This is a genomic window from Streptomyces gottesmaniae (assembly GCF_031845845.1).
GTDB classification, from domain to species: Bacteria; Actinomycetota; Actinomycetes; order Streptomycetales; family Streptomycetaceae; genus Streptomyces; species Streptomyces akebiae.
The window spans coordinates 1-57,671 of sequence record NZ_JAVRFJ010000055.1; the positions used below are offsets into that span (position 1 = coordinate 1).

Genomic DNA, 57,671 nt, shown 5'->3' on the forward strand with positions numbered 1-57,671 from the left:
GCCGGGAACGGGGTATCAACATATCTGGCGTTGATTTTTGGCACGCTGTTGAGTTCTCAAGGAACGGACGCTTCCTTTGTACTCACCCAAGCTACTCTCGGGCTTTCCTCCGGGCAGTTTCCCTTCGATCTTGCGTTTCCAACCCTACCAGATCCGTTTTCCGTTCCGTTTCCGGTCGGAATTCATTTCCGGTGGCCGTTGGAGGGCCTAACCAATTGATTGCCTTGCGGCTTTCTTTCGGTGAGTCCGACTTTATCAGAAGTTTTTCACCGGTCTGACCGGCTGTTCGTTCCTGATTCATCGGGTGGACTCGCTCGGGACATCTCATTCGCGAGGAGTCGATAGATTTTCACTGCCGCCCTGGGGTATGTCCACCTCTAGGCAACTGTGTAAATCTACCTCCCCACATCGGCCGTGTCAACAGCTCCTGCGGGAACGAAGAGGAGACTAACAGCCCGACGGGGGTGAACGCACATCAGGCTGCTGTGGGGACCGTCGCGCTGCGTTCGTGTTCCTGGACATCGCCCGTGTCACCGGCTCGTGCGGCTCGCCCGCCCAGGACATAGACGTAAGCGAGGAAGGCGACTTCGGCGAGGACGCCGATGCTGATGCGGGCCCAGGTGGGCAGGCCGGACGGGGTGACGAAGCCTTCGATGGCGCCGGAGACGAAGAGGACCAGCGCCAGGCCTATTGCCATGCCCAGGGCGGCTCGCCCTTCCTCGGCCAGGGCCGACCGGCGGGTTCGGGGCCCTGGGTCGATGACGGTCCAGCCGAGCCGCAGACCCGTTCCGGCGGCCACGAAGACAGCCGTCAGTTCCAACAGGCCGTGCGGGAGGATCAGGCCGAGGAAGACGTCGAGCCGGCCGGCCGAGGTCATCAGGCCGATGCCGACGCCCAGGTTGAGCATGTTCAGGAGCAGGATCCAGAGGACCGGCAGGCCCAGGAAGATGCCCAGAACCAGGCACATCGCGGCAGCCTGGGCGTTGTTCGTCCACACCTGGGCGGCGAAGGACGCGGCGGGATGGCTCGAGTAGTACGTCTCGTACTGACCACCGGGGCGGGTCATCTCGCGGAGCGCGTCGGGGGCCGCGATGCTGGCCTGGACCTCCGGGTGGGTGCCGATCCACCACCCGAGGAGCACGGCGACGAGGGTGGAGAGCAGCGCGGTGGGGACCCACCAGTGACGGGAGCGGTAGACCGCCGCGGGGAAGCCGTGGGTCAGGAAGCGGGTGACGTCGCGCCAGGAGGCCCGTCGATTGCCCGTGACGGCGCTGCGTGCGCGTGCCACCAGTTGGCTGAGACGCCCGGTGAGCTGCGGGTCCGGAGCGCTCGACTGGATCAGTGAAAGGTGGGTGGCGGTGCGCTGGTAGAGGGCGACGAGTTCGTCGACCTCGGCTCCGTCGAGACGGCGCTGGCGGCGGAGCAGGGCGTCGAGCCGGTCCCACTCGGCACGATGGGCGGACACGAAGACATCGAGGTCCATCGGGTGTGCTGCTCCTCGTCCCTCTCGCACTACGTGCCGGCTTGTCGTATTGATCGCACAGGTCGTACTGGTCGTACGGGTCGTACTGCGGTGCGATATGACCTCAGCTTGGCAGACTGGCCCCTCTCGGGGCAGGTCAGGGGATGGATCCGGAAGGGACTACGGGTGTGAGTGAGCTAGTGACGGGCGAGGCGGTGGCGCTGGAGCTGCGTCCCGCGAAGCTGCCGAGCCGGGCGCTGGCCGTGCTGCTCGACCTGGTCGTGGCCGTGGTCGTCTACCTCGCGGTGGTTCTGGTCCTGGTGCTGTCGACGGCCGGACTCGACGAGGCCGCGCAGACGGCGATATCCATCGCGAGCTTCCTGCTCGTCCTGGTGGGCGGGCCGATCGCGGTGGAGACGCTGAGCCATGGGCGTTCGCTGGGGAAGCTCGCCTGCGGGCTGCGGGTGGTGCGGGACGACGGGGGACCGATCCGGTTCCGGCACGCGCTGGTGCGCGGGGCGGTCGGAGTGGTCGAGATCCTGATGACCTTCGGGGTCGTCGCCTGCATCGCCTCGCTCGTCTCGGCGCGGGGGCGTCGGCTGGGTGACGTGTTCGCCGGGACCCTGGTCGTGCGGGAGCGGGTTCCGGCCGGGCGGGCGGCGTTCGTGCCCCCGCCCCCGCCGTGGCTCGCGGGTCAGTTCGCCGCGCTCGACCTGTCCGCTGTGCCGGACGGGCTGTGGCTGGCCATCCGCCAGTACCTGACGCGGATGCGGCAGCTGGACCCGCACGTCGGCGCGGCCATGGCGGAACGTCTCGCCTCGGACCTCGCGGCCCGTACCGGGGCTCCCGCGCCGTACGGGGTGCCGCCGGGCGCGTACCTGGCCGCCGTGGTGCACGAGCGGCAGGCCCGGGAGGCCCGTCAGGCTTTCCGAAGCGCTTCCGGGGCGGGTGCGGTCGGCTTGCCCGGCGCTCAGCCGCCCTCAGTTCAGCCGCCCTCAGTTCAGCCTCCCTACGCACAACCGCCCAGTGCTCCCGCGTATGCGCCGCCTGGGGGGTATGTGAGCCCGGCCGCGCCCGCAGGCGGCTCCGGGATCGCTGCCGACGTTCCCGGCCCGGCCGCTCCCGGCACTCCGCCCGCCCCCGAGCCGCCGCAAGCGCCGTCCACCGGGCGGCCGAGCACCGGGTTCGCCCCGCCCGCCTGAGTCGCGCAGCCACCGCCGGTGCGGGCCGGACCGGGTTTCACCGGGGCTCCGGTCTCGCCGATCTCAGTCGAACGTGGACGGCGGGGTCTCCAGGTTCTCCAGCTCGATCCCGGGCGCCGCCAGAACGACGTCGCCCGCGATGTGAACGGAGTGCCGCTCGCCTGTGTCCAGGGCTGTGACCTGGTATTCGTCCACGGTCAGGGGGCCGTTGTCAGTGGCGTGTGCTTCTCTGTCGATCAAGGCCCAGGACTGGTCGAGGGTGCGCGGGGCCAGGACCGGGTCGGTGAAGGCGACGAGGCGTACGCGGGTGGCCGGGGCGGAGGGGGTGAGGCGCAGCAGGCGGGCGGTGGCGATGAGGAACGCCGGGGAGGCGCCGGTGAAGGCGTGGGCGCGGACATTGCCTTCGGTGGCTTCCGTGCCGGTGGGGTCGGTGCGGACCCAGGTGACGCCGTCGAGTGCGGCGCCGCGGACCTGCCAGCTCGCGGCGTGGAGTTCCAGGCGGATGGGGCGGCCGAGTTCGTCGAGGGCCAGATCGACGGAACCGGCGTGGTCGCCGGAGGGGGCGGTCAGTTGGGAGACATAGCGCCAGCCGGACGGGCCGGGCGCGCAGTGGAAGTGTTCCTCGGCGAGGAGGGTGTGGTCGTGCGGGTCGTGAAGCGAATACCGGCCGCGGGGCATGGGGGTCCTGGGTCTTGACGGGCTGGTCCGGCCGACGGGCCTGAAGAGGAGCCGAACGGGCAGGCCCCCGGCACGGGGGTGCGGGGGCCTGCCTGGGTGCTGCTGCCGAGGCGGATGCGTCGACGGTCGGAGTACGACGCATCGGACGCGTCCACCGCCGGGTGGATCAGTAGCGGTAGTGGTCCGGCTTGTACGGGCCCTCGACCTCGACGCCGATGTACGAGGCCTGCTCCGGACGCAGCGTCGTGAGCTTCACGCCGAGCGAGTCGAGGTGGAGGCGGGCGACCTTCTCGTCGAGGTGCTTGGGCAGCGTGTAGACGCCGATCGGGTACTCGGACTGCTTGGTGAACAGCTCGATCTGGGCCAGGGTCTGGTCCGCGAACGAGTTGGACATCACGAACGACGGGTGACCGGTGGCGTTGCCCAGGTTCAGCAGGCGGCCCTCGGACAGGACGATGAGCACCTTGCCGTCGGGGAACTTCCAGGTGTGGACCTGCGGCTTGACCTCGTCCTTGACGATCCCCGGGATCTTCGCGAGACCGGCCATGTCGATCTCGTTGTCGAAGTGGCCGATGTTGCCGACGATGGCCTGGTGCTTCATCTTGGCCATGTCCGAGGCCATGATGATGTCCTTGTTGCCGGTCGTGGTGATGAAGATGTCGGCCTTGTCGACGACCTCGTCGAGGGTCGTGACCTGGTAGCCGTCCATCGCCGCCTGCAGGGCGCAGATCGGGTCGATCTCGGTGACGATGACGCGTGCACCCTGTCCGCGCAGGGACTCCGCGCAGCCCTTGCCCACATCGCCGTAGCCGCAGACGACGGCCGTCTTGCCGCCGATGAGGACGTCGGTGGCGCGGTTGATGCCGTCGATCAGGGAGTGGCGGCAGCCGTACTTGTTGTCGAACTTCGACTTCGTGACGGCGTCGTTCACGTTGATCGCCGGGAAGAGGAGCACGCCGTCGCGCTGCATCTCGTACAGGCGGTGGACGCCGGTGGTGGTCTCCTCGGTCACACCGCGGATCTCCGAGGCGAGCTGGGTCCACTTCTGCGAGCCGTCGGTGATGGTGCGGTTCAGGAGTTCGAGGATGACGCGGTGCTCCTCGTTCTCTGCGGTGTCGACCGCGGGGACCTCGCCGGACTTCTCGTACTCGACGCCCTTGTGGACGAGGAGCGTGGCGTCACCACCGTCGTCGAGGATCATGTTGGGGCCGCCGGTGGGGCTGTCAGGCCAGGTCAGCGCCTGCTCGGTGCACCACCAGTACTCCTCCAGGGTCTCGCCCTTCCAGGCGAAGACCGGGACGCCCTGCGGGTTGTCCACCGTGCCGTTCGGGCCGACCGCGATGGCGGCGGCGGCGTGGTCCTGGGTGGAGAAGATGTTGCAGGAGGCCCAGCGGACCTGGGCGCCGAGGGCGACCAGGGTCTCGATGAGGACGGCGGTCTGCACGGTCATGTGCAGGGAGCCGGTGACGCGGGCGCCGGCCAGGGGCTGGGACTCTGCGTACTCCTTGCGGATCGCCATCAGACCGGGCATCTCGTGCTCGGCGAGGGTGATCTCCTTGCGGCCGAACGCGGCCAGCGAGAGATCGGCGACCTTGAAGTCCTGTCGGTTGTCGACAGTCGTCATTGCGAACTGCTCCTCGGTGTCGGGTCGAGGGTGGGTAGGGCTGGTCTGCGCGGCGGCGGACACAGGAGTGCCCCGAAGAGGACACAGGCATGCCCGCGTGCGCGCAGCGCAGTCCGTCGGAGGCCCTCTCTCCCTCGGTCGGTCCGCGGTGGGACCGCCCGACCGCCATCAGCAGCGACGTCTGGCTCCGTCCCAAGCTACACCGGTGGGCCCGGCCTGCCCCAGTCCGCCTGCGTACAGATCGAGCCGAAAGACGAGGTGTGTGTGGCCTGTGGGGCCCTGCGGCGGCCTGTTGGGCAGCGGAGGGCGTGCGGGACGGAGTCGGCACGGGCCGGGAACGGGCAGGGGCCCGTCGCGTCCGTTCGCGCGACGGGCCCCGGTGCTCGGTGCCTGGTGGGGTGGCCCGGACGGGCCGGTGGATCAGTGCTCGGCGGGGGCGGTCGGTCCGCCGGGGGCGGCCTCGGGGTCAGGACCCTTGGCGGCTTCGGCTTCGCTGTAGATGTCGGGCTCCAGGTAGATGACGCGGGCGATCGGGACGGCCTCGCGGATACGGGCCTCGGCCGCGTTGATGGCGTTGGCGACCTCGGTGGCCGTGTCGTCGTGCTGGACGGCGATCTTGGCGGCGACGAGGAGTTCCTCGGGGCCGAGGTGGAGGGTGCGCATGTGGATGACGCGGGTGACGGTGTCGCCGTCGACGACGGCCTGGGCGATCTTCTCCACGTTCTCGGCGCCGGCGGACTCGCCGAGGAGGAGGGACTTGGTCTCGGCGGCGAGGACGATCGCGATCAGGATGAGCAGGATGCCGATGCAGAGGGTGCCGATGCCGTCCCAGACACCGTCGCCGGTGAGGAGGGCGAGGCCGACGCCGCCGAGGGCGAGGATCAGGCCGACGAGGGCACCGAGGTCCTCCAGGAGGACGACGGGCAGCTCGGGGGCCTTGGCGTGGCGGACGAACTCGGTCCAGGACTTCTTGCCCCGCAGGACGTTGGACTCCTTGATGGCGGTCCGGAAGGAGAAGGTCTCGGCGATGATCGCGAAGACCAGGACGCCGACCGGCCAGTACCAGGCCTCGATCTCGTGCGGGTGCTTGATCTTCTCGTAGCCCTCGTAGAGGGCGAACATGCCGCCGACGGAGAAGAGGACGATGGAGACGAGGAAGGCGTAGATGTAGCGCTCGCGGCCGTAGCCGAACGGGTGTTCCGCGGTTGCCTCGCGCTTGGCCTTCTTGCCGCCGAGGAGCAGCAGGGCCTGGTTGCCCGAGTCGGCGAGCGAGTGCACGGACTCGGCGAGCATCGACGACGAGTTACTGAAGAGGAACGCCACGAACTTCGCTACCGCGATCGCGAGGTTGGCGGCGAGTGCCGCCACGATCGCCTTGGTGCCGCCTGACGCGCTCATGTGTCCGAGGTGTCCCTTCGCCTACGCGTATGCCTGTGCGTGGGGATGGGTACCCACGCTTCCGTCCGTCACCGGCCGGGCTTTGCCCGCCTTTTGCAGGGGGCATTGTTGCAGCCCGGCCCGGTGTCGGTGCGTCGGGTCGTGGATCGGGAGGTGCCAGGTCGTCACGCGATCACGGTGGCCCGGAACAGCGTGCCCGGTCCGGACACCTCGGTCTTCTCGTCCGCGGGGACGAAGACGGACTCGCCGGGGGCGAGCGTGTGTTCGCCCGCCCGGACCGAACCGGCGGTGCAGAGAAGGATCTGCGGGGTGGCGCGGGTGAGATCGTGCGGGGCGGTTGCCTCGGGGAGGACGAAGCGGGAGAGGCGGAACTCGTCGATGGGCGTCTCGTAGACCTCCTCGCCGTCCGGGGACGCTTCCGGACGCAGCACGCCCGGGTCGGTCGCCTCGAAGCGGACGATGCGCAGGAGTTCGGGGACGTCGACGTGCTTGGGGGTGAGGCCGCAGCGCAGGACGTTGTCGGAGTTGGCCATGATCTCGACGCCGAGGCCGTTGAGGTAGGCGTGCGGGATGCCGGCGCCGAGGAACAGGGCCTCGCCGGGCTGCAGGCGTACGTGGTTGAGGAGCATGGCGGCGATGACGCCGGGGTCGCCCGGGTAGTGGTGGGCGATGTCGGCGTAGGGGGCGTAGGCGCCGCCGAGGCGGGCGCAGGCTGCCGCGGCCTCGGTGACGGTGTGGGCCGTCTCCTCGGGGTCGGCGCCCAGGACGGCGGTCAACACCTCGCGCAGCGCGGCCTCTTCGGGGTGGGCGTGCAGGAGGTCGACGTACGGCTTGAGGGAGTCGACGTCGAGGGCGGCCAGCAGTTCGGCGGCCCGGAGCGGTTCGCGGAAGCCGCAGAGGCCGTCGAACTCCGTGAGGGCGCAGATCAGTTCCGGCTTGTGGTTGGCGTCCTTGTAGTTGCGGTGGCCCGCGTCGATCGGGATGCCGCGCCGCTCCTCGTCCTCGTAACCCTCCCGGGCCTGTCGGAGGTCGGGGTGAACCTGGAGGGAGAGCGGGGCGCCGGCGGCGAGGAGTTTGAGCAGGAAGGGGAGGCGAGGGCCGAACTTCTCGACCGTCCGGGTTCCCAGCTCGCGTTCCGGTGCCTCGTCGATGACCTCGGTGAGGGGACCGCGCCCGGTGCGCGAGGGGGCGCCGGGGTGGGCCCCCATCCACATCTCCGCCTGCGGCTCGCCGGTGGGGGCCACTCCGAGGAGCTGCGGGATGGCGGTGGTCGAGCCCCAGGCGTAGGGGCGGACGGTGTTGTCGAGGCGGTCCATGGTGTGTGTTTCTCCGTACGTGGGGAGCCGGCCGGGGCCCCGGTCGAGGTCGGGCCCGGTCGACGTCGGGCTCCGTGCGGATCAGTCTCCGGAAGCGTCCGAAAGGATCGGGTTCCAGAAGCGTCCGAAAGGATCGGGTTCCGGAAGCGTCCGTAAGGTTCAGGCTCGGGAAGCGAGCGACAGGTAAACGGCGGCGAAATCGGTGATGGCGATCATCTCCGCGAGGGTCTCCAGGTCGCTGCCCTCCTCGGGTTCCAGCTCGCTGATCGCGGTGTCGTGGCCGAGCGCCAGCTCGCGGGCGGCCGGGGCGGCGGTCAGGCCGCCGGTCGGCCGGTCGCGGAGGAGCACCACGCGCGCGTGGAGGGCGGGCGCTTCCTCGACTCGGTCGCGGAAGAAGTCGTCGGGGTCGGCGCTCGCGGCGAGCGGACCGGACAGCAGCACCGTGTGCGAGGCGAGCGCCTCCGGCAGCTGGGCGGCGAGGGCCGGGCGCCCCGCGAGCTCGGCGAGCGCGGAGGCGAAACGGCGGCCCACGGGCCCTGCGGCCTGCCCCTCGGTCCAGATCAGCGGGAGGGAGTCGGCCAGCTCGGCGGCGAGTGTCTTGGCCGGGTTGCTGTACGTGGCGATGGCGGGGCCACAGCGCTCGGCGACGTGGTCGAGGCGGTCGGCGACCTTCTGCAGGGCGTCCGGCGCGACGGCGACCAGGCCGGTGCGCTCCAGCAGCGCGAGCATCGGGGTGAGCAGCGCCCAGAGCACGCCGGGGGCGGCGGCGCCGAGGGGCACCTCCTGCTCGTACGGGCTGGTCGCCATCGGTACGAAGAGTCCGTGAGCACCTTCCACGGCCTCGGCGACCGGGGTGCGGGGCGGGGCCACGGCGACGACCGTGCAGCCGCGTCGGTAGGCCTGGTCGACCAGGAGCGACAGGCCGGGTTCGGCACCGTCGGCGGTGGCGATCAGGAGGAGGTCGACGGAGCCCGCCCAGCCGGGGAGTTCCCAGCGCAGGGCGCCCGCCGCGGGGGCCACGCCGGTGGGGTGGAGGCGGGTGATGGGGCAACTGGATCCCGCGAGGGCGCCGAGCAGATCGGCGACACCCGCGGAGGCCATGCCGGGGCCCGCGATCATGAGGGCGCGGGGGCGGCCGTCCGGTTTCAGGTCCGGGATGCCGGCCTCGGTGCCGAGACGGATGGCCGTGCGGACCCGGGCGCCTGCCTCGGCGGCGCCGCGGAGCAGGTCGCGGCGGTCCGCCTCCGACAAGGCGTCGGGGGTGTCTAGAAGCGATTCGTCGAGCATGGGCGGCAGCCTCCGATCGCCGGGTGCCCTGATGCGCCTTTTCGCCGGGTTTCCGGCTCGTGCGGGGTTACGCCTCGCGCGGGGAGCGTGATCGCGTGGATCACGCGGGGCGGCGGGCCTCGTCGACGAGGAGTACGGGGATGCCGTCCCGGATCGGGTAGGCGAGGCCGCATTCCTGGCTCGTGCAGGTCAGCTCGGTGTCCTCCTCCGTCAGGGGGGCGTGGCACGCCGGGCAGGCGAGGATCTCCAGGAGGCCGGCTTCGAGCGGCATGTCGGGGTCCCTTCGGGGGCGGATTCGTGCGGTGCGGCCTGGTCAGAGTACCGCCGTACGGAGGTTGGCGCCGGGGTTGGGGGGCGGGGCGGTTCCGCCCCCGACGCCCCTGCACTCGCCGTCCCCGCGTCGGGCGCCCCGTTGTGAGCGTCGGGGCGCCCGGCGCGTCGGTCCTACGCCCTGATGATCTCCAGCACCTCGTCCCGCACCTTCGCCATCGTCGCCGCGTCCCTGGCCTCCGCGTTCAGTCTCAGCAGCGGTTCCGTGTTGGAGGGGCGGACGTTGAACCACCAGTCGGCGGCGGAGACCGTCAGGCCGTCGAGGTCGTCGAGGGTGATGCCCTCGCGGCCCTCGTACGCGGAGCGGATCGCGGCGAGGCGGCCCGGCTGGTCGGCGACCGTGGAGTTGATCTCGCCGGAGCCGGCGTAGCGGTCGTACTGGGCGAGGAGGCCGGAGAGGGGGCCGTCCTGGCCTCCGAGGGCGGCGAGGACGTGGAGGGCGGCCAGCATGCCCGTGTCGGCGTTCCAGAAGTCCGCGAAGTAGTAGTGGGCGGAGTGCTCACCGCCGAAGATGGCACCGGATCTCGCCATCTCGGCCTTGATGAAGGAGTGCCCGACCCGGGTGCGCACCGGCGTGCCGCCGTTCTCGCGCACCACCTCCGGGACGGACCAGGAGGTGATCAGGTTGTGGATGACCGTGCCCTTGCCGCCGTGTCTGGCCAGTTCTCGGGAGGCGACCAGGGCGGTGATCGCGGAGGGCGAGACGGCGTCGCCCCGCTCGTCGACGACGAAGCAGCGGTCGGCGTCGCCGTCGAAGGCGATGCCGAGGTCGGCGCCCTCCTCGCGGACGCGCTTCTGGAGGTCGACGATGTTCGCCGGGTCGAGGGGGTTGGCCTCGTGGTTCGGGAACGTGCCGTCCAGCTCGAAGTACATCGGGACCAGGTCCAGCGGCAGGCCCGCGAAGACCGTGGGGACGGTGTGACCGCCCATGCCGTTGCCCGCGTCGACGACGACCTTCAGGGGGCGCACGGAAGTCAGGTCGACGAGGCCGCGCAGGTGCGCCGCGTAGTCCTCCAGCGTGTCCCGCCGGGTGATCGTTCCCGGCGTGGCGGCCGGTGTGGGCGCTCCCGACTCGCTCCAGCCCTCGACCAGCTCGCGGATCTCGGCGAGGCCGGTGTCCTGGCCGACGGGGGCGGCGCCGGCGCGGCACATCTTGATGCCGTTGTACTGGGCGGGGTTGTGGGAGGCGGTGAACATCGCGCCGGGCAGGTCCAGCGCGCCCGAGGCGTAGTAGAGCTGGTCCGTGGAGCACAGGCCGATCTCGGTGACGTCCACGCCGAGCGCCGCCGCCCCGCGGGCGAAGGCCCGGGACAGGCCGGGTGAGGAGGGCCGCATGTCGTGGCCGATCACGACGGCGTCGGCGCCGGTCACCTGGGCGAAGGCCGCCCCGAAGAGCTCGGCCAGGGGCTCGTCCCACTGGTCCGGGACCACCCCGCGTACGTCGTACGCCTTCACGATCGTCGACAGATCAGCCGCCATGGCCACGCCCTCCTGAAGTCCCCACCGGATCGCCCCAAACTACCCGGGCGGGCCGACGGCCGACGGTGGGACCTCCAGGTCACCGCCGGGGCGGCGCAGATCCGGCGGAAGAGCCTCAGGGAAGCATCCATTCCAGTACGAGCGTGCTCTGCCCCACCACGATCAGGCACATCACCAGCAACAGCCCCAGGCTCCACGGCAGCACCTTGCGCAGCAGGTCGCCCTCGCGCCCGGCGAGGCCGACGGCGGCGCAGGCGATGGTCAGGTTCTGCGGGGAGATCATCTTGCCGAGGACTCCGCCGGAGCTGTTGGCGGCGGCGAGCAGTTCCGGGGACAGGCCCGACTCGCGGGCCGCGCTCACCTGGAGGGCGCCGAACAGGGCGTTGGCCGAGGTGTCCGAGCCGGAGACCGCGACGCCGAACCAGCCGAGCACGGGCGACAGGAAGGCGAGTCCCGCGCCGGCCGCCGCCACGAAGTGGCCGATGGTGGCGGCCTGTCCGGAGAGGTTCATGACGTAGGCGAGGGCGAGCACGGACGTCACGGTGAGGATCGCGAACCGCAGTTCGTGGACCGTCGCCGCCCACTCCCTGACCGCCACGCGCGCGTGCACCCCCAGGACCACGGCCGTGCACACACCGGCGAGCAGCACCAGCGTGCCGCCGGTGGACCCGATGGGCCAGGTGAAGACGTTGCCGCCCACAGGGTCGCCCTCGGCGTCCGCGACGTTCAGGAAGGGCCAGTCGTAGGTTTGGGTCGCCCCGGCCAGCCAGTCCTTCACGGCGGGGACCTGGGCGACGGAGAAGATCACGACGATCAGCGCGTACGGGGCGTAGGCGCGCGCGACTTCGCGTGGCGGGTCCTGCTCGTCGAGGTCCTCGCTGCGTACGCCGGTCAGGACGGCGGAGCGTACGGGCTCGGCGGCGGGCCGGCGGGCGTGCGGTACGGCGACGAGGGCGCCCGCGCCCAGCAGGGCGGCGCCGATGTCGGCGAGTTGCGCGGAGACGTAGTTGGAGGCGATGAACTGGCCGACGGCGAAGGCGAGTCCGCACGCGAGGGCGGGCACCCAGGTCTCGCGCAGCCCGCGCCGGCCGTCGACGAGCCAGACCAGGACCAGGGGCACGACGAGGGCGAGCAGCGGGGTCTGGCGGCCGACCACGGACGCCACGGTGTCCAGGGGCAGTTCGGTGACCTGGGCGAGGGTGACGACCGGGGTACCCATGGCGCCGAAGGCGACGGGCGCGGTGTTGGCGACCAGGGCGACCACGGCGGCCTTCACCGGTTCGAAGCCGAGCGCGACGAGCATGACGGAGCAGATGGCGACCGGCGCGCCGAAGCCGGCGAGGGCTTCCAGGAGCGCGCCGAAGCAGAACGCGACGACGAGCGCCTGGATGCGCGGATCGTCGGAGAGCCGTCCGAAGGAGCGGCGCAGGATGTCGAAGTGGCGGGTGTGGACGGTCATGCGGTACACCCACAGGGCGTTGACGACGATCCACATGATCGGGAAGAGGCCGAACGCGGCCCCCTGGGCGGCGCTGGAGAGCGTCTGGCCGAGCGGCATGCGGAAGGCGAGCCAGGCGACCAGAACGGCCGTCAGAAGGCCGACCAGGCCTGCCAGATGGGCTTTCAGTCGCACACCGCCGAGCAGCACCAGGACGGTGACGAGAGGCAGGGTCGCGACGAGGGCGGACAGGCCGAGTGAACCGGCCACGGGTTCCAGTTGCTGGACGTACACGGGAGCCTCCCGGAATTCCGCGATGCGGAAGCGGCTTCTCACGGCACGAGCACCCGGAATGATCGCGTCCGCGCCGACGCGGCGTCAACACGTCTGCGTCGGCGAGCGGGACGGTGCGAACGGAAAGAGCCACGGCGGCATCGGCGACGGGGCACCACGCCGGGCAGGGCTACGGGATCACCACAACGGCCCCGCGAATGAGGTCAGTTGTCGGGGAGTGAGGTCAGTTGTCGGGCGAGCGCAGGACCCGGAGATGGCCGCGGCGGGCGACCTCCATCGGGTCGGCGCCGCGCGCGCCCCCACCGGCCTCGGCCGCACGCTGCTGCGGACGGGCCGCCTCACGCACGGCGTTGGCGAGCGCCTCCAGGTCGTCACCGCTGGGGCGCGCGGGGGCCGAGGCGTCCAGCAACCGTACGACCTCCCAGCCGCGCGGCGCGGTGAGGCGCTCGGAGTGCTCGGCGCACAGGTCGTAGCAGTGGGGTTCGGCGTAGGTGGCGAGGGGGCCGAGGACCGCGGTCGAGTCGGCGTAGACGTACGTCAGCGTCGCGACGGCGGGGCGGCCGCAAGCGGTGCGCGAACAGCGACGTACAGGGCTCACGACGTTGGACGGTACCGCACTCTTGAGCGGGCCGCGACGACTCTGCACCAGGTCACTCCACCGTGTCGTGCTGTGAAACGCCCCACACGCCCCTCCGAACCCACCGCGTTGACCTGCGAGTAACCGCGCGTCCGGGATGCCGAACGGTGCCAAGACCGGTCAATTTTCGGTATAAACCAGGTCAATTGGCGTGAGTTCGTCGGTCTCGTGGAGATACGGAAACGAGCCCAACCTTGGCCGGAATGGTCATCCCGCGACAGGCCGTACGGCGCGCCGGGGCACCGCCGTACGGCGAGCCGGTTGGACATGCCAGGTCAGTGGCGTCGGGTCGGGGGCGCGGCCGGGAGTGTGGAGTCGGGCGGGCGGACCACGCGGGGACTACGCTTCACAGGTGATGGACAACCTCGTACCGCCCCGCGCCGCCTCCGCACCCGGGCCCCGCCGCCGAGATCGGCACGGCAGGGGGATGCGCGGGCCCATCGCGCCGCCACAGGTGCCGCTCGCGGCGAGTCGTGCGGACGTGTTCGCCGATCTCGTGCAGGACTCCGTGGAGCGGCTGGAGCGGCGGTGGCCGCAGCTGGCGGACATCGACTTCCTCGTGCTGGAGGTGCCGCGGCTCGACGGGCCCTCCGACGGGGCGTGGAACGACGAGGCGGTGCCGCTCGGGGGGATCGTGGTGGCGCGGGAGGGGCGGCCGGCCCGGGTGGTCGTGTACCGGCGGCCCGTGGAGATTCGCACCAAGGGGCGGGACGAGCGGGCCGCGCTGGTGCACGAGGTCGTGGTGGAGCAGGTGGCCGAGTTGTTGGGGCTGAACCCGGAGACTGTGGATCCCCGGTACGGGGAGGACTGACCGGCCTGGCGGGGGCGCCTGGGAGGGTCTCGCCCCCGCCGCCCCTACCCGTCCCGTCCCCTCCACCAGGGGCTGCGCCCCTTCGACCCCCAGCGTCCGTCCGGTGGGGGTTCTCGCGCAGTGCCCCGCGCCCCTGAAAAGCCAGGGGTGCGGACAGCCACGCCAGAGCCACCCGCCTAACGCTGCAGGATCGACAGGTCCTGGCGGGCCTCCGGGACGGCCACCATGCCTCGGTCGTCCGGGAGGGTCTGGATGGTGAAGGCGGGGACGCCGTCGAGCTTGGATTCGAGGGTGCGGGAGGCGTGGACGGGGCCGCCGGACGTGGACTCCACGGTGAGGGCGTAGGTGCCCTTGAGGCCGTTCGGGGCGGGCATCTCGACGTTCTGGGTGGTGCCGGCCTTGATCGTGAAGGTCTTCGTCGTGGCCTCGCCACCCCCGCTGCCCGCGGACGCGGTGACCTTGACCTTGGCCGCGGCGGTGGGCGCGGTGAGGGCCAGGGTGGTGCCCCTGGCGCGGTTGTCGGCGACCGTGGCGCGCGCGCCGACCGCGCGGGTCGCCGGGATGAAGGCCGTCTCCCGGGCGGCGCCCTTGCCCCGGACGACGCGGAGGCCGGCCACCACCGGGACCGCCCGGTCGGTGGGGGTGAGGATGAGGGAACCGGGCTCGCCGCGTGTGATGGCGCCCAGGTCGGCGGTGGCGGTCATGCCGCCCTTGACGTGCAGCGTCTCGTTGCCGGCCGGGGTGATCGGGCCGTTGGGGGAGGCGAGACGGAGCTTCAGGTCGGCGTCGGTCTCGCCGGGGGCGAAGGCGACGAGGGTGACCGAGGTGGCGTCCCGCGGGATGCCGGGGAGGACGAGGCTGCCGGCCGGGTCGGCCGCGGCGGACAGCCAGTCGCCGCCCTGCTTGTCGTCGAGGGCCTGGACCGCGGCGGCGACCCGGCCGCTGCGGACGTTGACGTGGACCGTGAGGTCGGCCTCCTTCGCCGTGGCGAGCGTCGACAGCAGGACCGGCTCGCTGGAACTGGGCTGGACCGTGATGCCGTCGCCCACCGTCGACTTCAGGGCGCCGTCCTTGCCGAAGAGTTCGATGTCGACGACGGCCGCCGAGTCGTCCGGGTTGACGAGGTGGACGTAGTCGGTGCGGTCCGCGGCCGTGCTCGCGCCCGGGAACCAGAACTCCGTGTCGGGGGCGGCACAGCTGACGCCGAGCAGCCCGCGGCCGGTGCCGGCGGCGACCTCGGTGGTCTCCTGGACCGTCCAGCCGGGCGCGAACTTCCCCTCGGCCGTGCCGATCAGCGCGGGCGAGTCACCGCCGTCGGTGTCGTCGGTGACGGGCTTGCCGGGCTCCTTGGCCTCGATGACCGGCTTGGCGGCCTTGTCCTTGCCGCTGTTGTCACCCTTGTCACCAGTGCCGTCTTTTTCGCCGTCGTCGCCCGTGTCGGAGGCTGCCTTTCCCCCGGCCGCCGCGACGAGTTCGGCGCCGCCTTCGCCACCCGTTCCCTCGGTGACGGGGGTGAAGGCGGTGTACGCCGTCTCCGCGAGGTCCGAGCTGCTCGGCTGCGGGCAGAGCAGGCTCGTGCGCTGCACGGGCAGTTGGGCGGCCGCCTTCGCCGTGGTGTCGCCGCCGGAGGTGTCGGGCGCGGAGAGCGTGGCGAAGCCGGTGACGGCGGCGAGGGCGGTCGCGCCGGCGATCAGGGACAGGGTCTGGCGGTTCACTGCTGGCTCCCGTCGGGGCGCTCGGTGTCGGCGCCGGTGCCGTGCGACGGGTCGTACGTCGCGTCGTAGCCCTGGGCGTACGTCTGGTCGTACGAGGCCGTGTTGCCGCCGTAGGTGGCGTACGGGTCGTACTGGCCGCCCTGGTAGGGGTCGCCCTGGTAGTGCTGCTGGTCGTAGGTGCCCGCCGGGTACTGCTGTCCGCCCTGGTAGGCCTGGTCGTAGTGGCCGTACTCGGCGCCCACTCGGTCCCCGGTCGCCCACTCCCCGTACGTCTGCTGCTGCGGGACGGGGGCCGCGACCGGGGCCTCCGGCACGGGGGCCGGCAGGCCGGCGTCGGCGGAGTGTTCGGCCTCCGCCTCCGCCTGGGCGCGCAGTCGGCGGGCGCGTCGGCCGTCGCCGGTGAGGTCCTGGGCGGGCACCGCGACGGGCTCGTCGGGGAGGTCGTCGTCGACGTCACGGCGGCGGCCGGGCAGGGCGAGGACCACGAGGACGACGGCGAGCGAGCCCTGGGTCCACAGCCAGCCGGTGTGGGTCACCGGGGCGTCGAAGGTCACGTCCAGCCTGCCGCCGTCGACGGGCAGTCGGAAGCCCTGGGCCCAGCCGTCGACCGTGGTCGGGGTGAGCGGCTTGCCGTCGAGGGTGGCCGTCCAGGACTCGTCGGCGGTGTCGGCGAGACGCAGGACCCGGCCCGAGCTGCCGGACGGAAGGGTGGTGTGCACCTCGACGGGGCCCGCGGCGACGGCCTCGGGGGCGCCGGAGGAGGACTCGACGGTGACCCGCGCGACCTGACGGTCCACCCGCCACAGGGCGCTGCCGTCCTGCTGGCTGAGCCTGCTCAGGCCGGGCGTGGCGTCCAGGACCCGGCTGACCTCGCGGGGCGCGCCCGGCCTGACCAGGACGTAACGCACGGCGAAGCCGCCGAGTTCGTCGGTCTGGTCGGCGCCGGAGCCCGCCACGAGGTTGGCGACGACCTTGTCGAGCTGCTCGTTCTCCCCGGCGCCGGCGGTGAGTTCGGCGTCGCCGAGGCGGACGCCGGAGCCGCGGACCAGGGTGTAGCCGACCTCGGCGGTGGAGTCGCTGTCGAGGACCAGGGTGCGGGCCTGGTCGCGGGTGCCGCTCTCCTCGGCGACGAACGGGGGCACCTGGACGGGGTCGCGGCGCTCCAGGGGCCCGTCGGCGCCGCCGATCACCCATCCGACGGCGGCCAGCAACGGGCCGACGGCGGCGGCGAGCGCGATGAGCACGGCCACGGGCTGGCGCCAGCCGAAGCTCTGCTCGGCCACACGGTGGCGGGCCCCGTCGGCGCCCAGGGTGGCGGCGGCGAGGAGGGCGATGCCGTAGACCAGGGTCGCGGGGCCGGCCCAGGTGGAGCTGTTGGAGAGGACCGCGAGGACGAGGGCCACCAGGGCGGCCGTCCAGGCGGTCCGGATCGCCGGCTGTCGTTCCGATCGCAGGAGGGCGGCCAGCGCCGCCAGGACGACACCGATGAGCGTCAGCCCGCCGACCGTGCCGGGTCCGCCGGGGCTGATGCCGAGCAGGTCGGTCGCCGAGGCCGTGCTCGGGCCGTACTCCAGGCCGGCCTCCTGGAAGAAACCGAACGGCAGCAGGGTCAGCGACCAGGGGGCGAGGAGCAGCAGCGGGGTGCCCAGCTGGGCGAGGAAGCGCGGGCCGTAGGCGGTGAGCTCGCGGCGGCGGACGACGAGGAGCCCGAGGCCGAGGAGCAGCGCGATGGGCCACACGATCGGGGTGAACGCGGTGGTGATCGTCAGCAGCAGCGCGTACGCCCAGGTGGCACGCCAGCTGCCGCGCGCCCCCGTGCTGCTCGTGAGCCCGGCGGCCGCGGCGCCCGCGCGGGCGATGAGGGGCAGCAGGATCGCGAGGACGGCGGTGCCCAGGCGCCCGGTCGCGAGCGCGCCGGTGACGGCGGGCAGGAAGGCGTACACGATCGCGGCCCAGGCGCGCAGCAACCGGGACTCGACCAGGGGGCGGGAGGCGAAGTACGCGGTGAACCCGGCCAGCGGGACGGAGGCCACGAGGAGGACGGTCACCGCGAGCCCGGCGGAGCCGAACAGCAGCGAGGCGAGCATGGCCACGACGGCCAGATACGGCGGAGCTGCCTCGGCGCCGCCCGCGCCGACCGGGTGCCACGCGTCCAGGTAGCGCGACCAGAGCTCGGCGGAGTCCGCGGGCGCGGGCAGCAGGGCGCCGCCGGCCAGCGCGCCGCCGCCGAGCAGTCCGCGGCAGGCGACGAGCGAGGCGAGCAGCAGGAGGGCGAAGAGCACGGGGCCGGGGGCGCGTGCGACGCGCTTGAGCCGCGCGAACTGCTCGACCTGGAGGAACTCGGCGTCGTCGTCGCCGGGGCCCGACTCGACCGCGCCGCCGTGCCGTCCGGCCGGGGAGGTCTCGGTGTCGGAATGGCCGAAGAGATCACCGGCGGCCTGTTCGACGGTGGCCCGGACGGTCGCCCCGGGGGGCGGGAACAGCGGCCGCAGCTCGCCCTTGTCCAGCTGCGAGCGGCCTCTCCTGCGCCGCCCGGCGATGATCCGCTCGGGCCGCAGCAGCACGCTCAGCAGGCCGCGGATCTCGTCGACGGCCTGTCCGGGGACCTTGCCGACGAGGTACGCCACGATCCTGAGCAGGGTGCCGAGGACGATGCGCAGCAGCACCCAGGGGAGCTGCGCGGTACGGGAGTTGACGAGGAGGGTGTAGACCGCGCCCGCCTTGTCGACCATGTGCGGGGAGGCGGCGCTGCGGCCCACGCAGTCGACGGTGCGGCGCTCGCGCGAGGAGGCCTCGGCGTGTCGGACGACCGCCTCGGGGGCGACGAGCACGCGGTGCCCGGCGGCGGTGGCGCGCCAGCACAGGTCGACATCGTCCCGCATGAGGGGCAGACGGCGGTCGAAGCCGCCCAGCTCCTCGAAGACGTCGCGGCGGATCAGCATGCCGGCGGTGGACACGGCGAGACTGGGCTTGACGTGGTCGTGCTGTCCCTGGTCCTGCTCGCGGCGGTCCAGGCCGGTCCAGCGGCGGCCGGAGGGGGCGATGGTGACGCCGACCTCCAGGAGTTGCCGGCGGTCGTACCAGCCGCGCAGCTTGGGTCCGACGACGGCGACGTCGTCGCGGCCCAGCTCGCGTTCGTTCTCCACGACCCTCAGCAGCTGGGCCAGGGCGTCGGGTTCGGGGGCGCTGTCGTCGTGCAGCAGCCACAGCCACTGGACCGGCTCCCCGTGGGGGAGTTCGGGCATGTCGTACGCGTCGTCGCGCCAGCTGCGGGTGACCGGGTCCCAGCCGCTGGGGCGCCGGAGGTACGCCAGGTCGTCCTGGGTGAGGACGCCCGCGGTGCGGTTGGCCTCCTCGACGGCCTGGCCGAAGCCGGTGCGTCGGGCGAGGTGCAGGACGCGGTCCGCGCCGAGTGCGTCGGAGAGGAGCTGGGCGGATTCGTCCGCGCTGCCGGTGTCGGCCGCCATGGCGCTCTGCACGGGGCGCTCCTGGCCGAGCAGCCCGGCGAGCGCGTCGGGCAGCCAGCGCGCGCCGTCGTGCGCGACGAGGACCGCGGTCACCACGTGACGTGGGAACTCGGGAGTGGCAGCGTCGTGGTGAGCTGCGGTGTGGCTGTGCACGGACATCGAGGTACGGGCCCCGGTTCGATGGACTGCGGTGGACGTCTGTGTCCGGCGAGGACAGCGGGACGTCTCGGACGAGGGCCCACACTAACGGCTGAGCAGCAGGGCGGCCCGCCGCCTGTGGACAACCCACGCGCGACGGGCCGGACATGTTCGGTTGTTTCTGTTCGACTGTTCCCGGGACGGGTCGGATGTTCCGGGACGGGTCAGACGGCCGCCTTCTTGAGGCGTCGGCGCTCGCGCTCCGACAGGCCGCCCCAGATGCCGAACCGCTCGTCGTTGGCGAGGGCGTACTCAAGGCATTCGGAGCGGACCTCGCAGGCGAGGCAGACCTTCTTGGCCTCGCGGGTCGAGCCGCCCTTCTCGGGGAAGAAGGACTCGGGATCGGTCTGGGCGCACAGTGCGCGCTCCTGCCAGCCGAGTTCCTCGTCCGCGTCGTCGACCAGCAGTTGCTGCACGAGCTCGGTCATGTGCGCCCCTCGTCCGTCTTTCGCGTCCCCGTCGTGCGGCCGTTACCGATTTCGGCTGAACGACACGAGTGAAATTACAAGTGTGCTGCTACGGGCGAGTCAAGCCGAGATCTGCTATTGAGCCCCTTATTCACTCTGCGGAACCAAGGCTATGCGGAAAGTGTTCAAATCGGCATAAACCCTGACAGCAGCGCGGCCGCAGAGGGGAGTTCTCACCGGATCACCCTTCCTTACGAGGAAAGACGCCCAGGAGTTCGATCTCGTTCCGGCTCGATCCCACTCGCTCGTTGCGGGATGTGCCCCATGTGTCCCCGACTCCCCCGGCACAAACCTTTCACCTCACGGATACACCGGAAGAGGTGAACGGGCATCCACATACCGGACGCGAAGTTGACAGCGGAGGTGTGAACCGCTGTGCTTGTGGGCATGCTCGCGCACTTGGCACTCACCACGACCCGGACCGCCGGGTCCCACGGTGCTGCCCGCTGCCGCTGTAGCTGTTGCTGTCCCAGCTGTTGAGCCCTCCACGCTCCGGCTGCCACTGAGCCCGTCCCGGCTCGGCTGCTGTTCCCGCACGTGAAACCCAGCCCTCCCCCACGCACTCATCGTCGAGGACACCTCTCTTCATGAACAGCGACAGCGACCTCCAGATCGCCGGCGATCTCCTCGAAGTACCGCACCTCCTCCAGACGCCGCGCCAACGCCCGGTCACCGTGGCCGAGTTCGCCGGACTGGCCCGATCCCTCGCCGACGACCGCTCCCGGTGGGAGCACCTCGTCGAGTACGACGCGACCACGCGCTGGTACCACCGGCTGCAGACCGGGCCCGGGTACGAGGTGTGGCTGCTGTCCTGGGTGCCGGGACAGGGCACCGGGCTGCACGACCACGGGGGCTCCTCCGGCGTACTGACCGTGCTCGACGGCACGCTGACCGAGCGCACCGACCGGGGCACGCGCGTGCTCGGCGCGGGCGCGCAGCGGGTGTTCGCGCCGGGCTACGCGCACGAGGTCGTCAACGACACGCTGGAACCGGCCGTCAGTCTGCACGTCTACTACCCCGGCCTGACGGACATGCCGATGCACACGAAGGCCTGCGCGGCGGGGGCGGCGAGCGTCACGGCCTGAGCAGGGCGCCGGCGCCCTGCGGCCCGCCGCCCACCGGGCGCGTGAAACCGGCCGTGATCGCGGCCGGGCGCCCCACTGTCGTAGCCGCCTGCGAGACTGAGTGCCATGCGCATTGTGGTTCTGGCAGGCGGCATCGGTGGTGCCCGGTTCCTGCGCGGTCTGAAGCGGGCCGTGCCGGACGCGGACATCACGGTCATCGGCAACACCGGGGACGACATCCACCTCTTCGGGCTGAAGGTCTGCCCGGACCTCGACACGGTGATGTACACCCTCGGCGACGGCATCAACGAGGAGCAGGGCTGGGGCCGGGCCGACGAGACCTTCCACCTCAAGGAGGAGCTCGCGGCGTACGGCGTCGGGCCCGAGTGGTTCGGGCTCGGCGACCGGGACTTCGCCACGCACATCGTGCGGACGCAGATGATCGGCGCCGGATATCCGCTGAGCGCCGTCACCGAGGCGCTGTGCGACCGGTGGAAGCCGGGCGTGCGGCTCATCCCGATGACCGACGACCGCGTCGAGACCCATGTCGCCGTCGAGCAGGACGGCGAGCGCAGGGCGATCCACTTCCAGGAGTACTGGGTGCGGCTGCGGGCCTCCGTGCCGGCCGAGGCGATCGTGCCGGTCGGCGCCGAGCAGGCGAAGCCGGCGCCCGGGGTCCTGGAGGCCATCGCCGAGGCGGACGTGATCCTCTTCCCGCCGTCGAACCCCGTCGTCTCCGTCGGCACCATCCTCGCCGTGCCCGGCATCCGGGAGGCGATCGCCGAGGCCGGGGTTCCCGTCGTCGGCCTCTCCCCCATCGTCGGTGACGCGCCCGTGCGCGGTATGGCCGACAAGGTCCTCGCCGCCGTCGGCGTCGAGTCCACGGCCGCCGCCGTCGCCGAGCACTACGGCTCCGGGCTGCTGGACGGCTGGCTCGTCGACACGGTCGACGAGGGCGTCGTCGAGCGCGTGGAGACCGCCGGGATCCGGTGCCGGGCCGTCCCGCTGATGATGACCGACCTGGACGCGACGGCTCAGATGGCGCGTGAGGCGCTGGCGCTGGCGGAGGAGGTGCGGGGAGCGTGAGCGGCGGCGGGTTCGGGGACACGAGCGGTACCAGCGGTACGAGGGGCTCAGGGGATACGCGGAGCTCTCAGGACATGCCGGGAGTCCCGGCCTCCGACGGTATGCCCGGTCCCGCCTACCGGGTCTGGGCGCCGACCGGGATCCCCGAGGTCCAGCAGGGGGACGATCTGGCCAAGCTGATCGCCGCCGCCGAACCGCGGCTGGCCGACGGGGACGTGGTGCTCGTCACCTCCAAGATCGTGTCCAAGGCGGAGGGGCGGGTGGTCGAGGCGGTCGACCGGGAGGCCGCGATCGACGCCGAGACCGTACGGGTGGTGGCCCGGCGCGGGGCGCTGCGGATCGTGGAGAACCGGCAGGGTCTCGTCATGGCCGCCGCCGGGGTCGACGCCTCCAACACCCCTGCGGGGACCGTGCTGTTGCTGCCCGAGGACCCCGACGCCTCCGCGCGGGCGATCCGGGACGGCATCAGGGACGCGCTCGGCGTCGAGGTCGGGGTCCTGGTCACCGACACGTTCGGGCGGCCCTGGCGCAGCGGGCTGACGGACGTCGCCATCGGTGCGGCCGGTGTGCGGGTCCTCGACGACCTGCGCGGCGGCACGGACGCGCACGGCAATCCGCTCAGCGCGACCGTCGTCGCCACCGCCGACGAGCTGGCCGGCGCCGGTGACCTGGTGAAGGGCAAGGCCGCCGGGCTCCCCGTCGCCGTCGTACGCGGGCTGGGGCACGTGGTGGCCGAGGACGCCGGCGAGGGGACGCGCGCCTTGGTCCGGGGCGCGGCGGACGACATGTTCCGGCTGGGCACCTCCGAGGCCGTACGGCTGGCGGTGACCCAGCGGCGTACGGTCCGGGCGTTCACGGGCGAGCCGGTGGACCCCGGCGCGGTGCGGCGGGCCGTGGCCGCTGCCGTGACCGCGCCCGCGCCGCACCACACGACGCCGTGGCGGTTCGTGCTGCTGGAGTCCGAGGAGTCACGGGTACGGCTGCTCGACGCCATGCGGGACGCCTGGATCGCGGATCTGAGGCGGGACGGAAAGAGCGAGGAGTCCATCGCCAAGCGGGTGCGGCGCGGGGACGTCCTGCGCAACGCGCCGTACCTGGTGGTGCCGTGTCTCGTGATGGACGGGTCGCACTCCTACGGGGACGCGCGGCGGGACGCGGCCGAGCGGGAGATGTTCGTCGTCGCCGCCGGGGCCGGGGTGCAGAACTTCCTCGTCGCACTGGCCGGGGAGCGGCTGGGGTCCGCGTGGGTGTCGTCGACGATGTTCTGCCGGGATGTCGTACGGGAGGTGCTGGGGCTGCCGGAGGGGTGGGATCCGATGGGGGCGGTGGCCGTGGGGCATGCGGCCGGGGCGCCTCCGGCTCGGGGTGAGCGGGACGCGGGGGCGTTCATCGAGGTTCGGTGACGGAGGGGGTGGTGGCGGCCGGAGCGCCTGTGGTTCGGGCGCCTATGGTTCGGGGTGGCTCGGGTGTGTGGGCGGGTGCGGGCGCGCTGAGCTTCTCGCGCAGGTCCCCGCGCCCCTGAGAACACCCCTAGGCTCATAGGGCGCCACCTCACTACCTAGGACCTCTTCGTGGCTGGACGTTTTCCTCAGCGGCCCACTCGTACGACCGTGCGGGGTGGGCATGTCGCCGTGCCCGGTGGGGTGCCTCGGCAGGGAGTGGCGGCCGGGCGGCGGCGGACCTGGGTGCCCGAGGGGGCCCTCGATCTGGGGCTCGTGCTGGGGCCGCTGCGGCGGGGGCCCGGGGATCCGACCTTTCGGGCCACGCCGGACGGGTCCGTGTGGCGGGCCAGTCGTACGCCGGTCGGCGCCGGGACGCTGCGGGTCGCGCTGCGGGGCGGGGTCGTCGAGGCGGAGGCCTGGGGGCCCGGGGCCGAGTGGCTGCTCGACCAGGTGCCCACGGTGCTCGGCGCGTCGGACGAGCCCGAGGCCTTCGCGCCCCGGCACCGGATCGTGGCGATGGCCTGGCGGCGGCGGCCGGGGCTGCGGCTGACGCGGACCGGGCTGGTGCTGGAGTCGTTGATTCCGTCGGTCCTGGAGCAGAAGGTCACGACGGACGAGGCGTATCGGGCGTGGCGGTTGCTCGTGCGGCAGTTCGGGGAGCCGGCGCCGGGGCCCGTGCCGGGGCGGATGTGTGTGATGCCCGGGGCGCGGGAGTGGGCGCTGATCCCGTCCTGGGAGTGGCACCGGGCCGGGGTCGACGACAAGCGGGCGTCGACGATCCTGCGGGCGGTCCGGGTGGCGGCGCGGCTGGAGGAGGCCGTGGGGATGTCGCCGGTGGACGCGCGGGCGCGGTTGGAGGTGGTGCCGGGCATCGGACCGTGGACCTCGGCGGAGACCGTGCAGCGCAGTCATGGGGCGGCGGACGAGGTGACCGTGGGGGACCTGCATCTGCCGGGGATCGTGGGGTTCGCGCTGGCGGGGGACCGGGATGCGGACGACTCGGTGATGTTGTCGTTGCTGGAGCCGTATGCGGGGCAGCGGCACCGGGCGGCTCGGTTGATCCTGTTGTCGGGGCGGGTGCCGGCGCGGAGGGTGCCGCGGATGCCTCGGGGGGACATCGGGCGGTTGTAGCGCCCCGCCCCGCCCCTACCCGTCCCCTCTTCGAGGGGATGCGCCCAGCGCCCGGCCCCCCTTTTTTCCCGGCTGACGGTTCGGTGGGGGTTCTCGCACAGTTCCCCGCGCCCCTTCAGGGGCGCGGGGAACCCGTGGTCACTGGTCCGACGAGAAGCGGAGCGCCCCCGTGGGGATCTGGGCGTCGCACCAGACCCGGACGCCGGTGCGGAGTTCGTTGTCAGCGCCGATGATCGCGCCGTCACCGACGACCGTGCCGGTGAGGACGGACCGTTCGCCGATGCGGGCGCGGGCGCCGATGAGGGAGTCGGTGATGACGGCACCGGGTTCGACGACCGCGCCGGCCAGGACGGTGCTGCCGGAGACCCGGGCCCCCTCGCCGACGAACGCGCCCTCGCCGACCACCGTGCCGCCGGTCAGCTTGGCGTCGCCCGCGACCCGGGCGGTGGGCAGGATCAGGCGGTCGCCGCAGCGGCCCGGGACGGCGGGCGACGGGGCCCTGCCCAGGACCAGGTCGGCGGAGCCCCGGACGAAGGCCGCGGGGGTGCCGAGGTCCAGCCAGTAGGTGGAGTCGACCATGCCCTGGAGGTGGGCGCCCGCGGCGAGGAGGTCCGGGAACGTCTCGCGTTCCACCGAGACCGGGCGGCCCGCCGGGATCGTGTCGATGACCGAGCGGCGGAAGACGTAGGCCCCCGCGTTGATCTGGTCGGTGACGATCTCCTCGGGTGTCTGGGGCTTTTCGAGGAAGGCGAGGACGCGGCCCGTGCCGTCGGTGGGGACGAGGCCGTAGGCACGGGGGTCGGTCACCTGGGTCAGGTGCAGGGAGACGTCGGCGCCGGTCGTCTCGTGGGTGGCGACCAGCCGGCGTATGTCCAGGCCGGTGAGGATGTCGCCGTTGAAGACGAGGACGGGGTCCTCGGGGCCGGAGTGGAGGTACGAGGCGGCGTTGCGGATCGCGCCGCCCGTGCCCAGCGGCTCCTCCTCGGTGACGTACTCGAGGTGGAGGCCGAGGGCGGAGCCGTCGCCGAAGTGGGGTTCGAAGACCTCGGCGAGGTAGGAGGTGGCGAGGACTATGTGGTCGACACCCGCCGCCCTGGCTCTCGCCAACTGGTGCGTGAGGAACGGGACTCCGGCCGCCGGGACCATGGGCTTCGGAGTGTGCACCGTGAGCGGACGCAGCCGGGTACCTCTGCCGCCGACCAGGAGGATCGCTTCTGTCACCTGTCGTCTCTGCTTCCTGCCGGGACCGGCCGAACTGTCATTCGACCGGCCAGTGTATGCAGACCGTTCCATGGCGCCTTCGCGGCCGTGCGCATAGGTGTTGACGTGCCATGAGGCACGTCAACGGTGGTGTCCGTCGAGGGCGCGGCGGGCGCGCCCTCGGCGTGTGTCGTGTGTCGTGTCGGCGTGACCTCCGGCCGGTCACCGGCCCTGATAGCGGGCGGCCTCCGAGCGTGCCGTACCGAGCTTTCCGTAGAGGCGCCCCCCCGGGCACTCGGTCGCGAACCCGTCACGGTGACCGGAGATCACGTTCAGTCGCACCTTCTTACCTTTTGGGTAGAGATTGCCGCCACCCGAAGTGAGGTATGTCTTTCCCTTCGGGTTCGCACCGTAAAGACCGAGTTTCCAGGCTGTTAGTTGCGCGATCGCCTTGACCGACGCGGCGGGCGGCTTGGTGGTGCTGAAACTCCCGATGACCGCGACACCCATGCTGTTCGTGTTGAAACCGAGGGTGTGGGCACCCATGACGGCCTTCGCGACACCACCCGCGCGCCCCTCGTAGATGTTTCCGCACTTGTCGACGAGGAAGTTGTAGCCGATGTCGCGCCAGCCGCTGCTCACTACGTGGTAGCGGTAGATACTGCGGATGACGGAAGGTGCCTGCGCGCACTTGTAGTTGTTGCCCGAGGCGGTGTGGTGCACGAACGCCGCGCTGACCCGCTTGGTGTAGCGGAAGTCGCGCTCGCGCAGCTTCTCGTCGGCGCCCCAGCCGGCCCGTGTGACGATGCGGGGACGCGGACCGATGTACGGCTTCGCCCCGGGCACCGCGGTCGCCAGCCGTTCCACCGTCTCCTTGCGCGACAGCGCCGGGATCGTGGTGGAGCCGAGCGGCGCGAGGTCGGCGTTGACGGCGGAGGCGGCGGCCGACTCGGCGGTCAGCGCGCCCAACCTCGGGGTGTCCACGGTGCCGACGGGCGGGGGTTCGGCGGCGTGCGCGGCCCCGGTCACGGCCGCCGCTCCCGCCGCACCAGCGGGGGCGCCGACGCCGGGGTCGACCAGCTCCAGACGTAGGCCGTCCGGGAGCAACTGGACGCCCGGGGCGGCCGTACGCCCCCGGGTCTCGGCGCGGACGCGCACTTCGACGCCGTCCGAGTCGCCGACCCACAGCGGAGCTGTGGAGCCGCGCACCCGGCCCGAGGAGCGTTCGGCGGTGTCCGGGTCGGCGGCGTGCTCGTGGTTGTGCGTCTCGACGTCCTGCCAGCCGGACCACCGGGCGGTGTCCGTCGCACGGGTACGGACCTGGACGCGGCCCTCCAGTTCGGCGTCCGGGTCGTCCCAGACGACGCCCACCAGGGAGAACGAGCGCACGTCCCGCTTGCCGAGGCCCTGTTCGGGGGCGGCGGGACCGAGGTTCCGGTCCACTCCGAGGGGGACGAGAGGGAGCGACTGGGTGCTGCCGGACGCCCGGGCGAGCGCGAGCGGACGGGTGGGGGTCGAGGGCTGCGCCAAGGCCTGGGTCGCCGTGGAGGACGAGTCCGTCGGGGTCGCCGCGGAGGCCGTCGCCGGGAGTGCCGCCGGGAGGGCGAGTGCCGCCGCGCAGGTGACGCCGATCGAGGACGCGAGGAATCGTGATCTACGCATGCGTCTGATCCTGGACATAGTCATACATATCTGTCCATCGCGGAATTGACGGGCCGTCGGCGCCACTCCGCCGAACCGGTTAGCCTTCCGGTCCGCCCGGACCCACGGGCGCGGCGGTCCCCGCGTACGCTTACGCGGATGAACGCCACCGACCGCACCCCTGCCGACCTGCTGCGATCCGCGCTCGCCACGGATCCCGCGCGCCCGCTGGTGACCTTCTACGACGACGCCACGGGCGAGCGGGTCGAATTGTCCGTGGCCACCTTCGCCAATTGGGTGGCCAAGACCTCGAACCTCCTTCAGGGCGAGTTGTCGGCGGAGCCCGGCGACCGGGTCGCGCTGCTGCTGCCGGCGCACTGGCAGACGGCGGTGTGGCTGCTCGCGTGTTCGTCCGTGGGGGTGGTCGCCGATGTCGGCGGGGACCCGGGCGCGGCCGACCTCGTGGTGAGCGGCCCGGACACGCTGGACGCGGCGCGGGCCTGCTCCGGGGAGCGCGTCGCTCTCGCGCTGCGGCCGCTCGGTGGGCGGTTCCCGCAGACCCCCGCCGGGTTCGCCGACTACGCCGTGGAGGTGCCCTCGCAGGGGGACCGGTTCGTGCCGTACGCGCCGGTGGATCCGGAGGAGGCGGCCCTGGTCGTGGCCGGGCGGGAGTTCAGCGGGGCGGAGGTCGTCGAGCGGGCTCGAGCGGAGGCGGGAGGCCTGGGGCTGACGGGACCGGGGTCCCGGCTGCTCTCGGGGCTGGGGTACGACACGTGGGAAGGGCTGGCCGCCGGGCTGTACGGGCCGCTTGCCACCGGGGGGTCCGTGGTGTTGTGCCGGCATCTGGAGCAGGTGGGTGAGGACGCGCTCGCCAAGCGGATCGAGAGTGAGCGGGTCACTTCTGTCTCCCGGTGACGTGGTCGCTTCGACGCGCTCGCGGTGACGCCGTGGGGTGTGAGGCAGGCGGGCGTCCGCAGGCGCGTTCTGGTTGCTCGCGCGGTTCCCCGCGCCCCTTCAGGGCACGGCTGCCCCTGACCACTGAGTGGTCGCGGTGACGCCGTGGGGGTGTGAGGCAGGCGGGCGGACGCAGGTGCGTTCCGGTTGCTCGCGCGGTTTCCCGCGCCCCTTCAGGGCGGCCACAGGGCACCGCCCCGTCCCCCGTTCGGCCTAGCCCCGGCCGCCCTCGCGGCCCCTCCGCGCCATCGTCGTAAGAGCAACGACTCGCTCGTACGCCGTGAGGGGTGGCCGGAAGTGGACGACGTCGGAGGGCAGGCGCGTGGGCTCGGGCCCGGTGCGGGCGGTTCGCCCACCGGGCTCGGGCCCCGGCGTCGGCGTCGACGGCGGTGGGGGCGGTGGGTGGGGAGCGGCGCCGCCCTGATGGTCGTCGGAGCCCTGGGGGTGGGCTGGGCGGCGTACCAGAAGCTGGACGGGAACATCACCTCGGACCGGTCGGCGGCGGACGAACTGGCGCGGTACGAGAAGGAGCGGCCGACGGCGCTGGTGCGGGGCGCGCAGAACATCCTCGTCATCGGGTCGGACTCGCGGTCGGGGGACGAGAACGGCGAGTACGGGCGGGATTCGGGCACCGAGCGGTCCGACACGACGATCCTGCTGCACCTCGCGGCGGACCGGCGGAGCGCGACGGCGGTGTCGCTGCCGCGGGATCTGATGGTGGACGTACCGAGTTGCCGGCGGCCGGACGGAAGTCGCACCGAGCCGGTCTTCACCATGTTCAACTACGCGTTCCAGAGCGGTGGTTCGGCCTGCACGATTCGGACGGTCGAGCGAATGACCGATATCCGGATCGACCATCACGTCGTGGTGGACTTCAACGGTTTCAAGGAGATGGTCGACGCCGTGGACGGGGTAGAGGTGTGCCTCGCCGAACCCATTCACGACAAACAGGCCGAACTGCGTCTGCCCGCGGGCAGGGTGAAGCTCGACGGGGAACAGGCACTGGGATATGTGCGGGCCCGCAAGTCGCTGGGCGACGGGAGCGACACCGAGCGGATCGACCGGCAACAGCGGTTCCTCGCGGCGCTGGCGGCGAAGGTGCGCGGCAATGACGTCCTGCTGAATCCCGTGAAGCTGTATCCGGTGCTCGACGCGGCCACCTCCTCGCTCACCACGGACCCGGGACTGGCGAGTCTGCGCGGGCTCTACGACCTGGTGCGCGGCCTGCGCACGATCCCTATGGAAAAGGTGCAATTCCTGACCGTTCCTCGGAAGTCGTATGCGTACGACGCCAATCGTGACGAGCTCGTCGAGCCGGCGGCACGGAGCCTTTTCGCACGGCTGCGCGCCGACGCACCCGTGGCGGTGGCGCGCGAACTGCCGGAGGGGACGCGGGAAGGGCATTCGGAAGAGCTTTCGGGAAGCCTCTCCGGGACGCCGGATCCGGTGCCGACTTTCCGCGGCAGCACGGCCGCCGAGGAGGACTGCGGATGACTCCGGAGGGGTTCCACAGGTAAAGCACACGTCAACAGCAGGAACAAATGCTCTAGGAAATGGGCGGATTGCCCGGTTGTAGGGACGTGCAATTTGTCACCGCCGTCGCTCTGCGCCTGATCGTGCGGCTAGTGTGAGCGATCCGGTGTGTCAGGCCTTCCGGTCACGCACCACTTGCAGCGAGACCCGAGCGTCTTTTGAGGGGGAAGGCGCCGCGTGGCCCCGACGGAGGAATCAGACAACCGTGGACGCGCAAGGCCGTGGGCGGGCGGATGACATCGACCCCGCAGACCAGTGGGTACTCAACCCGAGCACCGGTGAATACGAACTGCGACTGACCCCTTCCGCACCGCAGTCGGCGGTGCCGAGGCCGCGTCGTGCGACGCCCGCCGCGGCGGGGGCCAGGGCCGCGGGTGGCGGTACCTCCACACGCTCCGCGTCGGTGGGCACGGACACCCGGGAGATCCCCGACACGCTCCCGGGACCCCGGCGTCGGCGGGGCACGCCCGAGGAGGACCCGCTGCCGGGTCGCCGCGGCGGCCGGGGCAAGAGCAGGCCCAAGAAGTCGACCGGCAAACGGATACTGGTGTGGACGGGCGGCACGCTGGCCTTCGTGCTGGTCGGGGTGAGCGCCGCGGGCTACCTCTATTACCAGCACCTCAACAACAACATCCAGAAGATCTCGGACGACGGCGCGAGCACCGGCGGCTTCAGCAAGGACCGGGCGATCAACCTGCTGGTGATCGGCACGGACAAGCGGACCGGCGCGGGCAACGGGAGCTACGGCGACAAGGACAGCGTCGGCCACGCCGACACCACGATCCTGTTGCACGTCTCCAAGGACCGTACGAACGCCACCGCGATGAGCATCCCGCGCGACATGATCGTGGACATCCCGGAGTGCCCGACCGAGCAGGAGGACGGCTCGACCAAGGACATCTCGGGCACGCAGAACGTTCGGTTCAACACGAGCCTCGGTCAGGACGGCCGTACCCCGAGCTGCACGATGCGCACGGTCACCGAGCTGACCGGGATCACCCCCGACCACTTCATGGTGGCCGACTTCAACGCGGTGAAGACGCTCTCCACGGCCATCGGCGGTGTCGAGGTGTGCCTGGAGAAGGACATCAAGGACTCCAAGTCCAAGCTGGACCTCACCGCGGGCAAGCACACCATCGAGGGCGAGGAGGCGCTGGCCTTCCTGCGCACCCGCTACAGCGTGGGCCTCGGCAGCGACCTGAGCCGGATCGAGCTGCAGCAGCAGTTCCTCAGCTCGATGATCCGCCAGATGAAGTCGAAGGACACACTCACCGACCCGACGAAGGTGCTGGACCTCGCGGAGGCCGCCACCAGCGCCCTGTCGGTCGACTCCAAGATCTCCGACATCAAGAAGCTGGCCTCGCTCGGCCAGGAGGTCGGCAAGGTGAAGACGAAGAACATCACCTTCACCACCGTGCCGGTCGTCGACAACACCGACGGCGCGACCGTGCTGCCCACGCCGGGCAAGGCCGAGCAGCTCTTCGAGACCATCAGGAACGACATCTCGCTCACCGAGGTGAAGAAGCAGAAGAAGGAGAAGGAGGCCGCGAAGCTCAAGGGCACGCGCGCCGACGCCTCCGAGGTCCGGGTCAGCGTCTACAACGGCGGTGCCGAGGCCGGCAGCGCACAGGCCACTCTCAACTGGCTGCAGAATGATGTCGGCGTGACCAAGTCGAGCCAACTCGGCAACGCCGACAAGACGTTGTCGAAGACGACCCTCGCGTACGACCCGGACCAGGCCGACCAGGCGCGCAAGCTGGCCGACCTCATGGGTCTGTCCGCGTCCGCGCTGAAGCCCGGCAAGGGCAACAGCGAGACCAACTCCCAGGGCCTGCCCTCGATGGTGCTGACCCTGGGCGAGGACTTCAAGGGAGCCGGGGTGCCGCTGAGCGGGGGCTCGGCGACGGATCTGGACGTCCAGAAGAACACCGCGGACAAGGAAAAATGCGCCAGTTGATGACCTGACGGGGTCGTGGCGCGTCTAACCGGACGCGAGCAGCAAGACAGTCGAGACAGTCGAGAGATCCGGTGGTGCACCGGGCGGGCGCGACGACGCGCCCGCCCGGTCGGTTCTGATGTCGTCGGAGTGCCGTGGGGCGGCCTGTGCCCCGCGCCGAACCGTGTCCGCATGTCATCCGGTCGGAACACATGACGCGTTCAACAGAACATGAGTACATCCAGGTCGGGTTCTCGACGGTCCAACAGGAGGCGGGGACGGCCCCGCCACGGCAGGGTGGGGAGGGGCAGGGAGATGGTACGGAGCGACGTGCGCGGGGACGGGGGGCGACCGCGTGTCGATGAACCCGGCGAGCAGGACGGTGACCTGGATCCGAAGAGTGACGCGTCCGACTCGGACGGCGACGCGTCCGGCTCGGACGGCGACGCGGACGTCAAGGTCCCCGAACAGGGCGGACGCAAGCGCCGCAACGGCGGCGACGGTGGTGGTGTGCGGGGGCGTGCGAAGGCCCCCGCCAGGCCCCGGCGCAGACGTGTGCTGCGCTGGTCGGCGACGGTACTGGCGGTCGTGATACTCGGCACCGCCGGTGCCGGCTATCTCTACTACCAGCACCTCAACGGCAACATCAAGAAGGAGAAGCTGAACCTCGGCGACACCAAGATCGCCGAGCCGACGCCGAACGCGGCCGGCCAGACCCCGCTGAACATCCTGCTGATCGGTTCGGACGCGCGGGACACCGCGGAGAACCAGAAACTCGGCGGCGCCAAGGAGAACTTCAACGGGCCGGCCCTCGCCGACGTCCAGATGCTGCTGCACCTGTCCGCGGACCGCACCAACATGTCGGTCGTCAGCATGCCCCGCGACACCCTGCTGGACATCCCCAAGTGCACCGACCCGGACAGCGGCGAGGTGTACGAGGCGCTCACCCACTCGATGACCAACCAGTCGCTGGAGCGCGGCGGCCCCGGCTGCACGGTCGCGACCTGGGAGAAGCTGACCGGGATCCGTATCGACCACTTCATGATGGTCGACTTCTCCGGTGTGGTGTCGATGGCCGACGCGATCGGCGGTGTGCCGGTGTGCGTGGACGCCAACATCCACTCGCACACCAGCGACGGCAAGGGGTCGGGGCTGAAGCTGGAGGAGGGCACCACCTACATCAAGGGCAAGCAGGCCCTGCAGTGGCTGCGCACCCGGTACGGCTTCGAGGACGGCAGCGACATAGCGCGCGCCAAGGCCCAGCACCAGTACATGAACGCGATGGTCCGCGAGCTGCGCGAGAACGCCACGATCACCAACCCGAACAAGCTGCGCAAGCTCGCCGAGGAGGCCACCGACGCGCTCACCGTCGACGAGGGCCTCGGTGACGTCGCCGAGCTGTACGACCTCAGCATGGAACTGCGCAAGGTCGAGCCGGCCCGGATCACGATGACGACGATGCCGTACACGTACGCCGGCGCGCGCGTCGTACCGAAGGAGGGCGACGCGGAGAAGCTGTTCCGGCTGGTGCGCGAGGACATCGCCCTGGACGGCAAGGACAAGAAGAAGACCACCACCGAGGACGCGACCTCCGACGACCCCGCGGCGGCGAAGGACGACATCGGGGTGCTGGTGATCAACGGCACCATGACCTCCACCCTCGCCCCGGTCGCCGGCCGCGCGCACACGGTGTCGCGGCTGCTCGTCGAGGACGGCTTCGCCAAGGCCTCGTCCGACACGGCCACCGCGACCACCGAGGACAAGACCGTCGTGCGCTACCCGAGCGCCGAGCTGGAGGGTGACGCCCAGGCGGTCGCCAAGGCCCTCGGTGTCCCGCTCGGCCAGGTGGAGAAGTCCACGAACGTCAGCGGCGTCACGCTCGTCGTCGGCGCCGACTGGCGCGAGGGGAAGACCTACGAGGCCGAGAAGGAGGACGACACGACTCCCAAGTCGGCGGACGCCCTCAACGGCGCGAACGACAAGGCCTGTATGAAGGTCAATCCGGCGTTCACCTGGTGAAAGGCCCGGAACGTGCGAGCGGGGCCCCTCCCGGCCGTGGGAGGGGCCCCGCTCGCAGGTGCTCCGTGCTCAGCTCTCCGTCAGCACCGCCGGGCGGCGGGACGCGATGACCTTCTTCGCCAGCGATTTGGGGCTGGTGAGGAAGCCGAAGCCCCAGGACATGTGCATGGTGGCGAGGGCGACGGGGATCTGGAGGCGTGCCTTGAGCGGCAGCCCCTTGCCCGCCGGGATCGAACCCGCCACGATCGCCGCGAGATAGCCTCCGGGGACGACGAAGCCCAGCGGGGTCACCAGGGCGCCCACCAGGGTGCCGGCCACGATGGCGCAGACCGCGGTCGGCGGGGCGAGGTAGCGCAGGTTGATGGAGCCCTCGTGGTAGCGGGCGACGACGTGCCGCCAGCGCCCGTAGTCCTTGTACTGCTTGGCGAGCGCCTTCACGCTGGGCCGGGGCCGGTACGACACGCGAAGCTCGGGCGAGAACCAGATGAGGCCGCCCGCCTCGCGGATGCGGAAGTTCAGCTCCCAGTCCTGGGCGCGGATGAACTCCACGTTGTAGCCGTCCTGCCGCTCCAGCGCCTCGCGCCGGAAGACACCCAGGTAGACCGTCTCGGCCGGGCCCGCCTCGCCGCCGGTGTGGAAGGCGGCGTTGCCGACACCGATCTTCGAGGTCATCGCGGCGGCGACCGCGCGCTCCCAGTCGTTCTCGCCCTCGGCGTGCATGATGCCGCCGACGTTCTGCGCGCCGGTCTCCTCCAGGAGCCGTACGGCGGTGGCGATGTAGTTCGGCGAGAGGATGCCGTGGCCGTCGACGCGGACCACGATCGGGTGGCGGGAGGCCTTGATCGCGGCGTTGAGCGCGGCGGGCGTACGGCCCGTGGGATTCGGGACGGTGTGCACGCGCGGGTCCTCGGCCACGAGCTCGGCGGCGATCTCGTCCGTGCGGTCCGTGGACGGACCGAGGGCGATCACGACCTCCATCTCGCCGGCGTACTCCTGCGCGAGGATCGCTTGGACGGCTCCGCGCAGATGCCGCTCCTCGTTGAGGACGGGCATGATCACGGACACGGCGGGGAGCTGCACGTCGGGCTTGGCGTTCATAGGGGGCTCACGTTACCGCGAACGGGGGACACGAACGCGCGCCGCCCGGTCGCGTGCGCGGGGCGCGGATGCCGGGAACCTACGGTGCTCAAGGTTCTCTGACTTCTCCCCCTTCCCCTGACCGGTCTCGCGGAGGTGTCCCCCGTGTCCGCACCGCCCCGCCGTCCAGCCCGTCCGCAGCAAACCCGGCCACCCGTGCCTCCCCGGCGACGGAGCTGGGCCATGCGGGCGGTGACCACGCTCTCGGTGGTGGTGCTGGCCGCCGCGGGCATCGGGCACGCGGTGGTGACCCGCCTGGACGGCGAGATCAAGCGGGTCGACGCCTTCAAGGACATGAAGAACCGCCCCGAGGCGGGCCACGGCATGAACGTGCTGCTGGTCGGCACCGACGGCCGCGACCGGATCAGCCAGGAGCAGCGGCGCAAGTACCGGCTGGGCGGGGCCCCCTGTCACTGCACGGACACGATGATGATCGTGCACATCTCGGAGGACAGGGAGCGCGCCAGCATCGTGAGCCTGCCGCGCGACTCGTACGCCGAGACGCCCGAGCACACCGACCGCGCCACCGGCAAGACCGTGCGCTCCCACCCGATCAAGCTGAACGCGGCCTACGCGGAGGGCGGGCCGCAGCTGACCGTGCGCACGGTCGAGCACATGACCAAGGTGAAGATCGACCACTACGTCGAGGTCGACTTCACCAGCTTCATGCGGACCGTCGACGTCCTCGGCGGCGTCGAGATCTGCACCACCCGCCCCCTCAAGGACTCCTACACCGGCCTCGACCTCGACGCGGGCACGCATGAGCTGGACGGCGGCGAGGCCCTCCAGTACGTCCGCTCCCGGCACGCCGACGGCTCCTCCGACCTGGGCCGGATGAAGCGCCAGCAGCGGTTCATGGCGTCCCTGATGTCCCAGGCCACCTCCTCCGGGGTGCTGCTCAACCCGATGAAGTTCCGCGACATCACCCAGGCCGTCCTCGGTTCCGTCCGCGCCGACAAGGAGTTCGGCACCGGTGAGCTGATCGACCTCGGCCGCGCGATGCGCAACCTCACACCGGCCTCGTCGGAGTTCACCACCGTGCCCATCGGACGCATGGGATACGCCGTGGAGGGCGTCGGCTCGACCCTGAAGTGGGACGACGCCAAGGCCGCCCGGCTCTTCGAGGCCCTGCGCGACGACCGCCCCCTCGCGCCCTACAAGGCGCGCGGCACGTACGCGCTCGTCGATGTGGCCCCGCAGCAGATCCGCGTGCAGGTCGAGAACGGCACCGCCGTCGTGGGCCTCGGCAAGAAGGTCGACCGTCAGCTGGCCGCCACCGGCTTCCGCACCACCAGGACCCCGGTCAACGCCCCGCAGCCGAACGTCACCCGCACCCTGGTCTTCCACGACCCCCGCTGGGACCGCTCCGCCCGCTCCCTCGCGGCCGCGCTCCCGGGCTCGGAACTCCGCCCCGTCCGCGCCCAGGGCCCCACCCTCAAGGTGGTCGTCGGCACGGACTTCGAGCAGGTCCGCAAGGTACGCGCCGAAAACCCGGAGAAGGGCGAATCGGGAGTGGTGCGGGGCGACCAGGTGACGTGCGCCCCGTAGGGGCCACCGGGCCGAGTCGACTCGCGGCTCCGCCGCGGGGACGTGAGCAACCCCATGCTCCCCGCACTCGCGCTCACACCGCTTCCCGCTGATCAACAGGTGCCCGGCCCCCTACAAAACCGTGCAATTTGTGTCGGCTTCGCAACAGCCCTGCCTTTGTTTTTCATCGACCCTTGTAAAGGGCACAGCCCGACCCGGCACACTGGGGCGCATGAACGATTGGCCCGAGGGATGGTCCGGCAACAACCGCGGCGGCGACTACGCCCAGCCCGACGGTGCGCGCGTGATGCGCCAGGTCCGTCGCGGCCCGTCGGCACCCCCTCAGGGTGGTGTGCCCCAGCAGCCGTCCTACGGCGACGCGTACGGTGACGGTGACGGCTACGGCAACAGCGGTCCCGACCAGTACGGCGGCGGCTACCAGAGCGACTACAACACCGGCCAGGTCTACGGCGCCGGGGTTCCCGGCGGTCCGGGCGGTCCCGGCGGCGGCCGGGGCGGGCGGGGCGCGCCGAACTGGGGGCGCCGTATCAAGCTGACGGCGATCACGGTCACCGTGGTGCTGCTCGCGACGACGATCGGCACGTATTTCTGGGCCGACTCCAAGCTCAACCGCGAGGTCGACCTGTCGAAGGTCATCGACCGGCCGGAGGCGGGCGAGGGCACCAACTACCTGATCGTCGGCTCCGACAGCCGTGCGGGCCTGTCCGACGAGCAGAAGAAGGAACTCCACACCGGGTCCGCCGACGGCAAGCGCACGGACTCGATGATGATCCTGCACACCGGTTCGAACGGCCCGACGCTGGTCTCGCTGCCCCGTGACTCGAACGTCGAGATACCGTCGTTCGTCGGCTCCGAGTCCGGCAAGACCTACCAGGGCACCGGCCGCCAGGTGAAGCTGAACGCGGCGTACGCGGAGGACGGGCCCGAGCTGCTCGTCCGTACCGTCGAGGCCAACACGGGGCTGCACATCGACCACTACGTGGAGATCGGTTTCGCGGGCTTCGCGAACATCGTCGACGCGGTCGGCGGGGTCGAGATCGAGATCCCGAAGGGCGGCATGAAGGACACCAAGTCCGGTGCCGACTTCGAGGCGGGCAAGCAGACCCTCAACGGCGAGCAGGCCCTCGCCTTCGTCCGGACCCGCTACGCCCTCGCCGGCAGCGACCTGGACCGCACGAAGAACCAGCAGAAGTTCCTCGCGGCCCTCGCCAGTCAGACGGCGACGCCGAGCACGGTGCTGAACCCGTTCAAGCTCTACCCGACGATGAGCGCGGGCCTGGACACCCTGATCGTCGACAAGGACATGAGCCTGTTCGACCTGGCCGACATGTTCTGGGCGATGAAGGGCGTGACGGGCGGCGACGGCAAGTCGATGAACATGCCGATCTCCGGCAACTCCGCCAACGGCAACCTCCAGTGGGACACCGCGAAGGTGAAGCAGTTGGTGGAGCAGTTGAAGAACGACGAGACGGTGACGGTGTCGGCCAACTGACCGGCGGCGCCGTGACCGAGGGGCATCCCGTGGCGGGATGCCCCTCGGTCGTTCGGTGTTCGGGCGTTCGGGTGTTCGTGTGACGGGTCAGGCGGTCGCGCCCGCCATCGTCCGGCACATCTCGGAGCAGCGGCGACACGCCTCGGCGCAGCGCATCATCTGCTGATCGTCCGGCATGGACATACACGCCTCGGCGCACATGTCACAGGCGCGGGCGCACATCGCGCACATCTCGGCGGACAGCGGCGAGCGGCGCATCATCATGTCCGCGCACATACGGGTCATCTCGGCGCAGTCCATCAGGGCGCGCATGATCTGCATCTGGGCCTGGCCGCCGGCCTGCATGCAGGAGCTCATGGTCTCCTCGCACACGCCGTGGCACGTCATGCAGGCGTTGACGCAGTCCTGCATCTCCTTGCTCATCGCGGTCATGTTCCCGGCCTGCTGCGTCATGGCTCCTCCTGGGGGTGGGTGGGAGAGCGGGGTCCGGGGCCGGACCCGCACCTTCCGTCCTACGCCTCCCCGCCCGGGCCCGCCATCGGGCGGACGGAAACAATCCGCCCCGTCCGTCCCGCACGACAACAGCCCCCGGCGGGGTGCCGGGGGCTGTGCGCGGACTACGCCGGAGGGTCAGGGAAGGTTGCGCGCCATGACGATGCGCTGGACCTGGTTGGTGCCCTCGTAGATCTGGGTGATCTTGGCGTCGCGCATCATGCGCTCCACCGGGTAGTCGCGGGTGTAGCCGTAGCCGCCGAGGAGCTGGACGGCGTCCGTGGTGACCTCCATGGCGACGTCGGAGGCGAAGCACTTGGCGGCGGCGCCCTGGAAGGTGAGGTCCTTGTCGCCGCGCTCGGACTTGGCAGCGGCCTGGTAGGTCAGGGCGCGGGCGGCCTCGATCTTCATGGCCATGTCGGCGAGCATGAACTGGATGCCCTGGAAGTCGGCGATCGGCTTGCCGAACTGCTTGCGCTCCTGGACGTAGCCCTTGGCGTAGTCGAGGGCGCCCTGGGCGACGCCGAGGGCCTGGGCGGCGATGGTGATGCGGGTGTGGTCCAGGGTCTTCATCGCCGTGGCGAAGCCGGTGCCCTCCTCGCCGATGATGCGGTCGGCGGGGATGCGGACGTTGTCGAGGTAGACCTCGCGGGTCGGGGAGCCCTTGATGCCGAGCTTCTTCTCCGGGGCGCCGAAGGAGACGCCCTCGTCGGACTTCTCGACGACGAACGCGGAGATGCCCTTGGAGCGCTTCTCCGGGTCCGTGACGGCCATGACCGTGTAGTAGTCGGAGGCGCCCGCGTTGGTGATCCAGCGCTTGACGCCGTTGAGGATCCAGTGGTCGCCGTCGCGGACCGCGCGGGTCTTCATGCCGGCCGCGTCGGAGCCCGCGTCCGGCTCCGAGAGGCAGTACGAGAACATCGCGTCGCCCTTGGCGAGCGGGCCCAGGTACTTCTTCTTCAGCTCCTCGGAGCCGGAGAGGATCACCGGCAGCGAGCCGAGCTTGTTGACGGCCGGGATGAGGGAGGACGACACACAGGCGCGGGCCACCTCCTCGATCACGATGACCGTGGCGAGCGCGTCGGCGCCGGCGCCGCCGTACTCCTCGGGCACGTGCACGGCGTGCAGGTCGTTCGCGACGAGCGCGTCCAGCGCCTCCTGCGGGAAGCGGGCCTCCTCGTCCACGGCGGCGGCGTAGGGCGCGATCTTCGCCTCGGCGAGGGAACGGATCGCGTCACGGAGCATGTCGTGCTCCTCGGACGGGCGGTACAGGTCGAAATCAGCCGATCCGGCCAAGGTCTCTCACGCTCCTGACGCTAACTACCGTTAAGTAACTCAAATTTTAAAGGTCTGCTCACCTGACTGGTACGTGAGTTTGACGACAGACCGCGCGAACCCCCGGGGAATCTGCCCGGTCATGGGCTCGAACACGCCCCGACTATGCTCACGTGCACGCATGCACGCGGCTGTGCACGCGTGCACAGCCCCACGGCCGGACACCCCCAGGAGCACCCATGGCCCTCAAGATCACCGTGATCGGCACCGGCTATCTCGGCGCGACCCACGCCGCGGCCATGGCCGAGCTGGGGTTCGAGGTGCTCGGACTCGATGTCGTCGAAGAGAAGATCGACATGCTCCGGCGGGGCGAGGTCCCGATGTACGAGCCGGGTCTTGGCGAGCTGCTGCGCAAGCATGTCGCCGGGATCGAGGGGTCGAGCGGGCGGCTGCGCTTCACGACCGACTACGCCGAGGTCGCGGCCTTCGGCGACATCCACTTCGTCTGCGTGAACACCCCGCAGCGGCACGGCGAGTACGCCTGCGACATGTCGTACGTCGACGCGGCCTTCGCCTCGCTCGCCCCGCATCTGACGGGCCCGGCCCTGGTCGTCGGCAAGTCGACGGTGCCGGTGGGGTCCGCCGACCGGCTGGCCGCGTACCTCGCCGAGCACGCGCCCGCCGGGGAGGACGCCGAGCTGGCCTGGAACCCGGAGTTCCTGCGCGAGGGCTTCGCCGTGAACGACACGCTGCACCCGGACCGGATCGTGGTGGGCGTGCGCAGCGAGAAGGCCGAGAAGCTGCTGCGCGAGGTGTACGCGACGCCGGTCGAGGAGGGCTCCCCGTTCGTCCTCACCGACTTCCCGACCGCCGAGCTGGTGAAGACCTCCGCGAACTCCTTCCTCGCCACCAAGATCTCCTTCATCAACGCCATGGCGGAGGTGTGCGAGGCCGCCGGGGGCGATGTCGCCAAGCTGGCGGAGGCCATCGGGTACGACGACCGGATCGGGAAGAAGTTCCTGCGGGCCGGCATCGGCTTCGGCGGCGGGTGTCTGCCGAAGGACATCCGGGCGTTCATGGCGCGCGCCGGTGAGCTGGGCGCCGACCAGGCCCTGACGTTCCTGCGGGAGATCGACTCCATCAACATGCGTCAGCGCGGGCAGATGGTGGAGCTGGCCCGGCAGGCGCTGGGCGGCGGGTCGTTCCTGGGCAAGCGGGTCGCCGTGCTCGGCGCCACCTTCAAGCCCGACTCCGACGACGTGCGCGACTCCCCCGCCCTCAACGTGGCCGGGCAGATCCACCTCCAGGGCGGCCAGGTCACCGTCTACGACCCCAAGGGCATGGACAACGCCCGGCGGATCTTCCCGACCCTCGGGTACGCCGACACCGCGCTGGACGCCGTGCGGGGCGCCGACATCGTGCTGCACCTGACCGAGTGGCGCGAGTTCCGCGAGCTGGACCCGGCGGCGCTGGGCGAGGTCGCGTCGACCCGGCTGGTGCTGGACGGCCGCAACGCGCTGGACCCGGAGCTGTGGCGCCGGGCGGGGTGGACGTACCGGGCGATGGGGCGGCCGACCGCGTAGGACGTCTCGCGGCGTGCCCCGAGCGGCTCACGGCAGTGACAGGTGACGCCGTTCCGGCCGAGGCTCAGTCGGCCGGAACGGCGTCTTTCCCCATTGTCCACCGTTCCGGCGCCCGGCGGGGGCGAAGCGCTTACTTCGCCCGGTAGCGGCGCATCTTCGCACGGGCGCCGCACACCTGCATCGAGCACCAGCGGCCGCGTCCGGCCGGGCTGCGGTCGTAGTACGCCCAGTGGCAGTCGGCGCCCTCGCAGGCCTTGAGGCGTTGCCAGGTGCCCGCTGTGAGGGCCTCGGCGACGGCCGCGGCCACGCGGGAGAGCAGGGGCGCCGGGTCGGCGGCGGGGCGCAGGGTCGCGGATCCGTCCTCGGCGGAGACCGCAACGACGAGCGGTGCGGCGGCCAGGAGCGTGCCGAGCGGGGTCACCGGGCCGTGCGGGGGATGACCGGCGTGGGCGAGCAGGGTCGCGCGGAGGGATTCCCGCAGGGCGCGCACGGCCGTGAGGTCCTCGTCGGCCGTCAGGTGCAGACGGGCGCGGCTGTCGGGGGTCTCCAGGGTGTCGGCGCCCGTCTCCAGGTCCAACGTGTTCACCAGATGCTCGACGAGGGCCAGGCCGTCGGGGGCGGACGCTCTCTCGCTCATGCCGGCGAGGTTACCTCTTATGGGGGTGCATGAGGTAACCGTTACTGGTTACTCTCCTCTACAGGTAACCGCAGTGCAGGTGAGCAGAGAACGAGCAAGGAGAAGGCCATGGCCATCGCCAAGCTGGATGTCGTCGTTCTGGACTGTCCCGACCCGGCCGCGCTCGCCGGGTTCTACGCCGAGGTGATCGGCGGGAAGGTCACCGGGGAGGGGGACTGGGTGGATCTGGAGGTGCCGGGAGTGGGTGCGCGGCTGGCGTTCCAGAAGGCACCGGGGTTCGTGGCGCCCGAGTGGCCCTCGGCGGAGCGGTCGCAGCAGTTCCATCTCGACCTGGACGTGGAGGACATGGACGCGGCGGAGAAGCAGGTGCTCGCGCTGGGGGCGACGGTGCTGGACGCGGCGGATCGTGAGCGGGGGTTCCGGGTGTACGCGGATCCCGCGGGGCATCCGTTCTGCCTTTGCCGCGGCTGAGTGCCCGGTAGTTCGCGGTAGGGGGAGGGGCGCGGGGTGTGTTCGGCGGCTGCGGGTCGTACGTGGCTGGTCGCGCAGTTCCCCGCGCCCCTAAAAGAGGGCCGCGCCCCTTTTCAGGGGCGCGAGCCTCTCGTCAACCGTCCAGTTCCGCGATCCTCGCCGTCGAGGCCTCGCGGCGGTCGCGTGCCGCCCTGGCCGTGAAGTCGGCGGTGCGCAGGACGCGTTGCACGTTGCCCCAGGTGAGGAGGGCGAGGTCGGTTTCGGACCAGCCCCGGTGCATGAGTTCGGCGACGAGGCGGGGGTAGCAGGAGGCGTCGGTGAGGTCCCGGGGATGGGCCGCGCCGGAGTCGTAGGTGCCGGAGAGACCGACGCACTCGGGACCGGCGATCGCGCGGACGTGGTCGAGGTGGTCGGCCACGTCGCGGACCGAGGGGCCTGTCTGCTCCGCCGTGAGCGGCACCATGCACAGGCCCCGCGCCTCGCCCAGGGCGGCGAGGAGGTCGTCGGGGAGGTTGGCGGGGTGGGACCGCAGCGCGGCGGCCGCCGAGCGGGTGCACAGCACGGGGGCGCGGGAGACCGCGAGCGTCCGGCGGACGGTCTCCCCGGAGGCTCCGGAGAGGTCGGCGAGGACGCCGATGCGGTTCATCTCGCGGACCACCTCCTCACCGAACCTGCTCAGCCCGGACTCGCCCGCCCAGGACGCGCCGGCGAGGGTGAGGGCCTTGAGGCCGAGCGCGTGCAGGGCGCGCAGGATGCCGAGGGAGTCGCCGATCGCCGGGGCTCCGGCGGGGCCCAGCAGGACGGCGACGCGACCGCAGTTGCGGGCGTCGGTGGTCTCTCCGGCGCTGTACGTGAGCCGCAGGCCCTCGGGATGGGCGTCGACGACCGTCCGGACCAGGTCCAGCTGCTCCAGCGTGGCTCCCACGGCCCGCTCGCCCGTGAGGCCGTCCGGGAGGTGCAGCGACCAGAACAGCGCGCCGATGTGTCCCTTGCGCATGCGCGGCACGTCGGTGTCCACACTGCCTTCGCCCAGCTCCAGGTCGTACCGGGGCAGCTGACGCAGGACCCACGGCAGCCCGCTGTATCCGTCGGCGACGGGGTGCGCGACGAGGAAGGCGTCCGCCTCGGCCAGTTCGGAGGAAGGGGAGGAAACCGAGGAGGGCTCGGCGGATCCGGCCACCACGACGGCTTCGCCACCGGCGGCCTCGGGGACATCCGCTCCACCGCGACGGACGCCGGCCGCTCCACCGCGACGGACGCCGGCCGCTCCACCGTGGCGGACGTCGTCCGCCTCGCCGTCGTCGGGGTGGCCGCCGTCGCCGGGGGCTATCGGCTCCGCCGCCGGTGGGCGCCCGGCGCGTTTCCGCTCGGGCCCGGTGCGGGTCGTGGAGGGAGGCGTGTCGAGCTCGCCGGCCTCCCCTGCGGCTTGCAGTTCGTCCTGCAGATCTGCCATGGCGGACCTCCGTAGCCGTTGGGTGATCGCAGTACTCGTCACCGTGGCACGGAGGCCGCTCGCCTTCCTGGTGGGTGGGGCGTTCGGGTTGAACGGCCGACGCGGGGCCGTCACTACGCCACCCGGGTGAGGTCCGGACGGCGCCGGTGTCACCCGTCCAGCTGTTCCAGCGTCGCGTTGGACGGGCTCGTACGGGCCTGGAGGTCCCGGGCCACGTCCTCCGCCGCGCCCAGCACCCGGACCGCGTTCCGCCAGGTCAGCTTGGCCAGGTCGGGCCGGGACCAGCCCCGGTCGAGGAGCTCGGCGATCAGGTTCGGGTAGCAGGAGACGTCGCCCAGACCGTCGGGGGTGAAGGCCGTGCCGTCGTAGTCGCCGCCGATGCCGAGGTGGTCGATGCCGGCCACCTCGCGCATGTGGTCGAGATGGTCCGCGACCGTGGACACCGTGGCGACCGGGCGGGGGTTGCGCTCCTCGAAGGCGCGGTGGACCGCCATCCCCTCGGGGGTGGTGTCGAGGTGGTGCAGACCGTGGGCCCGCATGTTCTCGTCGGCGGCGGCCGTCCAGTCGACGGCGGCCTGGAGCACGAACTTCGGCACGAACGTCACCATCGCCACTCCCCCGTTGGCCGGGAGCCGTTCCAGGACGTCGTCCGGGATGTTGCGGGGGTGGTCGCAGACGGCTCGCGACGAGGAGTGGGAGAAGATCACCGGAGCCGCGGACGTGTCCAGCGCGTCCCGCATCGTCGTCGCGGCCACGTGCGAGAGGTCGACGAGCATCCCCTCGCGGTTCATCTCCCGCACCACCGCCCGGCCGAAGGCCGACAGGCCGCCGACGGCCGCCTCGTCCGTCGCGGAGTCCGCCCAGGCGATGTTGTCGTTGTGTGTGAGCGTCATGTAGCGGACGCCGAGCGCGTACAGCGTCCGCAGCGTGGCGAGGCTGTTGTCGATGGAGTGGCCGCCCTCGGCGCCCATCAGCGAGGCGATTCGGCCCTCGGCGCGGGCCGCCTCCATCTCGGCGGCGGTCAGCGCGGCCCGCAGCTCCGCAGGGTGACGGTCGATCAACTGCCGTACGCAGTCGATCTGTTCCAGGGTCGCGGTGACGGCCCCCGGCAGGACCGCCGCGTCCGAGGGGACGTACACCGACCAGAACTGCGCCCCCACACCGCCCGCGCGCAGCCGCGCGAGGTCGGTGTGGAGGAAGGCGCTCTGGTCCCCGGCGATGTCCCGCGCGTCCAGGTCGTAGCGGACCTGCTCACGCAGCGCCCAGGGCAGGTCGTTGTGCCCGTCCGCGACCGGGAACTCCCGCAGCAGCTCCCGGGCCGCCTCCAGCGATGCCATGGCCATCTCCCCCGTGATCCCCGTCATGTCGGTTACGTCTACTTCCCGAACCCGAAGCCGCTGCCCGCTCCCTCGACCTTGGTGCGCAGGCGCTTGCCCTTCTCGGTCGCCTGGTCGTTCAGCTCCTGCTGGAACTCCCGCATACGGCCGAGGAGTTCCTGGTCGTGCGTGGCGAGGATGCGCGCGGCCAGCAGACCGGCGTTGCGGGCGCCGGCGACGGAGACCGTCGCGACGGGCACACCGGCCGGCATCTGCACGATCGACAGCAGCGAGTCCATGCCGTCGAGGTACTTCAGCGGCACCGGCACGCCGATGACCGGCAGCGGCGTCACGGACGCGAGCATGCCGGGCAGATGGGCGGCGCCGCCCGCACCCGCGATGATCACCTTGATGCCCCGGTCCGCGGCCTCCTCGCCGTACGCGACCATCTCGCGCGGCATCCGGTGCGCCGAGACGACGTCGACCTCGTACTCGATCTCGAACTCGTCGAGGGCCTGCGCGGCGGCCTCCATGACGGGCCAGTCGGAGTCCGACCCCATGACAATGCCTACGACCGGGCTCATTCGGTGATCGTGCCTCTCAGGTAACCGGCAGCGTGACGGGCGCGCTCCAGCACGTCGTCCAGGTCGTCGCCGTAGGTGTTGACGTGACCGACCTTACGGCCGGGCTTCACGTCCTTGCCGTACATGTGGATCTTGAGCTGCGGATCGCGGGCCATGCAGTGCAGGTACGCGGAGTACATGTCGGGGTAGTCGCCGCCGAGGACGTTGACCATGACGGTCCACTTCGCACGCGGGCGCGGGTCCCCCAGCGGGAGGTCGAGGACGGCCCGTACGTGGTTGGCGAACTGCGAGGTGATCGCGCCGTCCTGGCTCCAGTGGCCGGAGTTGTGGGGGCGCATGGCCAGCTCGTTGACCAGGATGCGGCCGTCGCGGGTCTGGAACAGCTCGACCGCCAGGTGGCCGACGACGTCCAGCTCCTTGGCGATGCGCAGGGCCATCTCCTCGGCGCGCAGGGCGAGCGCCTCGTCCAGGTCGGGCGCCGGGGCGATCACGGTGTCGCAGACACCGTCGACCTGCCGCGACTCCACCACCGGGTAGGCGACGGCCTGGCCGTGCGGCGAGCGTACGACGTTGGCGGCCAGCTCCCGCAGGAAGTCGACCTTCTCCTCCGCGAGGACCGGGACGCCGGCGCGGAAGGGCTCGGCGGCGTCCTCGACCGACCGGGCGACCCATACGCCCTTGCCGTCGTAGCCGCCGCGGACCGTCTTGAGGATGACCGGAAACCCCTCGCCCTCGGCGGCGAAAGCGGCCACGTCGTCGGGGTCCGCGACGATGCGGTGCCGTGGACAGGGCACACCGATCGCGTCGAGCCGCGCGCGCATCACGCCCTTGTCCTGGGCGTGCTGGAGCGCGTCCGGGCCGGGGCGCACGGGGATGCCGTCCGCCTCCAGGGCCCGTAGATGCTCGGTGGGTACGTGTTCGTGATCGAAGGTGATCACGTCGCAGCCCTGCGCGAACGCACGCAGCGTGTCGAGGTCGCGGTAGTCGCCGATGACGACATCGCCGACGACCTGCGCCGCGGAATCCTGAGGGGTGTCACTGAGGAGCTTGAACCTGATGCCGAGCGGGATGCCCGCCTCGTGTGTCATACGAGCGAGCTGGCCACCGCCGACCATGCCGACTACCGGGAACGTCACGCCCCCAGGGTATCGGCCACGGAATCGGCCACTCCCGGGTGCCCGATTTCCCCGCCCATTTCCCCACCGGACCGCCCCGGGACCTTCCCTGTCTCCCGGCTGTGAGGTTCTGCACAGGCATTGCCCAGGGGTGCTGGTTAGCATGGCTGAACCAGTGGATTTCGACCGAAGATCAACTCATTTCGGATCGTTCAGATCTTTTCGGACGGGACAGCGACCGGCTGACCACCGGCAGACCACCGGCAGACACCGACCGAACCTAGCGACGGGGGCCACACGATGGGAAGTACCAGCTCGGGGCCTGATACGAGGCCCCGTGGCGCCCTGCGCCGCCGGCTCGACCTGCTCGTGCGCGAGGTCGCCAAGTTCGGCGCGGTGGGCGGTGCGGGGCTGCTGGTGAACCTCGGGGTGTTCAACCTCGTGCGGCACACCACCGAGCTCCAGGTGGTCCGGGCCAGCGTCATCGCCACGGTCGTCGCCATCGCGTTCAACTACGTCGGCTTCCGCTACTTCACGTACCGGGACCGCGACAAGAGCGGCCGTACGAAGGAGCTGTCGCTGTTCCTGCTGTTCAGCGCGGTCGGACTGGTGATCGAGAATGGGGTGCTCTACACCGCGACGTACGGCTTCGGCTGGGACAGCCCTCTCCAGTCCAACATCTTCAAGTTCCTCGGCATCGGCGTGGCGACCCTCTTCCGGTTCTGGTCGTACCGCACCTGGGTGTTCCGGGCCCTCCCGGCGCGCGAGACGGTGTCCCGCGCTGAATCGTTCCTCGGAGCCGAGCCCGCCCAACCGCCGACGGTCACGGGCAAGCGCCGCTGAGGCTCGCCACCCCTGAAGGGGCGCGGGGAACGGCGCGAGAAGCTCCACCGGCCCCACGGCCGCCGTCCTTGCGCCCCGGAAGGGCCCCGGCGCATCCACGAGCTCCTCGCACCGACCACCGCGAGCCGAGCACCAAGAGCCGCGAGCCGAGCGACCGCCGGCCTACCTGACCGGCCGGTCCTCACCGACGGGCGTCCGCACCGGCGTACGCGACAGGAACAGCCCGAAGACCGGCGGCTGGGCCTGCAGCATCTCCAGGCGGCCCCCGTCGGCCTCGGCGAGGTCCCGCGCCACGGCCAGCCCGATGCCCGTCGAGTTGCGCCCGCTGATCGCCCGCTCGAAGATCCGCGCCCCGAGCTCGGCGGGGACGCCGGGCCCCTCGTCGGTGACCTCGATCACCGCCTGGTTCCCGGTGACGCGGGTGCGCAGCGCCACGGTGCCGCCGCCGTGCATCAGCGAGTTCTCGATCAGCGCGGCCAGCACCTGCGCGACCGCGCCCGGCGTGCCGACGGCCTGGAGGTGCCGCTTGCCGGAGCTGACGACGGCCCGCCCGGCGCTGCGGTAGGCCGGCCGCCACTCCTCCAGCTGCTGCTTGATGACCTCGTCGAGCTCGAAGGAGACGGCGGAGCCGTTGCGGGGGTCGCGCGAGTTGGTGAGGAGCCGCTCCACGACGTCCGTCAGGCGCTCGACCTGGGTGAGCGCGATGTGCGCCTCCTCCTTCACCGTGTCGATGTCGTCGGTGAGGGTGATCTCCTCCAGCCGCATCGACAGCGCGGTCAGCGGCGTGCGCAGCTGGTGGGACGCGTCGGCGGCGAGCCGCCGCTCGGCGGTCAGCATGCGGCCGATGCGCTCGGCGGAGGAGTCCAGCACGTCCGCGACCCGGTCCAGCTCGGGGACGCCGTACCGCTTGTGGCGGGGGCGCGGGTCGCCGGAGCCGAGCCGTTCGGCGGTCTCGGCGAGGTCGGTGAGCGGGGAGGCGAGGCGGTTGGCCTGGCGTACGGCGAGGAGGACGGCCGCGATGACGGCGAGCAGGGCGACGGCCGCGATGATCAGCAGCGTACGGCCGACCTCACGGCTGACCGCCGAGCGGGACTCCTCGACCGTGACGATCTCGTCCTTCTCGCCCTTGGCCTGGTAACTGATGACGTCGCCGACGGGCTTCTCGCCGATCTCGATCGTGGACTGGCCGGGGATCTCGATACGGGCGTAGCGCTCGTCGCCGACCTGGTCCTGGAGGACCTCGGCGGTGATCCTCTCGTCGCCGATGATCCGGCTGTCCACGATGCTCGTCAGCTGAACCGCCTCGGACTCCACACGCTCCTGCGCGCTGCTGCTGATCGTGCGGGTCTCGACGATGACCAGGGAGACGCCGAAGACGGCGATGACCACGAGGACCACGGCGAGGGTGGACTGGATGAGACGGCGACGCACGGTTGCCCTCCGGGCGGGGCGGGTTGTTCTGGGACCTTCGATTGTGCGGCACCTGTGGCGGGGCCGAGCGTCCGTGGGGGGACGGGGAGCCGCCGAGCGCCCGTGAGGGGCGCGGGGAGCCGAGCGAAGGGGCGCGGCGCACGTCCCGCCGCCACGACCCCGGCCGGCCACACCACACCCGGCCACATCTCACGCGCGCCCCGAGCCGCTGGGCGCCCGGCTCAGCCCCCGGCAGGCCTCAGTTCTTCTCGAACCGGAAGCCGACCCCGCGCACGGTCGCGATGTACCGCGGGTTCGCCGCGTCGTCGCCCAGCTTCTTGCGCAGCCAGGAGATGTGCATGTCGAGGGTCTTGGTCGACGACCACCAGGTCGTGTCCCAGACCTCACGCATCAGCTGGTCACGGGTGACGACCCGGCCGGCGTCGCGCACGAGCACCCGCAGCAGGTCGAACTCCTTGGCGGTGAGCTGGAGCTCCTCGTCCCCCATCCACGCCCGGTGGGACTCGACGTCGATCCGCACGCCGTGGGTGGCGGGCGGCTGCGCCGGTTCCGCGGAGCCGCGTCGCAGCAGGGCCCGGACGCGGGCGAGCAACTCGGCGAGCCGGAAGGGCTTGGTGACGTAGTCGTCGGCGCCCGCGTCGAGGCCGACGACGGTGTCCACCTCGTCGGCGCGCGCGGTCAGGATGAGGATCGGCACGGTGTGGCCCTCGGCGCGCAGCCGACGGGCCACCTCCAGGCCGTCCATGCCGGGCAGACCCAGGTCGAGGACGACCAGGTCGACACCACCCTGCATTCCGGCGTCCAGCGCGGTGGGACCGTCCTCGCGGACCTCCACCTCGTACCCTTCCCGGCGCAGTGCGCGAGCCAACGGCTCCGAGATGGACGCGTCGTCCTCGGCGAGCAGTACACGGGTCATGCGCTGATGGTAGTCCGCCGAGAACCGCAGGTGGAGGGTGATCGGCAAGCACGATTCACACCTTTGTCCAAGGGTTCTCTTACTCTGCCGGGGCATGATCCACTGCGGTGGGCGTTTCGTCCGGCGCCGGTGAAGATCCGCGCCGCCACGTGGACATGAGGGCCGGGTTCGGTGGGGATCGCGCGTCGATCCCGTGAACGGGGCGCCGTCGCGCTGCGCCCTGCGCGGTCACCTTCTGCGTCTGCGTGAGATGAACTCCTGATTGACCTTCGAATATGCGATCACCAGGGGTTTCTTACCTGTGATCCGCCTCTCAAGCCCTTCCGTTTCCTGCGACCCTCTGACGTATGGTGACGGAACACCTGTAGCTACACGTGGGGACCTTTGGCGTCATATATGCGCTGAAGGTCTCTTTTGCGTGCGGAACAACCCTGTGGGCGCGCCCCCACGTGCGCCGTCCCGACCAGCAAGGAACGACCATGGCGTCCAGCCTGACGAAGGACTCGGCCGGCCGGGGAACCCCCGGCGCCGAAGGCACCTTCTTCGGCCACCCCCGCGGACTGGCCACTCTCTTCATGACCGAGATGTGGGAGCGATTCTCCTACTACGGCATGAAGGCTCTCCTCACCGTCTACCTGCTCTCCGGCGGCCCCGACGCCGGCAAGGGGAGCATGGGCGGCGGCCTGGCCATGGATCTGGCCACCACCACCACGATCGTCGCCGTCTACTCGGCGATGGTCTATCTGCTCGCCATGCCCGGCGGCTGGCTCGGCGACCGCGTCTGGGGTCCCCGCAAGACGGTGGCGATCGCGGCCGTCACGATCATGACCGGGCATCTGGTGCTCGCCCTGCCCGGCGGTCAGGCACCGTTCTTCGCGGGCCTCGCCCTGGTCGCGGCCGGCTCCGGTCTGCTGAAGGCCAACATCTCCACGATGGTGGGCCATCTGTACGACGGCCCCGAGGACCCGCGGCGCGACGGCGGCTTCACGATCTTCTACATGGGCATCAACGCGGGTGCCTTCTTCGCCCCGCTGGCCATCGGCACCGTCGGCCAGGAGGTCAACTGGCACCTCGGCTTCGGCCTGGCCGCGGTCGGCATGGCCATCGGTCTCGCCGCCTTCCTCGTCGGCAGCCGCACCCTGAGCCCGAGGAGCGACGTCGTCCCCAAGCCGCTGGCGGCCGAGGAGCGTGCCGCCTGGCTCCGCAAGGGCCTGCTCTGGCTGGCCGTCGCGGCCGTCTTCTACGGCGCCGTGGGCCTCAGCGGCCACTTCACCCTGAACTGGGCGATGATCCCGCTGACGGTCATCGGTCTGGTCGTCCCGGCCGGTGTGCTGCTGCGCATCAAGCGGGACAAGGAGCTGACCGCCGCCGAGCAGTCGAAGATGACCGGCTACATCTGGTTCTTCGTCGCCGCCGCCGTGTTCTGGATGATCTACGACCAGGGCGCGTCCACGGTCCAGGCCTTCGGCTCGAACGACGAGAAGGTGGCCGGCTCGCTGCTCGGCTTCGACTTCCCGACCTCCTGGTACCAGTCGCTGAACCCGCTGTTCATCATGGCGCTGGCCCCGGTGTTCGCCTGGCTCTGGCTGTGGCTCAACCGCCAGGGCCGGGAGCCCAGCACGGCCGTGAAGTTCGCGATGGCCCTGGTGCTCATCGGTGTCTCGTTCTTCTTCTTCCTGATCCCGCTGGGGATGGCCGCTGACGGCACCCTGGCCAGCCCGATGTGGCTGGTGGGCATCTACTTCATCCAGACCGTCGGTGAGCTGTGCCTCTCCCCCGTCGGCCTGTCGGTGACGACGAAGATGGCCCCGGCCAAGTACGCCAGCCAGATGATGGGCGTCTGGTTCCTCGCGGTCACCGCGGGCGACTCGATCACCGGCCTGCTCTCCAACCCGGCCGTCGGCGGCTTCGACCTCAGCGGCACCGGCATGGTCGCCGTCGAGGCCACCCTCGCCGTCCTCGCCGGCATCGCGATCTACATGTACCGCAAGAAGGTCAGGGCCCTCACGGGCGACGTCAACTGAGACCGACGCACGACGACAAACCGTGGGAAGGGCCGCCGCACCTGCTGGGGTGCGGCGGCCCTTCGGCGTCACGTCCTTCGGCGTCACGTCCGTCGACGTCACCTGCTTCGACGGGTGTCTGAGTCCATGTCCATGTCCATGTCCATGTCTGCGTCCGTGTCCGTGTCCGTGTCCGTGTCCGGTGTGAACCACGGAAGCATCGAGGATGCGCGAGGCGGGGGCGGGGTGCGGGGTTGGGCGTGGGCAGCGGACGACGGGGGTGGTCCGGGGACCCAGGCGGGGAGGGCGGGGACGCGTAGCCTCCGGCGTGGGGAATCGCGAGTCTCACGCCCCGGCCGTACGCGGTCCACCACCGCCATGCCGAGCCGGAACAGAGCGGCGGGTACGACGAGACAGAGCATCAGCCAGAAGAGGGTGACACCCCAGGGGCGGCCCACGGTCCACGGCTGCTCGGTGAGGACCTTGCCGCCGTACTTGAGGGAGACGGTGTAGTCGCCGTGGGCCCCGGCCGCGAGGTCGACGGGCAGGGTGACACGGGCCTTGCCACCCGGCGGGACCGTGCCGCGCCACCGCTGTTCCGCCCAGCGCGGCGCGAACACCCCGTGGGAGGTGCCGACCTGGAAGACCGGGTCCTTCACCGGGGAGGTACCGACGTTGCCGACGGTGAGGACCAGTTCGCGGGTGGGCGGCGCCCCGAACCAGGTCAACAGCCCGCTGGAGCCCGTCAGTCGACCGTCCGTCAGGAGTGACAGCCGTCCGCCGGTCACCTCCTGCGGCAGCGGCTCGACCGAGTGCCCGGCGACCTGGAACGCCGCGTCGGCGTCGGCCTTCGGCCCCGTGATGGTGGAGACGTGCACGACACACGGGCACGGCACCGGCGGCTCGGCGACCGGCAACTCCCGGCGGAATCCGCCCTTGTCGTCGGCGGTCACGGCCCGCCCGTCGGCGTTGGCACAGGAGTCGGTGCCCCCGGGCACACCCCTCGACGGCGTCGACCGACCGCAGATCAGCACCATCAGGATCGCCTTCGGCCGCCAGCCGCTCCCCGTCACGGTGACCGAACCCCCGGTCCCCGCCTCGGACTTGGACAGCTTCACGGTCGGCTCGGCCGCGGCCGCCCGCGCCTGCGCCGTCGCCTTCACAGTCCCGTCCGTGAGGGGCGACAGAAGCGCCAGGGCAAGGGCGAGTCCCACCACCGTGAGCACCCTCAGCGAGGGCGCGTGGGAAGTCGCGTACGGGGCCGAGCCCGAGAGCGCGCACGATGCCGGGGTCCGCCGCCTTCTGGTCACGTTCGGCTCCCGTCAGCGACGTACCGCCTGGTTCCTGCGCGTCACCCACAGCACCCCCGCCGTGCCCGCGAGCAGCACCGTGCCGCCGAGCGTGCCGAGTGCGACCGCCGAGTCCAGGGGCCCGGTCTGCGGCAGCTCACCGCCCGAACCACCCGAACCACCCGTACTCCCCGATCCGTTCGAGCCGCCCGAGCCACCGGTGTCGGATCCGCCCCCCGAACCGCCCGAGGCGCTCCCGCCAGCGACGGTGACGTCGAGGGTCAGCGACGGCCCGGGATCGTTGCCCGGGGTGCAGGTGGTCACCGTGCCGAGGGCCTTGATGGTGAGCACGCCCGCGGTGAACTCGACCTTGCCGGTCTCCTTCGGCGTGTACGTGCCGCTCAGGTCGTTGATCTTGATCGGTGTGTTGGCCGGGATCGCCTCCTGGTTCGCCGGCCCCGTCACCGTGAGCGTGCCGCTCTCGGCCCCGCCGAGTTCGATCGTGGCGCTGGGCGTCATCGCGCCCTTGCCCAGCTCGACCGGGCTGGACGACACACCCTTCTGCCACGACATCGTGATCTTGTAGCCGTCGCCGCTCTCGACCCCCTTGATGTCGATGGGCGACACCGCGGACTTGTCCCCGATCGGCGTCTTGCAGTTGTACTCGACGTCCACGACCTCGGCATGGGCCACCGGGGCGGCCATCAGCACCGCCGAGCCGGCCAGGGCCGCGAGGGACGCGAGCGCGGCGGTTCGTTTCTGGTACGTCCGGTACGACACCTCGGCACCCCACATTCTGACGGAACATCAGATCGGCGGCTCAAGGTACGCCGGGGCCCTTGGAGAAGGAAGACACGCGCAAGTGTCGGATGTGTGTCGATGAATCTGGGGCGACTTCGCGGCGACGGCCCCGGGGCGCCGGAGTCCCGCGCGAGGACCGCGTCGACGGCGGCTCTGCCTCGCGGGCAGGAATGGCTGAGGCAGGAATGGCTGAGGCAGGAATGGCTGAGGCAGGAGTGGCTGGGGCAGGAGTGGCTGGGCACGAAAGGCTGGGCGTGTAAGGCCGGCTCGCGAAGGCCCCGCCTGTCGGGCGCGAGAGGCAGGGCACGAAAGGATCCGTCTGTCGGGCGCGAGAGGCCGGGCACGAAAGGATCCGCCTGTCGGGCGCGAGAGCGCGGGCCGCCCGGCGGCGCAGTGTGGCCCGCCTGGCGGTGGGGCAAGGCCCGCCCGACGGGGTTCGGCTAAGCGGGTGCTCCCAGCTCCGCCCACACGGTCTTTCCGGACGCCCCGGGAGCCCGTACGACCCCCCAGTCCAGACAGAGCCGCTGCACGATGAACATCCCGTGCCCACCCGGCCGTCCGGCTCGATGCGGTGTGCGCGGCGCCGGGCTGCCCGTCCCCCGGTCGGACACCTCGATGCGCAGCACCTTGTTGTCGCACCCGATCCGCAGCTCGGACGGGCCCCCGGCGTGGAGGCAGGCGTTGGTGACCAGTTCGGAGACCACCAGCAGCACGTCCTCGGCCGCGGCCCGCTGGTCCGCGGTCTCGGCCGGCAACCACCCCCACGCGTACAACGCCTGGCGGGTGAAGTCGCGGGCGAGCGGCACCACCCCGCTCTCGCCGTCGAAGGCGAGCCGACGGGGGAGGCGGCTCGCCGCGGGAGCCTCGGGCGGGTCTCCGCCTGGCACCCCGGAAGCGCCGCCGGCACCCGGTTCCGGGCCGCGGTCGCCCGGCGAGAAAGGCCGGGTGGTGCTCATCAGCGCTTCACCTCACCGATTCACCAGTTCACGATTCAGGACTCATCAAGGGTGCGGGACGAAGACCCGCGGTACATGCCGTTTCAGCTGTCATCCGTTGCGCCATCCGTACTTCCGTCACATCTCGCCGTAGCGCCGAGCCACCGGGCCGGGACCCGGTCGTCTCCGGGTCACCACCGACACGTTCAGGATGTCTCCTGCCCGAGCGAACCGTCAGAACACCCATGTTTTCGGCACAGAACCTGTGACGCGAATAACCCGACGGCCGGAGTGCGACACCTGAGGGACGATCCGGGACGCACGACCGGCCGACGCCACCGACCCGACGCCGTCGCCGCGACCGACGCGACACCGCCGACCGGTCCGGGCGACGGCACCCGTGACGGAGGTCACGGGCGGGTCGGCCACAGCCCTAGTCGCCCAAGGCGGCCTCGAGCGTGTCGTGGACGGTGAACACCGCGTCCGCCCCGGTGATCTCGAAGACCCGCGCCACCGCCGGGAGCATTCCCGCCAGATGGACACCACCGCCCGCCGACTCCGCCCGCAGCCGCACGCCCAGCAGGACGTTGAGCCCGGTGGAGTCGCAGAACTCCAGGCGCGAGCAGTCCACCACCAGACGTGTGAAGCCCTTGTCCAGGCAGCTCTCCAGTGGCTCACGCAACAGATCGGCGGTGTGGTGATCGAGCTCACCCGCCGGGGTCACGACGGCGCTGGGGCCCTCTTCCCGCACCTCGACCCGTAGTCGGCCCGACTGTGCGCTGCCGACCGTCCCACGGTCCATGCCGTCTCTCTCCCGACCGTCGTGACTGCTGACTCGCCCTCGAACACTACGCCTTCTCCACACTCCCCGACACCTGAACAATCGCCCGCAAAGGGACATTTCGCCACAGGAGGCACTTGCGACGACGTCACGAAACCGGGTAGGGCTAGTAGTGACACCAATCGACACGGCCGGCTTTGGAGGCGCCGCACACCGCAGTGCACGTATTGGCATCGGCGGCCATATGCCGAGAACGATGGAGGACATCATGTCACCCCGGCTCGACGCATCGCATACCCAGAGGGCGACGTCGGCATCCGCCCCGGAAGAGACGCAGGACGAACTCGCCCACAATCCGGGCGACGCGCTCGCCGACCTGCCGGAGATCCCCCCGTACGACGAGGTGGGACCGGTGGACGCACGAGCCCTGTCCAAGACCCTCTTCGAGCGGCTCGAATCCCTTGAGGAAGGCACGTACGAGTACTCGTACGTCCGCAACACCCTGGTCGAACTCAACCTGGCCCTGGTGAAGTTCGCCGCCTCCCGGTTCCGCTCGCGCAGCGAACCCATGGAGGACATCATCCAGGTCGGCACGATCGGCCTCATCAAGGCGATCGACCGCTTCGAACTGAGCAGGGGCGTCGAGTTCCCCACGTTCGCGATGCCGACGATCGTCGGCGAGATCAAGCGTTTCTTCCGCGACACGAGTTGGTCCGTGCGGGTGCCGCGCAGACTCCAGGAGCTGCGGCTCGACCTGGCCAAGGCCGGCGACGAGCTGGCTCAGAAGCTCGATCGCGCTCCGACGGTGGGAGAGCTGGCGGAGCGCCTCGGGCTGACGAACGACGAGGTCGTCGAGGGCATGGCGGCGTCGAACGCGTACACCGCCTCGTCGCTGGACGCCCAGCCCGAGGAGGACGACTCCGAGGGCGCCCTGGCGGACCGGATCGGCTACGAGGACCACGGCCTCGAAGGCATCGAGTACGTCGAGTCCCTGAAGCCGCTGATCGCCGAACTGCCGCCGCGCGACCGAAAGATCCTGTCCCTGCGGTTCGTGGCCGGCATGACGCAGTCCGAGATCGGGGACGAACTGGGCATCTCCCAGATGCACGTCTCCCGATTGCTGTCCCGCACGCTGGTACGCCTGCGCAAGGGGCTGACGCTGGAGGAGTGAGCGTCGGAGATCTCGGCGATCTCGGCGATCCAAGTCGGCCGGGTGCGATGGGAGTTACGACACTCCTGACGTACCCGGCCGAACCGTTCTCGGCCCGACCCCTGCCTCACTCTCTCTCATCCCCTTACCGCAAGAAACACCTTCCCCCCGGTTCACCTTCCGCCACTATGGTCACGCGCCAGACTGTTCGGTATGCCAGAAGCCGACTGGCGGACACGGGGGTGCGAGGAGGCACGAGGATGACTCGGGCTCGGGACGAGCGCCCCGGCGGCGACGACGGCCATGAGGACCAGCAGGACACCGGTGCGCCGGGCGCACGCCCCGACGGTGGGTTGGAGCACCGGCACGCGAACGCGTCGGACGCGCGGCTCACCGCGCTGTTGCGTTCCGACTCGCCGACCGCGTACGCGGCCCTGCGCGAACTGCGCGAGCGCCACCACCCCTCGGTCCTCGCCTACGCCCGACTGTGCGCCGCGAGCGAGTCCTCGGCACGGGAGCTGGCGACGCAGGCGTTCACCGTCGCCACCAAGGAGACGGCACGGGGGATCGAGCCGACCGTCCCGTGGCGCCATCGGCTGCTCCTGCTGAC

At 71.2% G+C, this 57,671-nt stretch carries 48 protein-coding genes (1 of these 48 running past the window's edge); 19 read left to right on the top strand and 29 right to left on the bottom strand.

The genetic code is table 11. The annotated features are described in order from the left end of the window. Window positions 1-219: hypothetical protein (locus RM704_RS40590; protein ID WP_311592892.1), on the top strand; the 219-nt coding region annotated here is incomplete at its 5' end. A gap of 256 nt (window positions 220-475) precedes the next feature. On the opposite strand, the gene RM704_RS40595 is transcribed toward RM704_RS40590, so the two are convergent. Continuing rightward, window positions 476-1,483, bottom strand: coding sequence for a stage II sporulation protein M (locus RM704_RS40595; RefSeq protein WP_033524809.1), 1,008 nt, complete (start codon window positions 1,481-1,483; stop codon window positions 476-478). Window positions 1,484-1,650: 167 nt separating this feature from the next. Here RM704_RS40595 and RM704_RS40600 point away from each other — a divergent pair, with 167 nt between their 5' ends. Beyond that, on the top strand, window positions 1,651-2,664 hold the full coding sequence (locus RM704_RS40600; RefSeq protein WP_033524810.1) for an RDD family protein: 1,014 nt from the start codon (window positions 1,651-1,653) through the stop codon (window positions 2,662-2,664). A gap of 63 nt (window positions 2,665-2,727) precedes the next feature. On the opposite strand, the gene RM704_RS40605 is transcribed toward RM704_RS40600, so the two are convergent. From RM704_RS40605 to RM704_RS40645, 9 genes are all read right to left on the bottom strand, one after another. Then, complete coding sequence (locus RM704_RS40605; RefSeq protein ID WP_033524811.1) at window positions 2,728-3,342, bottom strand: hypothetical protein; 615 nt, start codon at window positions 3,340-3,342, stop codon at window positions 2,728-2,730. Between the two features lie 166 nt (window positions 3,343-3,508). Next, window positions 3,509-4,966: an adenosylhomocysteinase gene (ahcY, locus tag RM704_RS40610; RefSeq protein ID WP_033524812.1), complete on the bottom strand. Its 1,458-nt coding sequence runs from the start codon at window positions 4,964-4,966 to the stop codon at window positions 3,509-3,511. 420 nt (window positions 4,967-5,386) lie between these two features. Beyond that, complete coding sequence (locus RM704_RS40615) at window positions 5,387-6,364, bottom strand: cation diffusion facilitator family transporter (RefSeq protein ID WP_033524813.1); 978 nt, start codon at window positions 6,362-6,364, stop codon at window positions 5,387-5,389. A gap of 164 nt (window positions 6,365-6,528) precedes the next feature. Next, a complete protein-coding gene (gene manA, locus RM704_RS40620) occupies window positions 6,529-7,680 on the bottom strand; it encodes a mannose-6-phosphate isomerase, class I (protein WP_033524814.1) in 1,152 nt (383 codons plus the stop codon). 159 nt (window positions 7,681-7,839) lie between these two features. Further along, on the bottom strand, window positions 7,840-8,967 hold the full coding sequence (locus RM704_RS40625) for an SIS domain-containing protein (protein ID WP_033524815.1): 1,128 nt from the start codon (window positions 8,965-8,967) through the stop codon (window positions 7,840-7,842). Window positions 8,968-9,067: 100 nt separating this feature from the next. Then, window positions 9,068-9,238, bottom strand: coding sequence for a Trm112 family protein (locus tag RM704_RS40630; protein ID WP_078936902.1), 171 nt, complete (start codon window positions 9,236-9,238; stop codon window positions 9,068-9,070). A gap of 173 nt (window positions 9,239-9,411) precedes the next feature. Further along, a complete protein-coding gene (locus RM704_RS40635) occupies window positions 9,412-10,776 on the bottom strand; it encodes a phosphomannomutase/phosphoglucomutase (protein WP_033524816.1) in 1,365 nt (454 codons plus the stop codon). Between the two features lie 115 nt (window positions 10,777-10,891). Further along, a complete protein-coding gene (locus RM704_RS40640; RefSeq protein ID WP_033524817.1) occupies window positions 10,892-12,508 on the bottom strand; it encodes an L-lactate permease in 1,617 nt (538 codons plus the stop codon). Window positions 12,509-12,731: 223 nt separating this feature from the next. Further along, on the bottom strand, window positions 12,732-13,154 hold the full coding sequence (locus RM704_RS40645) for a DUF3499 domain-containing protein (protein ID WP_033524818.1): 423 nt from the start codon (window positions 13,152-13,154) through the stop codon (window positions 12,732-12,734). A gap of 346 nt (window positions 13,155-13,500) precedes the next feature. Here RM704_RS40645 and RM704_RS40650 point away from each other — a divergent pair, with 346 nt between their 5' ends. Then, window positions 13,501-13,956: a metallopeptidase family protein gene (locus tag RM704_RS40650; RefSeq protein ID WP_107072191.1), complete on the top strand. Its 456-nt coding sequence runs from the start codon at window positions 13,501-13,503 to the stop codon at window positions 13,954-13,956. Window positions 13,957-14,132: 176 nt separating this feature from the next. Here RM704_RS40650 and RM704_RS40655 read toward each other — a convergent pair whose 3' ends face one another. The 3 genes from RM704_RS40655 to RM704_RS40665 all read right to left on the bottom strand — a co-directional run bounded on the left by RM704_RS40655 (window position 14,133) and on the right by RM704_RS40665 (window position 19,764). Next, window positions 14,133-15,671, bottom strand: a complete 1,539-nt coding sequence (locus tag RM704_RS40655; RefSeq protein ID WP_033524820.1) for a DUF5719 family protein — start codon at window positions 15,669-15,671, stop codon at window positions 14,133-14,135. Beyond that, window positions 15,668-19,297, bottom strand: coding sequence for a glycosyltransferase family 2 protein (locus RM704_RS40660; RefSeq protein ID WP_107072189.1), 3,630 nt, complete (start codon window positions 19,295-19,297; stop codon window positions 15,668-15,670). Before RM704_RS40660 ends, RM704_RS40655 begins: the two co-directional genes overlap by 4 nt. 203 nt (window positions 19,298-19,500) lie before the next feature. After that, window positions 19,501-19,764, bottom strand: a complete 264-nt coding sequence (locus RM704_RS40665) for a WhiB family transcriptional regulator (protein ID WP_003975777.1) — start codon at window positions 19,762-19,764, stop codon at window positions 19,501-19,503. Window positions 19,765-20,390: 626 nt separating this feature from the next. Here RM704_RS40665 and RM704_RS40670 point away from each other — a divergent pair. From RM704_RS40670 to RM704_RS40685, 4 genes are all read left to right on the top strand, one after another. Further along, window positions 20,391-20,888 carry a cysteine dioxygenase gene (locus RM704_RS40670; protein ID WP_033524822.1) on the top strand — a complete coding sequence of 166 codons (498 nt, stop codon included), beginning with the start codon at window positions 20,391-20,393 and terminating at the stop codon, window positions 20,886-20,888. A 105-nt stretch (window positions 20,889-20,993) separates the two neighbouring features. After that, window positions 20,994-21,953, top strand: a complete 960-nt coding sequence (gene cofD / locus RM704_RS40675; RefSeq protein ID WP_033524823.1) for a 2-phospho-L-lactate transferase — start codon at window positions 20,994-20,996, stop codon at window positions 21,951-21,953. 74 nt (window positions 21,954-22,027) lie between these two features. Then, window positions 22,028-23,356 carry a coenzyme F420-0:L-glutamate ligase gene (locus RM704_RS40680; RefSeq protein WP_033524824.1) on the top strand — a complete coding sequence of 443 codons (1,329 nt, stop codon included), beginning with the start codon at window positions 22,028-22,030 and terminating at the stop codon, window positions 23,354-23,356. A 168-nt stretch (window positions 23,357-23,524) separates the two neighbouring features. Further along, a complete protein-coding gene (locus RM704_RS40685) occupies window positions 23,525-24,526 on the top strand; it encodes a DNA-3-methyladenine glycosylase family protein (protein WP_033524825.1) in 1,002 nt (333 codons plus the stop codon). A 138-nt stretch (window positions 24,527-24,664) separates the two neighbouring features. On the opposite strand, the gene manB is transcribed toward RM704_RS40685, so the two are convergent. Next, complete coding sequence (gene manB, locus RM704_RS40690; protein WP_033524826.1) at window positions 24,665-25,747, bottom strand: mannose-1-phosphate guanylyltransferase; 1,083 nt, start codon at window positions 25,745-25,747, stop codon at window positions 24,665-24,667. A gap of 201 nt (window positions 25,748-25,948) precedes the next feature. After that, complete coding sequence (locus RM704_RS40695) at window positions 25,949-27,406, bottom strand: peptidoglycan recognition protein family protein (protein ID WP_033524827.1); 1,458 nt, start codon at window positions 27,404-27,406, stop codon at window positions 25,949-25,951. A gap of 120 nt (window positions 27,407-27,526) precedes the next feature. On the opposite strand from RM704_RS40695, the gene RM704_RS40700 reads away from it, so the two are divergent. From RM704_RS40700 to RM704_RS40715, 4 genes are all read left to right on the top strand, one after another. Then, window positions 27,527-28,282 carry a TIGR03089 family protein gene (locus RM704_RS40700; RefSeq protein WP_033524828.1) on the top strand — a complete coding sequence of 252 codons (756 nt, stop codon included), beginning with the start codon at window positions 27,527-27,529 and terminating at the stop codon, window positions 28,280-28,282. A 336-nt stretch (window positions 28,283-28,618) separates the two neighbouring features. After that, on the top strand, window positions 28,619-29,815 hold the full coding sequence (locus RM704_RS40705; protein ID WP_033524829.1) for an LCP family protein: 1,197 nt from the start codon (window positions 28,619-28,621) through the stop codon (window positions 29,813-29,815). A gap of 244 nt (window positions 29,816-30,059) precedes the next feature. Further along, window positions 30,060-31,811 carry an LCP family protein gene (locus RM704_RS40710; protein WP_033524830.1) on the top strand — a complete coding sequence of 584 codons (1,752 nt, stop codon included), beginning with the start codon at window positions 30,060-30,062 and terminating at the stop codon, window positions 31,809-31,811. A gap of 294 nt (window positions 31,812-32,105) precedes the next feature. Then, on the top strand, window positions 32,106-33,809 hold the full coding sequence (locus RM704_RS40715; RefSeq protein WP_033524831.1) for an LCP family protein: 1,704 nt from the start codon (window positions 32,106-32,108) through the stop codon (window positions 33,807-33,809). 69 nt (window positions 33,810-33,878) lie between these two features. Here RM704_RS40715 and RM704_RS40720 read toward each other — a convergent pair whose 3' ends face one another. Continuing rightward, window positions 33,879-34,907 (bottom strand): glycosyltransferase family 2 protein, encoded by a 1,029-nt coding sequence (locus RM704_RS40720; protein WP_033524832.1) that lies wholly within the window; start codon window positions 34,905-34,907, stop codon window positions 33,879-33,881. A gap of 135 nt (window positions 34,908-35,042) precedes the next feature. Here RM704_RS40720 and RM704_RS40725 point away from each other — a divergent pair, with 135 nt between their 5' ends. Next, the gene (locus tag RM704_RS40725) at window positions 35,043-36,494 is read left to right on the top strand and encodes an LCP family protein (protein WP_311592905.1); all 1,452 of its coding nucleotides are present in this window, start codon (window positions 35,043-35,045) and stop codon (window positions 36,492-36,494) included. A 211-nt stretch (window positions 36,495-36,705) separates the two neighbouring features. Then, window positions 36,706-37,986 carry an LCP family protein gene (locus RM704_RS40730; RefSeq protein ID WP_033524834.1) on the top strand — a complete coding sequence of 427 codons (1,281 nt, stop codon included), beginning with the start codon at window positions 36,706-36,708 and terminating at the stop codon, window positions 37,984-37,986. Window positions 37,987-38,073: 87 nt separating this feature from the next. Here the strand turns inward: RM704_RS40730 and RM704_RS40735 are convergent, their stop codons facing one another. After that, window positions 38,074-38,439, bottom strand: a complete 366-nt coding sequence (locus RM704_RS40735) for a four-helix bundle copper-binding protein (protein WP_033524835.1) — start codon at window positions 38,437-38,439, stop codon at window positions 38,074-38,076. A gap of 177 nt (window positions 38,440-38,616) precedes the next feature. Then, on the bottom strand, window positions 38,617-39,774 hold the full coding sequence (locus RM704_RS40740; protein ID WP_033524836.1) for an acyl-CoA dehydrogenase: 1,158 nt from the start codon (window positions 39,772-39,774) through the stop codon (window positions 38,617-38,619). A 218-nt stretch (window positions 39,775-39,992) separates the two neighbouring features. Between RM704_RS40740 and RM704_RS40745 the strand changes: the two genes are divergently transcribed. Continuing rightward, window positions 39,993-41,336, top strand: coding sequence for a UDP-glucose dehydrogenase family protein (locus RM704_RS40745; protein ID WP_033524837.1), 1,344 nt, complete (start codon window positions 39,993-39,995; stop codon window positions 41,334-41,336). 130 nt (window positions 41,337-41,466) lie between these two features. Here the strand turns inward: RM704_RS40745 and RM704_RS40750 are convergent, their stop codons facing one another. After that, window positions 41,467-41,973 carry a CGNR zinc finger domain-containing protein gene (locus RM704_RS40750; RefSeq protein ID WP_033524838.1) on the bottom strand — a complete coding sequence of 169 codons (507 nt, stop codon included), beginning with the start codon at window positions 41,971-41,973 and terminating at the stop codon, window positions 41,467-41,469. 108 nt (window positions 41,974-42,081) lie between these two features. On the opposite strand from RM704_RS40750, the gene RM704_RS40755 reads away from it, so the two are divergent. Then, window positions 42,082-42,444: a VOC family protein gene (locus RM704_RS40755; protein WP_033524839.1), complete on the top strand. Its 363-nt coding sequence runs from the start codon at window positions 42,082-42,084 to the stop codon at window positions 42,442-42,444. A 133-nt stretch (window positions 42,445-42,577) separates the two neighbouring features. Here the strand turns inward: RM704_RS40755 and RM704_RS40760 are convergent, their stop codons facing one another. The 4 genes from RM704_RS40760 to RM704_RS40775 all read right to left on the bottom strand — a co-directional run bounded on the left by RM704_RS40760 (window position 42,578) and on the right by RM704_RS40775 (window position 46,933). Then, a complete protein-coding gene (locus tag RM704_RS40760; protein ID WP_033524840.1) occupies window positions 42,578-43,897 on the bottom strand; it encodes a dipeptidase in 1,320 nt (439 codons plus the stop codon). A 149-nt stretch (window positions 43,898-44,046) separates the two neighbouring features. Then, on the bottom strand, window positions 44,047-45,234 hold the full coding sequence (locus RM704_RS40765; protein ID WP_107072192.1) for a dipeptidase: 1,188 nt from the start codon (window positions 45,232-45,234) through the stop codon (window positions 44,047-44,049). A gap of 38 nt (window positions 45,235-45,272) precedes the next feature. Beyond that, window positions 45,273-45,797: a 5-(carboxyamino)imidazole ribonucleotide mutase gene (gene purE / locus RM704_RS40770; protein ID WP_078936905.1), complete on the bottom strand. Its 525-nt coding sequence runs from the start codon at window positions 45,795-45,797 to the stop codon at window positions 45,273-45,275. Then, the gene (locus RM704_RS40775) at window positions 45,794-46,933 is read right to left on the bottom strand and encodes a 5-(carboxyamino)imidazole ribonucleotide synthase (protein ID WP_033524842.1); all 1,140 of its coding nucleotides are present in this window, start codon (window positions 46,931-46,933) and stop codon (window positions 45,794-45,796) included. The genes purE and RM704_RS40775 overlap by 4 nt, the downstream gene beginning before the upstream one ends. Before the next feature lie 279 nt (window positions 46,934-47,212). On the opposite strand from RM704_RS40775, the gene RM704_RS40780 reads away from it, so the two are divergent. Continuing rightward, window positions 47,213-47,755, top strand: coding sequence for a GtrA family protein (locus RM704_RS40780; RefSeq protein WP_033524843.1), 543 nt, complete (start codon window positions 47,213-47,215; stop codon window positions 47,753-47,755). Window positions 47,756-47,917: 162 nt separating this feature from the next. On the opposite strand, the gene RM704_RS40785 is transcribed toward RM704_RS40780, so the two are convergent. Both RM704_RS40785 and RM704_RS40790 read right to left on the bottom strand, forming a co-directional pair. Beyond that, entirely contained in the window at window positions 47,918-49,186 is a 1,269-nt protein-coding gene (locus RM704_RS40785) for a sensor histidine kinase (protein ID WP_033524844.1), read from the bottom strand. Between the two features lie 238 nt (window positions 49,187-49,424). Further along, window positions 49,425-50,102, bottom strand: a complete 678-nt coding sequence (locus RM704_RS40790; RefSeq protein ID WP_184893268.1) for a response regulator transcription factor — start codon at window positions 50,100-50,102, stop codon at window positions 49,425-49,427. A gap of 479 nt (window positions 50,103-50,581) precedes the next feature. Here RM704_RS40790 and RM704_RS40795 point away from each other — a divergent pair, with 479 nt between their 5' ends. Further along, window positions 50,582-52,126, top strand: coding sequence for a peptide MFS transporter (locus tag RM704_RS40795; protein ID WP_033524846.1), 1,545 nt, complete (start codon window positions 50,582-50,584; stop codon window positions 52,124-52,126). A gap of 98 nt (window positions 52,127-52,224) precedes the next feature. On the opposite strand, the gene RM704_RS40800 is transcribed toward RM704_RS40795, so the two are convergent. The 4 genes from RM704_RS40800 to RM704_RS40815 all read right to left on the bottom strand — a co-directional run bounded on the left by RM704_RS40800 (window position 52,225) and on the right by RM704_RS40815 (window position 55,932). After that, window positions 52,225-53,331, bottom strand: coding sequence for a hypothetical protein (locus RM704_RS40800; RefSeq protein ID WP_438828986.1), 1,107 nt, complete (start codon window positions 53,329-53,331; stop codon window positions 52,225-52,227). A gap of 96 nt (window positions 53,332-53,427) precedes the next feature. Next, entirely contained in the window at window positions 53,428-54,189 is a 762-nt protein-coding gene (locus RM704_RS40805; protein ID WP_033524847.1) for an LPXTG cell wall anchor domain-containing protein, read from the bottom strand. A gap of 446 nt (window positions 54,190-54,635) precedes the next feature. Next, the gene (locus RM704_RS40810) at window positions 54,636-55,151 is read right to left on the bottom strand and encodes an ATP-binding protein (RefSeq protein WP_033524848.1); all 516 of its coding nucleotides are present in this window, start codon (window positions 55,149-55,151) and stop codon (window positions 54,636-54,638) included. Window positions 55,152-55,563: 412 nt separating this feature from the next. Next, complete coding sequence (locus RM704_RS40815; RefSeq protein ID WP_033524849.1) at window positions 55,564-55,932, bottom strand: STAS domain-containing protein; 369 nt, start codon at window positions 55,930-55,932, stop codon at window positions 55,564-55,566. A gap of 247 nt (window positions 55,933-56,179) precedes the next feature. On the opposite strand from RM704_RS40815, the gene RM704_RS40820 reads away from it, so the two are divergent. Then, window positions 56,180-57,082: an RNA polymerase sigma factor SigF gene (locus RM704_RS40820; RefSeq protein WP_033524921.1), complete on the top strand. Its 903-nt coding sequence runs from the start codon at window positions 56,180-56,182 to the stop codon at window positions 57,080-57,082. A 239-nt stretch (window positions 57,083-57,321) separates the two neighbouring features. Then, a protein-coding gene (locus tag RM704_RS40825) for an RICIN domain-containing protein (RefSeq protein WP_033524850.1) crosses the window boundary here: on the top strand, window positions 57,322-57,671 show its beginning. 1,951 nt of this gene lie beyond the right edge of the window; 350 of the gene's 2,301 nt are visible here — the first part of the coding sequence; its start codon is at window positions 57,322-57,324; its stop codon lies off the right edge, out of view.

Bases quoted from the DNA above. Each gene is read 5' to 3' on its own strand.
- RM704_RS40790 (WP_184893268.1), bottom strand. From the start codon at position 50,102: ATGACCCGTGTACTGCTCGCCGAGGACGACGCGTCCATCTCGGAGCCG.
- RM704_RS40795 (WP_033524846.1), top strand. From the start codon at position 50,582: ATGGCGTCCAGCCTGACGAAGGACTCGGCCGGCCGGGGAACCCCCGGC.
- RM704_RS40615 (WP_033524813.1), bottom strand. From the start codon at position 6,364: ATGAGCGCGTCAGGCGGCACCAAGGCGATCGTGGCGGCACTCGCCGCC.
- RM704_RS40805 (WP_033524847.1), bottom strand. From the start codon at position 54,189: ATGTGGGGTGCCGAGGTGTCGTACCGGACGTACCAGAAACGAACCGCC.
- RM704_RS40780 (WP_033524843.1), top strand. From the start codon at position 47,213: ATGGGAAGTACCAGCTCGGGGCCTGATACGAGGCCCCGTGGCGCCCTG.
- RM704_RS40670 (WP_033524822.1), top strand. From the start codon at position 20,391: ATGAACAGCGACAGCGACCTCCAGATCGCCGGCGATCTCCTCGAAGTA.
- cofD (WP_033524823.1), top strand. From the start codon at position 20,994: ATGCGCATTGTGGTTCTGGCAGGCGGCATCGGTGGTGCCCGGTTCCTG.
- RM704_RS40750 (WP_033524838.1), bottom strand. From the start codon at position 41,973: ATGAGCGAGAGAGCGTCCGCCCCCGACGGCCTGGCCCTCGTCGAGCAT.
- RM704_RS40635 (WP_033524816.1), bottom strand. From the start codon at position 10,776: ATGGCGGCTGATCTGTCGACGATCGTGAAGGCGTACGACGTACGCGGG.
- RM704_RS40735 (WP_033524835.1), bottom strand. From the start codon at position 38,439: ATGACGCAGCAGGCCGGGAACATGACCGCGATGAGCAAGGAGATGCAG.
- RM704_RS40700 (WP_033524828.1), top strand. From the start codon at position 27,527: ATGAACGCCACCGACCGCACCCCTGCCGACCTGCTGCGATCCGCGCTC.
- RM704_RS40745 (WP_033524837.1), top strand. From the start codon at position 39,993: ATGGCCCTCAAGATCACCGTGATCGGCACCGGCTATCTCGGCGCGACC.
- RM704_RS40605 (WP_033524811.1), bottom strand. From the start codon at position 3,342: ATGCCCCGCGGCCGGTATTCGCTTCACGACCCGCACGACCACACCCTC.
- RM704_RS40730 (WP_033524834.1), top strand. From the start codon at position 36,706: ATGAACGATTGGCCCGAGGGATGGTCCGGCAACAACCGCGGCGGCGAC.
- manA (WP_033524814.1), bottom strand. From the start codon at position 7,680: ATGGACCGCCTCGACAACACCGTCCGCCCCTACGCCTGGGGCTCGACC.
- RM704_RS40660 (WP_107072189.1), bottom strand. From the start codon at position 19,297: ATGTCCGTGCACAGCCACACCGCAGCTCACCACGACGCTGCCACTCCC.
- RM704_RS40650 (WP_107072191.1), top strand. From the start codon at position 13,501: ATGGACAACCTCGTACCGCCCCGCGCCGCCTCCGCACCCGGGCCCCGC.
- RM704_RS40665 (WP_003975777.1), bottom strand. From the start codon at position 19,764: ATGACCGAGCTCGTGCAGCAACTGCTGGTCGACGACGCGGACGAGGAA.
- RM704_RS40680 (WP_033524824.1), top strand. From the start codon at position 22,028: ATGCCGGGAGTCCCGGCCTCCGACGGTATGCCCGGTCCCGCCTACCGG.
- RM704_RS40755 (WP_033524839.1), top strand. From the start codon at position 42,082: ATGGCCATCGCCAAGCTGGATGTCGTCGTTCTGGACTGTCCCGACCCG.
- RM704_RS40625 (WP_033524815.1), bottom strand. From the start codon at position 8,967: ATGCTCGACGAATCGCTTCTAGACACCCCCGACGCCTTGTCGGAGGCG.
- RM704_RS40765 (WP_107072192.1), bottom strand. From the start codon at position 45,234: ATGGCATCGCTGGAGGCGGCCCGGGAGCTGCTGCGGGAGTTCCCGGTC.
- RM704_RS40715 (WP_033524831.1), top strand. From the start codon at position 32,106: ATGGTACGGAGCGACGTGCGCGGGGACGGGGGGCGACCGCGTGTCGAT.
- RM704_RS40810 (WP_033524848.1), bottom strand. From the start codon at position 55,151: ATGAGCACCACCCGGCCTTTCTCGCCGGGCGACCGCGGCCCGGAACCG.
- RM704_RS40815 (WP_033524849.1), bottom strand. From the start codon at position 55,932: ATGGACCGTGGGACGGTCGGCAGCGCACAGTCGGGCCGACTACGGGTC.
- RM704_RS40630 (WP_078936902.1), bottom strand. From the start codon at position 9,238: ATGCCGCTCGAAGCCGGCCTCCTGGAGATCCTCGCCTGCCCGGCGTGC.
- RM704_RS40720 (WP_033524832.1), bottom strand. From the start codon at position 34,907: ATGAACGCCAAGCCCGACGTGCAGCTCCCCGCCGTGTCCGTGATCATG.
- RM704_RS40820 (WP_033524921.1), top strand. From the start codon at position 56,180: ATGTCACCCCGGCTCGACGCATCGCATACCCAGAGGGCGACGTCGGCA.
- RM704_RS40695 (WP_033524827.1), bottom strand. From the start codon at position 27,406: ATGTCCAGGATCAGACGCATGCGTAGATCACGATTCCTCGCGTCCTCG.
- ahcY (WP_033524812.1), bottom strand. From the start codon at position 4,966: ATGACGACTGTCGACAACCGACAGGACTTCAAGGTCGCCGATCTCTCG.
- RM704_RS40595 (WP_033524809.1), bottom strand. From the start codon at position 1,483: ATGGACCTCGATGTCTTCGTGTCCGCCCATCGTGCCGAGTGGGACCGG.
- purE (WP_078936905.1), bottom strand. From the start codon at position 45,797: ATGAGCCCGGTCGTAGGCATTGTCATGGGGTCGGACTCCGACTGGCCC.
- RM704_RS40760 (WP_033524840.1), bottom strand. From the start codon at position 43,897: ATGGCAGATCTGCAGGACGAACTGCAAGCCGCAGGGGAGGCCGGCGAG.